The organism is Halorubrum sp. Boch-26 (assembly GCF_029889805.1).
Classification (GTDB): domain Archaea; phylum Halobacteriota; class Halobacteria; order Halobacteriales; family Haloferacaceae; genus Halorubrum.
In genome coordinates, this window is sequence record NZ_JARANT010000003.1 from 1 (window position 1) to 55,178 (window position 55,178).

53 protein-coding genes, 1 tRNA gene and 1 pseudogene are annotated in these 55,178 nt (G+C 68.1%); 30 read left to right on the top strand and 25 right to left on the bottom strand.

Annotated elements, in window-relative coordinates; all coding sequences use genetic code 11:
- Positions 1-439: 439 nt before the first annotated feature.
- On the bottom strand, positions 440-1,369 hold the full coding sequence (locus OQF71_RS00740; RefSeq protein ID WP_280585144.1) for a hypothetical protein: 930 nt from the start codon (positions 1,367-1,369) through the stop codon (positions 440-442).
- A 160-nt stretch (positions 1,370-1,529) separates the two neighbouring features.
- On the opposite strand from OQF71_RS00740, the gene OQF71_RS00745 reads away from it, so the two are divergent.
- Positions 1,530-2,513 carry a nucleoside recognition protein gene (locus OQF71_RS00745; protein WP_280585146.1) on the top strand — a complete coding sequence of 328 codons (984 nt, stop codon included), beginning with the start codon at positions 1,530-1,532 and terminating at the stop codon, positions 2,511-2,513.
- 423 nt (positions 2,514-2,936) lie between these two features.
- Here OQF71_RS00745 and katG read toward each other — a convergent pair whose 3' ends face one another.
- The gene (katG, locus tag OQF71_RS00750) at positions 2,937-5,081 is read right to left on the bottom strand and encodes a catalase/peroxidase HPI (RefSeq protein ID WP_280585147.1); all 2,145 of its coding nucleotides are present in this window, start codon (positions 5,079-5,081) and stop codon (positions 2,937-2,939) included.
- A gap of 314 nt (positions 5,082-5,395) precedes the next feature.
- Here katG and OQF71_RS00755 point away from each other — a divergent pair, with 314 nt between their 5' ends.
- On the top strand, positions 5,396-5,629 hold the full coding sequence (locus OQF71_RS00755) for a DUF2249 domain-containing protein (protein WP_280585148.1): 234 nt from the start codon (positions 5,396-5,398) through the stop codon (positions 5,627-5,629).
- Between the two features lie 81 nt (positions 5,630-5,710).
- Here the strand turns inward: OQF71_RS00755 and OQF71_RS00760 are convergent, their stop codons facing one another.
- Complete coding sequence (locus tag OQF71_RS00760) at positions 5,711-5,962, bottom strand: glutamyl-tRNA reductase (protein WP_280585149.1); 252 nt, start codon at positions 5,960-5,962, stop codon at positions 5,711-5,713.
- Between the two features lie 103 nt (positions 5,963-6,065).
- Between OQF71_RS00760 and OQF71_RS00765 the strand changes: the two genes are divergently transcribed.
- Complete coding sequence (locus OQF71_RS00765) at positions 6,066-7,379, top strand: phosphoribosylamine--glycine ligase (RefSeq protein WP_280585151.1); 1,314 nt, start codon at positions 6,066-6,068, stop codon at positions 7,377-7,379.
- A gap of 48 nt (positions 7,380-7,427) precedes the next feature.
- Here the strand turns inward: OQF71_RS00765 and OQF71_RS00770 are convergent, their stop codons facing one another.
- The 5 genes from OQF71_RS00770 to OQF71_RS00790 form a co-directional block, all read right to left on the bottom strand.
- Positions 7,428-8,639, bottom strand: coding sequence for an FAD-dependent oxidoreductase (locus tag OQF71_RS00770; RefSeq protein ID WP_280585153.1), 1,212 nt, complete (start codon positions 8,637-8,639; stop codon positions 7,428-7,430).
- Positions 8,640-8,642: 3 nt separating this feature from the next.
- Complete coding sequence (locus OQF71_RS00775; protein WP_280585208.1) at positions 8,643-9,878, bottom strand: aspartate aminotransferase family protein; 1,236 nt, start codon at positions 9,876-9,878, stop codon at positions 8,643-8,645.
- Positions 9,879-9,973: 95 nt separating this feature from the next.
- Positions 9,974-11,359: an aspartate aminotransferase family protein gene (locus tag OQF71_RS00780; protein WP_280585154.1), complete on the bottom strand. Its 1,386-nt coding sequence runs from the start codon at positions 11,357-11,359 to the stop codon at positions 9,974-9,976.
- A gap of 78 nt (positions 11,360-11,437) precedes the next feature.
- On the bottom strand, positions 11,438-12,328 hold the full coding sequence (locus tag OQF71_RS00785; protein ID WP_280585156.1) for an arginine deiminase family protein: 891 nt from the start codon (positions 12,326-12,328) through the stop codon (positions 11,438-11,440).
- Positions 12,325-12,777, bottom strand: a complete 453-nt coding sequence (locus OQF71_RS00790) for an Lrp/AsnC family transcriptional regulator (protein ID WP_280585157.1) — start codon at positions 12,775-12,777, stop codon at positions 12,325-12,327. The genes OQF71_RS00785 and OQF71_RS00790 overlap by 4 nt, the downstream gene beginning before the upstream one ends.
- Before the next feature lie 178 nt (positions 12,778-12,955).
- Here OQF71_RS00790 and OQF71_RS00795 point away from each other — a divergent pair, with 178 nt between their 5' ends.
- The 11 genes from OQF71_RS00795 to OQF71_RS00845 all read left to right on the top strand — a co-directional run bounded on the left by OQF71_RS00795 (position 12,956) and on the right by OQF71_RS00845 (position 26,726).
- Positions 12,956-13,966 carry an ABC transporter permease gene (locus OQF71_RS00795; RefSeq protein ID WP_280585159.1) on the top strand — a complete coding sequence of 337 codons (1,011 nt, stop codon included), beginning with the start codon at positions 12,956-12,958 and terminating at the stop codon, positions 13,964-13,966.
- Positions 13,963-14,793 (top strand): ABC transporter permease, encoded by an 831-nt coding sequence (locus OQF71_RS00800; RefSeq protein WP_280585160.1) that lies wholly within the window; start codon positions 13,963-13,965, stop codon positions 14,791-14,793. The genes OQF71_RS00795 and OQF71_RS00800 overlap by 4 nt, the downstream gene beginning before the upstream one ends.
- 91 nt (positions 14,794-14,884) lie before the next feature.
- Positions 14,885-16,087, top strand: a complete 1,203-nt coding sequence (locus OQF71_RS00805) for an extracellular solute-binding protein (protein ID WP_280585161.1) — start codon at positions 14,885-14,887, stop codon at positions 16,085-16,087.
- A 3-nt stretch (positions 16,088-16,090) separates the two neighbouring features.
- Positions 16,091-17,224 (top strand): ABC transporter ATP-binding protein, encoded by a 1,134-nt coding sequence (locus tag OQF71_RS00810; RefSeq protein WP_280585162.1) that lies wholly within the window; start codon positions 16,091-16,093, stop codon positions 17,222-17,224.
- A 126-nt stretch (positions 17,225-17,350) separates the two neighbouring features.
- Positions 17,351-18,859 carry an aldehyde dehydrogenase family protein gene (locus OQF71_RS00815; protein ID WP_280585163.1) on the top strand — a complete coding sequence of 503 codons (1,509 nt, stop codon included), beginning with the start codon at positions 17,351-17,353 and terminating at the stop codon, positions 18,857-18,859.
- Between the two features lie 155 nt (positions 18,860-19,014).
- Positions 19,015-20,442 carry an aldehyde dehydrogenase family protein gene (locus tag OQF71_RS00820; protein WP_280585164.1) on the top strand — a complete coding sequence of 476 codons (1,428 nt, stop codon included), beginning with the start codon at positions 19,015-19,017 and terminating at the stop codon, positions 20,440-20,442.
- The gene (locus tag OQF71_RS00825) at positions 20,439-21,575 is read left to right on the top strand and encodes a saccharopine dehydrogenase NADP-binding domain-containing protein (protein WP_280585166.1); all 1,137 of its coding nucleotides are present in this window, start codon (positions 20,439-20,441) and stop codon (positions 21,573-21,575) included. The genes OQF71_RS00820 and OQF71_RS00825 overlap by 4 nt, the downstream gene beginning before the upstream one ends.
- The gene (locus tag OQF71_RS00830) at positions 21,572-23,080 is read left to right on the top strand and encodes a CoA-acylating methylmalonate-semialdehyde dehydrogenase (RefSeq protein ID WP_280585168.1); all 1,509 of its coding nucleotides are present in this window, start codon (positions 21,572-21,574) and stop codon (positions 23,078-23,080) included. Before OQF71_RS00825 ends, OQF71_RS00830 begins: the two co-directional genes overlap by 4 nt.
- 4 nt (positions 23,081-23,084) lie before the next feature.
- Entirely contained in the window at positions 23,085-24,650 is a 1,566-nt protein-coding gene (locus OQF71_RS00835; RefSeq protein WP_280585170.1) for an amidohydrolase, read from the top strand.
- A gap of 197 nt (positions 24,651-24,847) precedes the next feature.
- Positions 24,848-25,420, top strand: coding sequence for a transcriptional regulator (locus OQF71_RS00840; protein ID WP_280585171.1), 573 nt, complete (start codon positions 24,848-24,850; stop codon positions 25,418-25,420).
- Between the two features lie 79 nt (positions 25,421-25,499).
- Complete coding sequence (locus tag OQF71_RS00845) at positions 25,500-26,726, top strand: HD domain-containing protein (RefSeq protein WP_280585172.1); 1,227 nt, start codon at positions 25,500-25,502, stop codon at positions 26,724-26,726.
- 50 nt (positions 26,727-26,776) lie between these two features.
- Here OQF71_RS00845 and OQF71_RS00850 read toward each other — a convergent pair whose 3' ends face one another.
- Positions 26,777-27,181, bottom strand: a complete 405-nt coding sequence (locus tag OQF71_RS00850) for a universal stress protein (protein ID WP_280585173.1) — start codon at positions 27,179-27,181, stop codon at positions 26,777-26,779.
- 103 nt (positions 27,182-27,284) lie between these two features.
- Here OQF71_RS00850 and OQF71_RS00855 point away from each other — a divergent pair, with 103 nt between their 5' ends.
- From OQF71_RS00855 to OQF71_RS00870, 4 genes are all read left to right on the top strand, one after another.
- Positions 27,285-28,547: an HD domain-containing protein gene (locus OQF71_RS00855; protein ID WP_280585174.1), complete on the top strand. Its 1,263-nt coding sequence runs from the start codon at positions 27,285-27,287 to the stop codon at positions 28,545-28,547.
- Between the two features lie 83 nt (positions 28,548-28,630).
- Entirely contained in the window at positions 28,631-29,695 is a 1,065-nt protein-coding gene (locus OQF71_RS00860; protein ID WP_280585176.1) for an amidohydrolase family protein, read from the top strand.
- Between the two features lie 27 nt (positions 29,696-29,722).
- Positions 29,723-30,178: a hypothetical protein gene (locus OQF71_RS00865; RefSeq protein ID WP_280585177.1), complete on the top strand. Its 456-nt coding sequence runs from the start codon at positions 29,723-29,725 to the stop codon at positions 30,176-30,178.
- Between the two features lie 70 nt (positions 30,179-30,248).
- On the top strand, positions 30,249-30,935 hold the full coding sequence (locus OQF71_RS00870; protein WP_280585178.1) for a thymidine kinase: 687 nt from the start codon (positions 30,249-30,251) through the stop codon (positions 30,933-30,935).
- 35 nt (positions 30,936-30,970) lie between these two features.
- Here the strand turns inward: OQF71_RS00870 and OQF71_RS00875 are convergent, their stop codons facing one another.
- The 3 genes from OQF71_RS00875 to OQF71_RS00885 all read right to left on the bottom strand — a co-directional run bounded on the left by OQF71_RS00875 (position 30,971) and on the right by OQF71_RS00885 (position 32,452).
- The gene (locus OQF71_RS00875) at positions 30,971-31,243 is read right to left on the bottom strand and encodes a hypothetical protein (RefSeq protein ID WP_280585179.1); all 273 of its coding nucleotides are present in this window, start codon (positions 31,241-31,243) and stop codon (positions 30,971-30,973) included.
- Between the two features lie 77 nt (positions 31,244-31,320).
- Complete coding sequence (locus OQF71_RS00880) at positions 31,321-31,836, bottom strand: hypothetical protein (RefSeq protein ID WP_280585180.1); 516 nt, start codon at positions 31,834-31,836, stop codon at positions 31,321-31,323.
- Positions 31,829-32,452, bottom strand: a complete 624-nt coding sequence (locus tag OQF71_RS00885) for a class I SAM-dependent methyltransferase (RefSeq protein WP_280585181.1) — start codon at positions 32,450-32,452, stop codon at positions 31,829-31,831. The genes OQF71_RS00880 and OQF71_RS00885 overlap by 8 nt, the downstream gene beginning before the upstream one ends.
- A 59-nt stretch (positions 32,453-32,511) precedes the next feature.
- Between OQF71_RS00885 and OQF71_RS00890 the strand changes: the two genes are divergently transcribed.
- Both OQF71_RS00890 and OQF71_RS00895 read left to right on the top strand, forming a co-directional pair.
- Positions 32,512-33,030 carry a nicotinamide-nucleotide amidohydrolase family protein gene (locus OQF71_RS00890; RefSeq protein WP_280585209.1) on the top strand — a complete coding sequence of 173 codons (519 nt, stop codon included), beginning with the start codon at positions 32,512-32,514 and terminating at the stop codon, positions 33,028-33,030.
- A 71-nt stretch (positions 33,031-33,101) separates the two neighbouring features.
- Positions 33,102-33,521: a universal stress protein gene (locus OQF71_RS00895; RefSeq protein ID WP_280585182.1), complete on the top strand. Its 420-nt coding sequence runs from the start codon at positions 33,102-33,104 to the stop codon at positions 33,519-33,521.
- Between the two features lie 40 nt (positions 33,522-33,561).
- On the opposite strand, the gene OQF71_RS00900 is transcribed toward OQF71_RS00895, so the two are convergent.
- From OQF71_RS00900 to OQF71_RS00920, 5 genes are all read right to left on the bottom strand, one after another.
- Positions 33,562-33,768: a hypothetical protein gene (locus OQF71_RS00900; protein ID WP_280585184.1), complete on the bottom strand. Its 207-nt coding sequence runs from the start codon at positions 33,766-33,768 to the stop codon at positions 33,562-33,564.
- 81 nt (positions 33,769-33,849) lie between these two features.
- Positions 33,850-36,108 carry a PAS domain-containing protein gene (locus OQF71_RS00905; RefSeq protein WP_280585186.1) on the bottom strand — a complete coding sequence of 753 codons (2,259 nt, stop codon included), beginning with the start codon at positions 36,106-36,108 and terminating at the stop codon, positions 33,850-33,852.
- A 146-nt stretch (positions 36,109-36,254) separates the two neighbouring features.
- Positions 36,255-36,328 (bottom strand) — tRNA-Thr (locus OQF71_RS00910).
- A gap of 68 nt (positions 36,329-36,396) precedes the next feature.
- Complete coding sequence (locus tag OQF71_RS00915; RefSeq protein ID WP_280585187.1) at positions 36,397-36,948, bottom strand: GNAT family N-acetyltransferase; 552 nt, start codon at positions 36,946-36,948, stop codon at positions 36,397-36,399.
- A 111-nt stretch (positions 36,949-37,059) separates the two neighbouring features.
- A complete protein-coding gene (locus OQF71_RS00920; protein WP_280585189.1) occupies positions 37,060-37,683 on the bottom strand; it encodes a CBS domain-containing protein in 624 nt (207 codons plus the stop codon).
- A 196-nt stretch (positions 37,684-37,879) separates the two neighbouring features.
- On the opposite strand from OQF71_RS00920, the gene udk reads away from it, so the two are divergent.
- On the top strand, positions 37,880-38,578 hold the full coding sequence (udk, locus tag OQF71_RS00925) for a uridine kinase (protein WP_280585190.1): 699 nt from the start codon (positions 37,880-37,882) through the stop codon (positions 38,576-38,578).
- An 85-nt stretch (positions 38,579-38,663) separates the two neighbouring features.
- Positions 38,664-39,059: a hypothetical protein gene (locus OQF71_RS00930; RefSeq protein WP_280585191.1), complete on the top strand. Its 396-nt coding sequence runs from the start codon at positions 38,664-38,666 to the stop codon at positions 39,057-39,059.
- Between the two features lie 8 nt (positions 39,060-39,067).
- Here the strand turns inward: OQF71_RS00930 and OQF71_RS00935 are convergent, their stop codons facing one another.
- Positions 39,068-40,504: a DEAD/DEAH box helicase family protein gene (locus tag OQF71_RS00935; RefSeq protein WP_280585192.1), complete on the bottom strand. Its 1,437-nt coding sequence runs from the start codon at positions 40,502-40,504 to the stop codon at positions 39,068-39,070.
- A gap of 49 nt (positions 40,505-40,553) precedes the next feature.
- Between OQF71_RS00935 and OQF71_RS00940 the strand changes: the two genes are divergently transcribed.
- Entirely contained in the window at positions 40,554-41,534 is a 981-nt protein-coding gene (locus tag OQF71_RS00940; RefSeq protein ID WP_280585193.1) for an alpha/beta hydrolase, read from the top strand.
- Between the two features lie 76 nt (positions 41,535-41,610).
- On the opposite strand, the gene OQF71_RS00945 is transcribed toward OQF71_RS00940, so the two are convergent.
- Positions 41,611-42,009 carry a hypothetical protein gene (locus tag OQF71_RS00945; RefSeq protein WP_280585194.1) on the bottom strand — a complete coding sequence of 133 codons (399 nt, stop codon included), beginning with the start codon at positions 42,007-42,009 and terminating at the stop codon, positions 41,611-41,613.
- A gap of 208 nt (positions 42,010-42,217) precedes the next feature.
- Here OQF71_RS00945 and OQF71_RS00950 point away from each other — a divergent pair, with 208 nt between their 5' ends.
- Together OQF71_RS00950 and OQF71_RS00955 are read left to right on the top strand one after the other, a co-directional pair.
- Complete coding sequence (locus OQF71_RS00950; RefSeq protein WP_280585195.1) at positions 42,218-43,615, top strand: APC family permease; 1,398 nt, start codon at positions 42,218-42,220, stop codon at positions 43,613-43,615.
- Between the two features lie 90 nt (positions 43,616-43,705).
- Positions 43,706-43,936: a hypothetical protein gene (locus OQF71_RS00955; protein WP_280585196.1), complete on the top strand. Its 231-nt coding sequence runs from the start codon at positions 43,706-43,708 to the stop codon at positions 43,934-43,936.
- Between the two features lie 78 nt (positions 43,937-44,014).
- On the opposite strand, the gene OQF71_RS00960 is transcribed toward OQF71_RS00955, so the two are convergent.
- Positions 44,015-44,464 (bottom strand): universal stress protein, encoded by a 450-nt coding sequence (locus tag OQF71_RS00960; RefSeq protein WP_280585197.1) that lies wholly within the window; start codon positions 44,462-44,464, stop codon positions 44,015-44,017.
- Between the two features lie 124 nt (positions 44,465-44,588).
- Between OQF71_RS00960 and OQF71_RS00965 the strand changes: the two genes are divergently transcribed.
- Both OQF71_RS00965 and OQF71_RS00970 read left to right on the top strand, forming a co-directional pair.
- Positions 44,589-46,166 carry an amidohydrolase gene (locus OQF71_RS00965; protein ID WP_280585198.1) on the top strand — a complete coding sequence of 526 codons (1,578 nt, stop codon included), beginning with the start codon at positions 44,589-44,591 and terminating at the stop codon, positions 46,164-46,166.
- A gap of 109 nt (positions 46,167-46,275) precedes the next feature.
- On the top strand, positions 46,276-46,527 hold the full coding sequence (locus OQF71_RS00970; protein ID WP_280585199.1) for a hypothetical protein: 252 nt from the start codon (positions 46,276-46,278) through the stop codon (positions 46,525-46,527).
- A 31-nt stretch (positions 46,528-46,558) separates the two neighbouring features.
- Here OQF71_RS00970 and speB read toward each other — a convergent pair whose 3' ends face one another.
- From speB to OQF71_RS00990, 4 genes are all read right to left on the bottom strand, one after another.
- The gene (speB, locus tag OQF71_RS00975; protein ID WP_280585200.1) at positions 46,559-47,410 is read right to left on the bottom strand and encodes an agmatinase; all 852 of its coding nucleotides are present in this window, start codon (positions 47,408-47,410) and stop codon (positions 46,559-46,561) included.
- An 8-nt stretch (positions 47,411-47,418) separates the two neighbouring features.
- Positions 47,419-47,796: a translation initiation factor IF-5A gene (locus OQF71_RS00980; protein WP_280585202.1), complete on the bottom strand. Its 378-nt coding sequence runs from the start codon at positions 47,794-47,796 to the stop codon at positions 47,419-47,421.
- A 93-nt stretch (positions 47,797-47,889) separates the two neighbouring features.
- On the bottom strand, positions 47,890-48,162 hold the full coding sequence (locus OQF71_RS00985; RefSeq protein WP_280585203.1) for a hypothetical protein: 273 nt from the start codon (positions 48,160-48,162) through the stop codon (positions 47,890-47,892).
- 1 nt (position 48,163) lies between these two features.
- A complete protein-coding gene (locus tag OQF71_RS00990) occupies positions 48,164-49,333 on the bottom strand; it encodes an aminotransferase class I/II-fold pyridoxal phosphate-dependent enzyme (RefSeq protein WP_280585204.1) in 1,170 nt (389 codons plus the stop codon).
- A gap of 124 nt (positions 49,334-49,457) precedes the next feature.
- Between OQF71_RS00990 and OQF71_RS00995 the strand changes: the two genes are divergently transcribed.
- The 3 genes from OQF71_RS00995 (at position 49,458) to OQF71_RS01005 (ending at position 53,157) form a co-directional block, all read left to right on the top strand.
- Positions 49,458-50,477, top strand: coding sequence for an AI-2E family transporter (locus OQF71_RS00995; protein ID WP_280585205.1), 1,020 nt, complete (start codon positions 49,458-49,460; stop codon positions 50,475-50,477).
- 79 nt (positions 50,478-50,556) lie between these two features.
- Positions 50,557-52,245 carry a succinic semialdehyde dehydrogenase gene (locus tag OQF71_RS01000; RefSeq protein WP_280585206.1) on the top strand — a complete coding sequence of 563 codons (1,689 nt, stop codon included), beginning with the start codon at positions 50,557-50,559 and terminating at the stop codon, positions 52,243-52,245.
- Between the two features lie 225 nt (positions 52,246-52,470).
- Complete coding sequence (locus OQF71_RS01005; protein WP_280585207.1) at positions 52,471-53,157, top strand: metallophosphoesterase family protein; 687 nt, start codon at positions 52,471-52,473, stop codon at positions 53,155-53,157.
- 16 nt (positions 53,158-53,173) lie between these two features.
- On the opposite strand, the pseudogene ppk1 reads toward OQF71_RS01005, so the two are convergent.
- Positions 53,174-55,153: pseudogene (ppk1, locus tag OQF71_RS01010) on the bottom strand (polyphosphate kinase 1); the annotation flags it as partial.
- Between the last annotated feature and the right edge of the window lie 25 nt (positions 55,154-55,178).

A 55,178-nucleotide genomic window follows, 5' to 3' on the forward strand; every position in this document is an offset into this window, starting at 1 on the left:
TCAATCGTCTCGTCGATCTCCTCTTCGGTGAGATGTTTGACGAGCTCCTTCGACGGTCCAGGCATACTTCATACTCTCGCTCAAATATTACAAAGTTTTCGACGGTCACTATCGGCGACCGCGAGGAGCCCGCGAGGGAGTCAGTCGTCCGGAGCGAAGCGGAGGACGACTGACGAGGCTGGGGAGGTGTGAGGTGCGGTTGCGGTGCTGTGCGGGTGGGACTCAAAGGGGCAGCCGCGAGGCGGTCACAGGCGACGCAAGCACTAGAAGGAGCGAGCAACGCGAGCGACTGAAGCGCGCAGCGAGCGTGTGACCGCCTCGCGGCTGGGGCTTTGCAGGCATTCACCGCCGTTCTGCCACCAGCAGCTGCATATAATTGAGCGGCTGGGGATGTAGAAGTGGACACCGCGGCAGTAATCGATTATAATCGATCGCCAATTCATTCCACGACCGCGAGCGCGACGCCTTCCACGTCTCGCACCCCGACCACCTGGTGTCGCCAGCCGTCGCCGGCGTCGACGCAGAGCGTGCCGGCCGCGGTGACGGCCACGGAGATCCCGGGGCCGTAGCCGAGCGCGACGGTCTCCTCGTCGACCGGGAGGTCGGCCGGTCGCCACGTCTCGTCGTCCCACGCGTCGGTTCCACTCGCAGACGCGTCGGCCGCGTGAACGAGGAGCTCGCCCTCGACGACCGTCATCGCGTGGCCGTCGCCGTCGGCCGCGACCGCCTCGGCCACCCCTTCCAGCGCCGTCATCCAGCCGTTGCCGAGCCAGTAGAGCCCGGAGGCGGTCGCCGCGAGGGGCATCCCCGCGCCGGCGATGTCGCGCGCGTCGTCGAGGCCGACCGCGGTGAGCGCGCGGGCCGCACTCGCGTCGGTCGCGGCGGCGCCGTCGCCTTCGGCGACCCGATACACCCCGTCCGCGGCCGCGACGAGGGGGCCGTCTATCGCGCGCGGCTCCGACACGGACCCTACTCGCGTCGTCTCCGGGTCGGATCCCACGTCATCGACCGCGATCCGATCGATCCCGCCCTCCTCTCCGGCGACGAGGAACGCGTCGTCGTGGACGCCCACGGCGACGACGGAGTCGGACGTGACACGGTCAAAGTCGAGTTCATCGCCGCCGACGCGGCCGACGCGTAGGCCCTCGACGGTCGCGAATCCGACGAGGTCAGCCCCCCGGTCGCGGGGGAGCACCGCGACGTCGCGGGCCGACTCGCGGGCGACCATGTCGAACGCGCCGACCTTGTCGGCCGACAGCGCCACCCGGACGACGCCGCTCCCGGTGGCGACGTACGCGTCGGTGCGACCCGCCGTCCCGGCGTACACGCGCTTCTCCTCGATCGAGATGTCGTCCTCCGCGGGTGCCATCGGCCGGGGATTCGAGCGGGGGTCCCATAAGCCCCGCGCGCCGGGGGCGGGGGAGCCGAGCGGGCGGCGCTACGCAGGTCGCGGGCGCGGGCGCCCCGTGACCCGGCCACTGCACGCCGGTTTCGACGCGCATTAGGTCGGCGACCGCGTACCGCCGGCCGTGCAACCGGTCGCCGCCGAGGTCGTCGCCCTGCTCGCCGAGGTCGCCCCGCGGCTCGCGCGGATCGCGGCGTTCATCGCGATCGGCGTCTTCGCCGCCAACGTCGCGGTCGCGTTCGGGCTGATCCGGTACGTCGCCGGGCTGGCCGGGTGGCTCACCCGGCCCGCGAACCTCCCCGACGAGGTCGGCACCGCGATCCTCACGACCGCCGCGTCGACGACCGCGGGCTACGCCACGCTCGCCGAGTACCGCGAGTCGGGCCTGCTCGACGACCGGGCGACGCTCGTCGCCGTGACCATCAACACGTTCTTCGGCTTCGTCCAGCACGTGTTCACCTACTACGTCCCGGTGATGATCCCGATTCTGGGTGCCCGGACGGGGACCGTCTACGTCTCCGCGCGGGCCGGGATCGCCCTCGCGATCACCGTCACGGGGGTCCTCGCGGGCGGCGCCCTCCTCACCGAGCGCAACGTGGACCGCTCCGCCCTCGCCGATGTCGACGCGAGCGGTCCCGAGGCCGACGATCGGACGAGCCGCGAGCGCGTCCGAGAGGCGGGAGCCAAGTCGTGGTCCACCCTCCGCCGTATCGTCCCCCGGCTCGCGGTCGTATACACGCTCGTGATCGCGCTCGTCACCAACTACGACGTCGAGGCGCTGACGAGCGTCGCGGAGCCGATCACCGGGATCCTCGGGCTCCCCGGCGCCGCGGTCCCAGTGATCGCCGTCTACACCCTCGACACGACGGCCGGGGCCGTGACGCTCGCTGGCGCCGAGGCCGGCGTGTTCACCACCCGGACCGCGGTCGCGAGTCTGCTCATCGGCGGTATCCTCTCGTTCGCCGTCTCCACCTTCCGGCGCTCGATCCCCTTCCAGTACGGGATCTGGGGCGCCGAGTTCGGCACGAAGGTGATCGCCGTCAACACCGCCCTGAAGCTGGTCTTCATTTCGGCGACCGTCGCGCTGCTCCTCGTGCCGGTGTGGTGAGAGGCGGCGGGTGGAATGATACGGATATCACTACGACGGGCGGCCGCGGCCCTCGGACACACTTCATGAGACGACATGCGGTCGGCGCGCGCCTCTGAGCGCCCATCGGGCGCGAAGAGCGCGTGCGAGGGAGCCCGCGGCGGCGTTTATAACGCCGCCGCGGCGAGGCTGGGGAGGCGTGAGGCTGCGGTGTCGGTGCGGTCTCGCGAGTGAGACGAGCGGGAGCACGGAAGCCGCAGCCCGCGCGGCGAACGGAGTGAGCGAGCAGGACCGTCTTCCGATGATCGTGGCGGGACTCAAAGGGGCCGTCCTCCCGGCTGGGGTTTTGAAGTGGGTTACCGCCCATCTGCAGGTGACGATCTTCTAAAAGCGATCGACACCGCATTTAAAAACTACATCCGCGACGAACGCAACGACCTCGTTTTATTCTAGGTCGAAGCGGTCGAGCCGCATGACCTTCGCCCAGGCGTCAACGAAGTCCTGCACGAACGTCTCGTCTTCGCCCTCGCTCCCGTACACTTCCGCGATGGCGCGGAGCCGGGAGTGCGAGCCGAAGATGAGGTCCAGCCGGGTGGCCTCCCACTCGACCTCTCCGGTCCCGCGGTCGATGCCTTCGTACACGTCCGCGCCCTCCGCGACGGGCCGCCACTCGGTCCCCATATCGAGCAGGTTCACGAAGAAGTCGTTCGTTAACGTTCCGGGGGTGTCGGTCAGGACGCCGCGGTCCGTGTTCTCGTAGGTGGCACCGAGCGTGCGCATTCCCCCCACGAGCGCCGTCGTCTCGGTGGCGGTCAGGTCGAGGAGGTCCGCCTTGTCGACGAGCAGCTCCTCGGGCTGGTGGTCGACGCCGTCGCCGAGGTAGTTCCGGAATCCGTCGACGCGCGGTTTGAGCGCCTCGAACGCGCCGACGTCGGTCTGTTCCTGCGAGGCGTCGGTCCGCCCGGGATCGAACGGGACCGTCACGTCGTAGCCGGCGTCGGCGGCCGCCTGCTCGACGGCGGCGTTGCCGCCGAGGACGATCAGGTCGGCGAGCGAGACGCGCACGTCGTCGGTGCGCGAGGCGTTGAACTCCGTCTGAATCTCTTCGAGGGTATCCAGTACCGCGTCGAGCTGTTCCGGCTCGTTCACGTCCCAGTCGCGCTGGGGGTCGAGCCGGACGCGCGCGCCGTTCGCGCCGCCGCGCTTGTCGCTGTCGCGGTAGGTGGACGCGGAGGCCCACGCGGTCTTGACGAGCTGTTGGCGCGTCAAGTCGGTGTCGAGGATCTCCGTTTTGAGCTCGTCGGTCTCGGCGTCGCCGATCAGGCCGTGGTCGACCTCGGGGATCGGGTCCTGCCAGATCATCTCCTCGTCCGGGACCTCCGGACCGAGGAGCCGCGACGGCGGGCCCATGTCACGGTGGGTCAGCTTGTACCAGGCCTTCGCGAAGTTCATACCGAACTCCATCGGGTTCTCCTGGAACTCCTCGATGATCTCGCGGTAGTCGGGGTCGCGCTTCAGCGCGACGTCCGTGGTGAGCATCATCGGCGTGACGCTCTCGTCCGGGTCGTGGGCGTCCGGGGCGCTGCCCTGGAGCGACTCGTCCGTGGGCGTCCACTGCCACGCGCCGCCGGGACCCTTCTTGGCCGCCCACTCGTACTCCAGCAGGTTGTCGAGGTAGCCCATGTCCCACTCGGTCGGAGAGCCGGTCCACGGGCCCTCGATCCCGCTCGTGATCGTGTCGCCGCCCTTCCCGGTGCCGTAGTCGTTCTCCCAGCCGAGGCCCTGCGCCTCGATGGGCGCCGCCTCCGGCTCGGCGCCGAGGTGCTCGTCGGGGTCGTCGGCGCCGTGGACCTTTCCGAACGTGTGGCCGCCGGCGATGAGCGCCGCCGTCTCCTTGTCGTTCATCGCCATGCGGTCGAACGTCTGTCGGATGTTCTTCGCCGACAGCTCGGGGTCGGGGTTGCCGTCCGGGCCCTCGGGATTCACGTAGATGAGTCCCATCACGGACGCCCCGAGTCCCGGCTCGATCTCGCCGGGCTCGTCGAAGCGCTCCTGCGTGTCCATCTCTGACTCCGGGCCCCAGTAGGCCGAGTCGTCGGGCTCGAAGGCGTCCTCGCGGCCGCCGCCGAAACCGAACGTCTTGAATCCCATCGACTCGATGGCGACGTTCCCGGCGAGTATCATCAGGTCGGCCCACGAGAGCGCGCGACCGTACTTCTGTTTGATCGGGAGGAGGAGCCGGCGCGCCTTGTCGAGGTTTGCGTTGTCGGGCCAACTGTTGAGCGGGGCGAGCCGCTGTCGACCGCCGTCGGCGCCGCCGCGACCGTCCGCCGTCCGGTACGTCCCGGCGCTGTGCCACGCCATCCGGATGAACAGCGGTCCGTAGTGCCCGTAGTCGGCCGGCCACCAGTCCTGCGAGCTCGTCATCAGCTCTTCGAGGTCCGCCTTCACCGCGTCGAGATCGAGCGACTGGAACGCCTCTGCGTAGTCGAAGTCGTCATCGTAAGGTCCGACATCACGGGCGTTCTGGTCGAGTGTATCCAGACTCAACTGGTTCGGCCACCACTCCTGATTGGTCTTCTGAGACATTAGGTTCGTCCGTCTTTCCCTCCACCTCGAATAAAAAGGTGTCTACTTCGGAGAGATACACAGAAAGGAGATAACCTACTTTTCAATATTGTGAAGATAGATTTCATTGCGACAAAAATGCGGTGACTTCGTTACGTGTATCAGGTGCGTTTCGGGGGTCAGACCGCCGAGATTCCCGGTGAAATCGGCTATGAAAAGTGGCACCGAATCCGGCACGGTGGTGTTGTAGGCACTCCCGAACACAGTCCGTTGTAGGCACTCCCGAACACATTCGTCTCAACACGGATGTGGAGGCGTCGCGAACGCTCGGACGCATGCCACGACTGGACGTTCGCGACATTCCGCCGATGAACAGACACGACCGGATTCACGAGGAGTTCGACGGGATGGACCCCGGCGAGACGCTCACCATCGTCAACGACCACGAACCGAAACCGCTGTACTACGAGATGGCCGCCGAGGTGCCCGCGTTCGACGAGGCGGGGTACGAGGTCCAGCGGGACGCGCCCGACGAGTTCGTCGCCGAGTTCCCGAAAGTAGAGGCCTGACGGCGGTCACTCGTCCGGTGAGACAACCGCCTCTCCGGTCACGTCGAACAACCGTGCGAGGGATCGAACGGTCACGTCGCCCTAACCCGATCGCTCCAGCGCCGCCTCGGGGCGCGCCGCTACCCGACGACGGAGGGCGGCCCCGAGGAGACGGACCGTCTCCCGCTGCTCGTCGGTGAGGTCGCCGCGCGCCTCGAGCTTGGAGACCGCCTCCTCGACCTCGCGGCGTTCGATGCGCTCGGCTCGGCGCCGGAGCCGCCGTCGGACGCGGTCCGGATCACACTGTGCGTCGGTCGGCGGGTCCGACCGCGCGTCGGAGCGTTCGAATGCCACGCTCGTGGCTCAACCCCCACGCGGGTGAGCGTTTCCTCGAACGTGTTCGGCTTCTATCCTGCGACGGGCACACACTCAAGTTCTCGCCCGGAGACACCGACGTATGGACGCCGCCCGCTTCCTGTTCGTCTCAGCCGACGCCGCGCTGATCACCGACCTCGCGTGGCAGGTCCACCGCGAGGGCCACGACGTGAAGTACTACATCGAAGCCGAAAGCGACCGAGAGATTGGCAACGGTTTCGTCTCGAAGACGGATGACTGGCGCGCAGAAGTCGACTGGGCGGATGTCATCATTTTCGACGATATCTGGGTCGGTTCCGATATCGGCACGGGCGAACTCGCCGAGGAGCTCCGTGAGAAAGGGAAAGCGGTCGTCGGCGGGACGCCGAACACCGATCGTCTCGAAGAAGATCGCGGCTACGCGATGGAGATTCTCGAAGAGCACGGTGTCAACACCGTTGAACACCACATCTTCCACGATTTCGACGCGGGCATTCAGCACGTGCAGGAGAATCCAGCCCCGTACGTCATCAAGCCACTCGGGGAAGTTCAGAACGTTAAACGACTGCTGTACGTCGGGAATGAGGACGATGGCAGCGACGTTGTAGAGGTGCTTCACGCCTACAAGAAGGCGTGGGGACACCGGATGAAGGGCTTCCAACTTCAGCGGAAAGTCGAAGGTGTTGAGATCGCCATCTGCGGGTTCTTCAACGGGAACGAGTTCATTGATCAGGTGAATTTCAATTTTGAGCATAAGAAATTATTCCCAGGGAACATCGGTCCTTCGACTGGCGAGATGGGGACCTCGATGTTCTGGGCGGGCCAGAACAAACTCTTCAAGCAGACCTTCGGGAACATCGAAGATTGGCTCGCGGCCGAGGGCTATGTCGGAAGCATCGACATCAACTGTATCGTGAACGAGAACGACATCTACCCGCTGGAGTTCACGCCGCGGTTCGGGTACCCGACGATCGCGTTACAGGAGGAGTCGATCGAGTCATCTACCGGGGAATTCTTCTACGATCTCGCGCACGGCAACAAGCCAGCGGTAGACGTTCACAATGGGTACCAAATCGCCGTTCGAGTCGTGCTCCCGCCGTTCCCGTTCGACGACGAGAAGACGTACGACGAGAACTCTCGGAACGCGGCCGTGGTGTTCGAAACGGAGAGCCGCGACGGCATCCACATCGAGGACGCGAAGAAGGTCGACGGTCAGTGGCGGGCCGCCGGCGAGAGCGGGATGCCGATCGTCGTCACCGGTAAGGGCGAGACGATGCAGGGCGCGCGCGAGCAGGCGTACGACCGCATCGACGACGTCGTCATGCCGAACATGTACTACCGCGACGACATCGGCGAACGGTGGGTCAACGGCGACGGCGACCGACTGCTCGCGTGGGGGTACCTCGGGCCGGAGTGAATCCGGTACCGGCGTCGGGATTTGGCGCTGATCTCACCCGGTCGGTCGTCAGTTCCCACCGGCACTGATACTCAGGAACTCGAAGTTCGGGCTCCGGCTGTCGAATCGGGAGAGCGAGAACGGTTCGGTCGGGAAGGGCGACTCCTCGTCGGCCACGAGACACCGGAGGAGCCGCCCGGCGACTGGCGCGGTCATCACGCCGCGTCCGTGGAACCCCGTGGCGATGACGAGCCCGTCGGGAGTGTCCGCCGGTGCGTCGATTATCGGTCGGGTGTCGGGGGTCGCCCCGTCGATTCCCGCCCAGCCGTCGACCACACGGAAGGCGTCATCCGTTCGGAGGACTCGCGGAACGAGCGCCGCGACGTGGTCGCGAAACGCCTCATCGGCGCTCTCGCTCGCTGCCGCGGGGTCGTCCTCGGCGGACGACCAGCCGCCGACGAGGAGGTCCCCGTTCCCCTCGCGTCGGAAGTAGACGTGTTCCCCGGGGATCCACCCCATCGGGAACGAGTCCGGTATCGGCGACTCCGGACGGAGAACCAAACACTGCGTCCGGTACGGTCGAACCGGAGTTTCGAGGGTGGAGCCCAGTAACTCGTTAGCACGCCATCCGGTCGCCACGACGACGTCGTCGGCGCGTATCGTCCCGTGGTCCGTCTCGACACCCTCGATCTGCTCGCCGTCAGCCAGGATCTCCGTCACGGTCACGCCGGTCTCGACGCGCGCGCCGCGCGCCTCGGCGTCGGACTGCAGCGTCGTCGTGAGCGTGTACGGGTCGAGGTGGCCGGTGTCCGTGAACCGAACGGCGCCGACGAACGGTGACGCGTCGATCCAGGACCACCGACGCTCGACCGCTGACGCTTCCATAAACGCGACCTCAACGCCGCTCTCCCGAAGACGGGTGACACGGGCCCGCGCCGCGTCCTCGCGGTCGGGCGTGACGAGCTCCACGCTCGGCGTCTCTGTGTACTCGAAGGCGCCCGTCCCGTCGTAGGCCCGGAAGAAGTCGGTCGCGAAGTCGGCGATCTCCGGGTGGTCCGTGTAGGACGGCTCCATCGTCACCTCGCCTGCCGCGCGGGCCGTCGCTCCGCTCGCGATCTGGTCGCGTTCGAGCAGGAGCACGCGGTGGTCGGACGCGAGTTCCCGAGCAGCGGCGCAGCCGATCACGCCGCCGCCGACGACCACGACGGACGGTCGGTCTTCTCGCCCGCTCTCGGGGAGTCCGAACGGTTCGTCCGTCTCCCCGAGCGTCTCGTTCGTCATGGGTTATTCGGCCGTCCGGAGCCCCGATTCGAGGGCGTCAACTGCGCGTTCGAGCTCCGCTCTGTCGATGGTGAGCGGCGGCTGGAACCGGAGCACGTTCTTGTGGTAGCCGCCGACGCCGATCAGGACGTTGTGCTCGTCACGCATGTGCTCGCGGACGGCGGTCGCGGCCTTCTTCGCGGGCGTCCGGTCCGCGTCCGCGAGGAGTTCGACGCCGTACATGAGACCGAGACCGCGCGTCTCGCCGACCGAGTCGTACCGCTCTTCCAGCTCCGCGAGACGCGGACCGAGCCACGACCCCTGTCGGTTCGCGTTCTCGACGACTCCGTCTTCTAACTGGTCGATGTTGGCGAGCGCGGCCGCACAACAGACGGGGTTGCCGCCGAACGTGGAGAGGTGGTCGCCCGCCTCGAAGCTGTCGGCGATCGCCGCGGGCGCCGTGAACGCGCCGAGCGGGAGTCCGTCGGCGATCCCTTTCGCCTGCGGCATGATGTCGGGGACCACGTCGAACTGCTCGCTGGCGAACATCGTGCCCGTTCGGCCGTACCCGGTCTGCACCTCGTCGACGATCAAAAGCCCGCCGTGGTCGTGGGCGATCTCCTTCGCGCGCTGCAGCCACCCCTCCGGCGGGACGACGATCCCCCCTTCGCCCATGACGGGTTCGACGACGACGGCGGCCAAGTCCCCCGAGGTGTGCGTGCCGATGACGCGCTCGAGCTCGTCCGCACAGTCGCTCGAACACGTCTCGTCACAGCGGTCACACCGGTACGCGTACGGCGCGGGCGCGTGTGCCACGTCGTTGATGGTCGGTGCCATCCCCTGCTTGTAGGCGCTGTTTCCGGTGAGCGCGAGGCTTCCGAGCGTCCGCCCGTGGAACGCCATCTCCAGAGCGACGACCTCCTTGTTGCCGGTGTGTTTCCGCGCGAGCTTCACCGCGCCCTCCACCGCCTCGGTGCCCGAGTTACAGAAGAAGGTCTTCTGGAGATTCCCCGGTGTGATCTCGGCGATGCGTTCGGCGAGCTCGCCGACCGGTGCGTTCCTGTGGACGTACGAACAGGTGTGAACGAGCCGATCGAGCTGGTCCTTCGCCGCGTCGACGACCGCGGGATCGTTGTGTCCGGCGTTCGTCACCGAGATTCCGGCGAACACGTCGAGGTACTCCTCGCCCTCCGGCGTCGTCATCGTCGTGTCCGACGCCCGCTCGATCGCGAACGAGTCGTACCCCTTCGCGATCGGCATCACGTAGTCGTCGTACTGCGATTTGACCGTTTCACTCGACGGGCTGCCCGCTGTCGACTCTGCCGTCGTCGCGGGATCGGGCTGGTTCGACATGGTTAGTCGTACTGGTGGTCGACCGCACGGAACGCGTCTTCAGCGACCTCTAAGGCGTGATCGACTTGCTCGCCCGTGTGGCTGTAGGTGGTGAAGAACCGCTCGCCCTGCAAGGGGTTCCCGAAGAGGACGCCGTCGGCCGCGGCCTCGAGCCACCAGTCGGCGAACCGGTCGGTGTTCGCGTGCCACGTGTCGCGGTACGAGTGGATGTCGTGATCGGTCATGTACACCTGCCCCATCGAGCCGACGTGTTCGACGTTGACCGGGAGCCCGACGTCGTCGGCGGCCTCCTGCAGCCCGGTGAACAGCTTCTCGCCGAGGCGATCGATGTGTTCGTACACGTCGCGCTCGTCGAGGATCTCCAGCGTCTTCAGGCCGGCCGCGGCCGCGACCGGGTGGCCGTTGTACGTCCCGCCGTGGAACGCCGAGGAGTTCCACTTGGAGGCCTCCTTCTTTTTCGGCGGAATGATCTCTTCCATGATGTCATCTCGACCGCCGAATCCGGCGACCTGGTAGCCTGCCCCGGCGGCCTTCGCGAACGTCGTCATGTCCGGCGTGACGCCGAACCGGCCCTGCGCGGACTGCGGGCCCAGCCGGAAGCCGGTCATCACCTCGTCCCAGATGAGGACGATGTCGAGCTCCTCCGTCAGCTCGCGGAGGAATTCGTGATAGCCGTCACGCGGCTTGAGACAGCCGCACGAGAACATCACCGGTTCGATGATCACGGCCGCCATGTCGTCGGCGTGCTTCCGGAGGATCTTCTCGGTCGCCTCCTTGTCGTTGAAGGGGAACGCGACGACCGTCTCGCTCACCGCGTCGGGGATGCCCGTCCCGTACGACACCGTGTTCGGCTCGTCCTCCGGGCCGAGCGCCTCCTCGCTGGCGTAGACGCTCTGCAGCGCGTAGTCGTGCGCGCCCGCGTATCCTCCCTCTGGCTTAGCGATCTTCTCTTTCCCGGTGTAGGACCGCGCGACTCGGAGCGCGTGCATCGTCGCCTCCGTGCCGCTGTTCGCCATCCGAACAGATTCGATGGACGGGACCATTTCGCAGACCTTCTCCATGAACTCGATGGCGACTGGCTGGGGCGTCGCGGTCAGGTCGCTCTTCTCGACCTGCCGTTTGACGGCGTCCTGGACCTCGGGGTGGCCGTGTCCGAGGATGATCGGACCGAGCGCTAGGAGGAAGTCCAGATACTCGTTGTCGTCCATGTCGTAGACGTACGAGCCGTCCGTCTCCTCTATGTAGAACGGGTACGGGTCGAACGAACGAACGTTCGATTCGACCCCGAGCGGCGTTACGTTCGACGCGCGCCGGTGAAACTCCCGGCTCTTCGACGTCTTCTCTTCCAACGGGCGTGCATGGTCGCGCTCCTTGTCACCGAGGCTCATCGGCGTAGCTGACGAACGGGTGGAAGATAAATCTTTGGCAAACACAATCTGAGGCCGAAATAGATACGGTAATTCGTGTTATTCTCCGGCAACAGTTCGAGACAGCGGGAGCACGAGTCCCTTCGGACCGCCGCCCGCCTTCCTGATCTCTCTGAGGGTCAGCTCAATAACGTGGAAGTCGCGGTCGGTGAGAGCGGCGCGCACCTCGTGGTTTCCGGAGGGGAGGAGCAGGGTCCCGGGATCGACGACGATAGCACTGGTCGCTCGATTACGCTGTTCCCGCATCGGTACCGAGACCGTTTCGATGCCCCGGTCGTGGAGCACGTCGAGGAACTCCGGAGGAACGGCCTCGGAGTAGACGAGCGCGAGATCGGGTGCGACCATGCCGAACACCAAAGCGAGATGCGTCTGGCCGGTACTCTCCGTGCTACCGAAGATCGGCACCTCGACCACGTCGACCCCGAACGTCTCCAAGACGGTCCGAACCTGTCGGATCCCGGCCGCGTTGGTGGTCTGCGATCGACCGATAGCGACGGTTTCTTGGTCGATCCACACCATGTTTCCGGCCTCGAAGCCGCCGTCGCCGTGAACGGTGTGATAGATCGGCGCTCCCAGCTCCGTCATGCGCTCGGAGAGCCGACGTTCCTCCCCGTGTCGGGTCTCCTCCACCATCTTCCCGATCACGATTCCGCCGCCGATCGCGAACCCGACGTCGCGAACGAAGAGCGATTCCGCGAGGCTCCCCATCACTCCCTCGAGCGTGAGCACTTCGACGCCGTGTGCCTCCAGTTCCGTCACGAGCGAACGGTGCTCTTTGGCGGCTTTCTCCTGACGCGGCAGCCCATCCCAGTTCCACGCGTCCGGATCGACGACCGATTTGAACTCCTCGCCAGGCTCGTGGACCAGCACCTGCTCGAGCGAGCCGTACTCCGATCTGACGGACGGTTCGAGATCCCAGATGCCGTTCATTCGTCTATCCGCAGCGTGTGTTCTTCCTTCACGCTCCGGAGCGCCACGTCGGTCGCGGTGCTCTCGACCCCCTCGTACTGACCGATCTCCCGCAACAGATCGGTCATCTCCTGGCGGTCGGCGACGCGGACCTTCAACAACAGGTCCGCGTCGCCCGTGAGTTCGTGGATCTCTTGGATCGCCGTCACCTCGACGAGGCGTTCGGCGACTTCCGACGACCGACCGGCCGTCGCCTCGATCCGGATGAAGCCGACCTCGTTGCGTCCGAGGAGCTCCGGGTCGAGCACCGCGCGGTAATCGCGGATGTACCCCTCTTCTTCTAACGCCTTCGTTCGCTCGTGGATGGTCGCCGTTCCCATGTCGAGCCGCCTCGCGATCTCAGAGAGGGCCGCCCTACCGTCGACCTGAAGAATAGCGAGGATCTTCCGATCGACCTCGTCGATGTCCATGTACGGCGGTTCGACGGCTGGATCCCTATGTGTTTTGTTTGGCTGCACGAGTTTATTCGTTGGTACGAGATCGTCCATAATAATATTTCCTCAAGCGCGGATCTTCTCGTAGGTTTGTCTGTAAGTATCGAGTACGCCCAAACATATTTCATGTGGGGTGTGGTACGCCAACGGGAGAATGGGACGCGATAGCAACAATCGGGCGTCGGGCATCGACGCGCAACTGGTTCAGCGGGTCCGCCGCAACCAGTGGACCGGTGCGGTCGTCAACCTCGCACCGAGCGCGTTCTGGCTCGGCGTGTTCTTCTTAGCACCGCTCGCCGTGATGTTCTTCTACAGTTTCGGGGAACGAGGCGCGTTCGGCGAAGTTCTGCTGGCGACCGAAAACCTCGGACTCCAGCAGTACCGCCGGTTCTTCGTTCCCGAAGGCCTCTCGGTGCTCGGGGCAGTCTGGACGACGACCGCGTGGCTGATCGACACGGTGATTCCCGGAACGCAGTCGCTCGCGTCGACGCAGCCGACGCCGTACGTCAGGCTGCTGTTCAAGAGTATCGGCTACGGGATCCTTGCGACGGTCGTCTCCTTCGTCGTCGGCTACCCGATGGCCTACTACATCGGTCACATCGCGCCCGAGGAGTACCAGAACCTCCTCGTCGTGCTCGTCATCCTCCCCTTCTGGGCCTCCTTCCTCGTCCGCATCTACGCCATCCAGCTGCTGTTGTCGGCCAACAGCGTGCTGATGAGCGCGTTCGCGCTGCTTCCGTTCGTCGAGCAAGGAGTGACACTGATGAACTCGCGGTTCGCCGTCCTCCTGGGGCTCGTCTACATCTGGATCCCGTTCATGATCCTCCCGGTGTACTCCAGCATCGAGGAGATCGACTTCACGCTCCAAGAGGCGGCGATGGACCTCGGAGCGGACCGTTTCGAGGCGTTCTATCACGTCATCTTCCCGCAGTCGAAACCGGGCGTGATGGCGGGGAGCATCCTCGTGTTCATCCCGAGCGCGGGCGCGTACGTGATCCCCGAACTCCTCGGCGGCACCGACAGTCAGATGATCGGCAACTTCATCGCCGACCAGTTCGGATCCGCCGGCCACTGGCCGCTCGGAGCCGCGGGAGCGTTCGTTCTCATGGGAGTCATGCTACTCAGCATCGCCGCCTACCAGCGCGGGGGAGGTGATCTCGCATGATGAGCGCGTTCCGTCGAGCGCGCGCGTCGCTGTTCGAGCGCGGTTCCGGGGTCCTCTTGGCCCAGACGGCGTTCGTGTACCTGTTCCTCTACCTGCCGATCGCCGTGCTGATCACCCTCTCGTTCAACGACTCGCGGTACGCGGTCGTCTGGCAGGGGTTCACGACGAAATGGTACACGGCACTGCTGCAGGGCGAGACGGTCGCTCGGGTCGACCCGACCGCCGCGTGGAACGCGTTCATGAACTCGGTCGGGATCGCCGCGGCGACGGTCGTCATTAGCACCGTATTCGGGACGATGCTCGCGTTCGCCCTCGACCGCTACGAGTTCCCCGGCAAGCGGCTGTTCACCGGCGTCGTGTTCATGCCGATCATCATTCCGAGCATCGTGATGGGGATCTCGTTGCTGTTGTTCTTCAACATCATCGGGGTCCAGTTGGGGATCGGCACGGCGATCATCGGTCACGTCGCGTTCGGGATCAGCTTCGTCGCGGTCGTCGTCGCCGCGCGACTGCAGACCTTCGACCAGACGATGGAGGAGGCAGCGATGGACCTCGGCGCCAACGAACTGGAGACGTTCCGGTTCGTGACGCTTCCGATGATCAAGCCGGGGATCTTCGCGGGCGCGCTGCTCGCGTTCGCGATGAGCTTCGACGACTTCGTGGTTACCTTCTTCATTATCGGGCAGGAGAACACGCTCCCGATCTTCTTCTTCGGAATGGTCCGGCAGGGGATCTCGCCCGGCGTCAACGTCGTCGCGGCGCTGATCATCGTCGTCACCATGGCGCTCGTCGCCGTCGCCCAATGGTTTCAGGGACCGACGTGGTGAATTATGTGAAATATATGCGACTGAACGCATGATCTCCCGAAATATTTATGGTGTGGTGTCGCAGTTGGAGAAAAAGAGACACTGACAACCCATGCCACAACAGCAATCCACCAGCGATCGGCGAACGTTCCTCCGGACCACCGGTGCCGTCTCGGCGGCCGGACTCGTAGGACTCGCGGGATGTAGCGGCGGAAGCGACGGCGGCGACGGCGGGAGCGGAGACGACGGCAGCGACGGCAGCGACGGCAGCGACGGCGGCGGCAGTGACGGCGGCGGCGGCGGCAGTGACGGCGGCGACGGGGAGATCGAAGACGAGCTCCGTGTCTTCCAGTGGGGCGACTACTGGCCCGACGGCTTCGTCAGCGGCTTCGAAGAGGAGTACGACGTCTCCGTCTCCGTCTCGCTGTACTCCTCGAACGAGGAGATGTTCAACGCGCTGAACGCGGGCGGAACGGGTCAGTACGACCTGATCTTCCCGAGCGACTACATGGTCAACGTCCTGAACGAGCAGGACATGATCCAATCCCTCAACCTCGACGCCCTGTCGAACTTCGGGAACCTCTCCGAGATGTTCGAAGAGGCGCCGTACGACCCGGGCGAAGAGCGTTATTCGGTCCCGTACCAGTGGGGCACCTCTGGGATAGCGTACAACGAGGAAATGGTCGGCGACATCGAGGTGACCTCCTGGGAGACGATGTGGAACGAGGAGTTCGGGGGGCAGATGTCGATGCTTGACGACGTGCGCGAGACGATGGGCGCAGCGCTGAAGTACCTCGGCTACTCGCTCAACACGACCGAGGAGTCCGAGATCGAGGAGGCGAAGGAGCTGCTCATCGAGCAGAAGGACCTCCTCGCGACGTACGACTCGTCGAACTTCCCGACGAACCTGATCAACGAGCAGCTCAGCCCACTCCACGCGTGGTCCGGCGGCGCGTTCCAGGCGTACTGGGAGACGTTCGAGGACGGGAGCTCCCCGATCAACTACGTCATTCCGGAGGAAGGCGGCGTCGTGTGGGTCGACACCGCGGCGATCACGGCGGAGGCGCAGAACGTCAACGCGGCGCACGCGTTCATCGACCACTTCCTCGACGCCGAAGTCGGCGCCGAGATCACGAACTACACGTACTACGGGAGCCCCAACGAGGCCGCCGAGGAGTACATCCTCGACGACGTCCTCAACAACGAGTCGATCTACCCCGACGACGAGACGATGAGCAACCTCGAATACATCGAGAACATCGGTCAGGCGACGACGCTCTACAGCAACGCCTGGCAAGAGATCAAGAGCGCCTGAGGAATGACGGATTACGACGTTCGGCTAGAGGGTGTGACGAAGCGGTTCGACGACGTCGTCGCGGTCGACGACGTCGATCTGGAGGTCGAATCCGGCGAGTTCCTCACCCTGCTCGGACCGAGCGGGTGCGGGAAGACCACGCTCCTCCGCTGTATCGACGGCTTCGAAACGCCGACGGAGGGCGCGGTGTACATCAAAGACGAGGACGTGACGCACGTCCCGCCGTTCGAGCGCAACACCAGCATGGTGTTCCAGTCGTACGCGCTGTTCCCGCACATGACCGTCGGCGAGAACGTGGCCTTCGGGCTCCAGATGCAGGGAGTCGACGAGAGCGGCGAGGCGGGCCGCGGCGGCGTCGGCCGATCGCTCAAGCGGCTCGTGCGTCGCGGATCCAACGAGGAGATCGAATCGCGCGTCGAGGAGATGCTCGAACTCGTCGAACTGCCGGAGACCAAAGACCGGCGGGTCAGCGAGCTCTCCGGCGGTCAACAGCAGCGTATCGCGCTGGCGCGGGCGCTCATCACGGAGCCGGCCGTGCTCCTGCTCGACGAGCCGCTCGGGGCGCTCGATCTGAAGCTCCGACAGAACATGCAGGTCGAGCTGAAAAACCTTCAGGAGGAGCTGGACACCACGTTCGTCTACGTCACCCACGATCAGGAGGAGGCGCTCACGATGAGCGACCAGATCGCGGTGATGAACGACGGCCAGGTCGAGCAGCTCGGCACCGCCACCGAGATCTACGAGGAGCCCGCGACGGAGTTCGTCGCGGACTTCATCGGCGAGACGAACCTCGTCCGCGGCGACTACTCGGAAACCGCCGAGGGGGCGACCATCCGGCGGAACGGCCGCTCGTATCGCGTTCCGAAGAATCCGGCGGCCGGATCGACTGCCGGGTTCGCCGTCCGACCGGAGAAGATCCGCATCGGCGACGACGCCGTCGGGCTCGACAACAGCTTCCAGGCGGAGATCATCGACGAGATCTACAAGGGGAACCTCGGCAAGTTCGTCGTTCGGTTGGACGACGGCGAGCAGTTCACCGTGGACATGCAGATCCGCGATCAGGGGTCGTACCTCCAGCCGGGAGAGACGGTTCAGATCGGCTGGGCGCCCGAGAACAGCGTCGTACTCACCGAGTAATCGGGGTGAGCGCGACTCCCGCGTTGGCGGGGACGTGCGGGCCTCGGACGGTAGACGGAACGACACGGCAGACGATAACTCCGGAGACCGGTCCGGAGTGACGCGACCGACGACATACACACGATTATGGACTTCACAGGCACGATTCGGGACCGACACGAACAGGCGCACGGTGAAATCGCTGAGCTCGACTTCGGGGCGTACATCGACGGCGGGACGCGACCGGCGAGTGACGGAGAGACGTTCGAACCGACCGACCCGTCGGTCGACGAGCCGATAACGGCCGTCGCGCGGTGCGGCGGCGAGGAGGTCGACGACGCCGTCGCGGCGGCCGACGCCGCGTTCAACGACGGCTGGGGAGCGATGGACGCGGGCGAGAGAGCCGAACTGCTTCGCACGTGGGTCGACGAACTACGGGACAACGTCGACGAGCTGGCGTTGCTGCAGACGCTGGAGATCGGCAAGCCGCTCGCGTACGCGAAGGCAGACATCGAGAACGGGCTCGACTTCTTCGAGTACTACGCGAACGTCTCGGTCGCGCAGGAGGGCGAGTACGTTCCGACCGGGACGGATTCGCACGCGTACGTCCGGCAGGAGCCGTACGGCGTCACGGGACAGATCCTCCCGTGGAATTACCCGATCCTGCTGATGGGGTGGAAGGTCGGGGCGGCGCTGGCGGCCGGGAACACGACGGTCGTCAAGCCACCGAGTCCGGCCCCGCTGTCGGTGATCCGGGCCGCGCAGCTGGCCGACGGCGTCCTCCCCGACGGTGTGATAAACGTTGTTCCGGGCTCCGGAGCCGACGTGGGCGAACCGATCATCGACCATCCCGACGTGGAGAAGGTGTCGTTCACGGGGTCCGTCCCGGTCGGCCAGTCGATCATGCGGACCGCCGCGGACAGCGTGACGCCCGTAACGCTCGAACTGGGCGGCAAGAACCCGTTCGTCGTCTTCCCGGACGCCGACATCGAGGAGGCGGCCGCGAACGCCGCGACCGGCGGGATGTACAACGCGGGCCAGTCCTGCGATTCGGCGACACGGCTCCTCGTCCACGAGGACGTGAAAGACGAGTTCGTCGACGCGTACCTCGACGAACTCGCCGGCTGGGAACCCGGTGATCCGCTCGAAGACGGAGCGGCGATGGGTCCGCTGGCTTACGAGGGCCACCGTCAGAGCGTCGACGACTACGTCGAAGTGGGTCGCGACGAGGGAGCGACAGTCCTCAGCGGCGGCGAGGCCCCGGAAGGCGACGAGTACGCCGACGGCGCCTTCTACCAGCCGACAGTCTTCGACGACGTCGACCCGGACATGCAGATCGCTCAAGAGGAGGTGTTCGGCCCGGTGCAGTTCCTCATGACGTTCTCGGACTACGCGGAGGCGATCGAGATCGCGAACGGCGTCGACTACGGACTCACGGCGGGAATCGCGACCGAGAACCCGTCCGTGGCCCACCGCGCGGCCGCCGACGTCGAAGCGGGGAGCGTCTGGGTCAACCAGTACTTCGGAACGGTTCCCGGCACGCCCTTCGGCGGGTTCAAGCAGTCCGGGTTCGGCCGCGAGTGCGCACAACAGGCGCTCGAAGAGCATACCCGATCGAAGTCGGTCAATCTCGCGCTCGACGAACCGCCGTACTGATCGCGTAGGGCGAGGCCAATTTCAGTCGATAAGCGGTGAACACCCGTTGGTATTCCCCTTTGGATCGCAGATGGCCGAATATAATTCGGTGAAATGGGGCGTATCGGGAAAGATTTTTCATGGGTGTTGCTGTATGGCCACCGAGGACACGACACATGCGCCAACTGTACATCGACGGAGAGTGGGTCGACTCGGAATCGTCTGCCGGGATCGACGTCGTCTCTCCCGTCTCGGGAGAGGTCATCGACACGGTCCCGCAAGCGAACGACCGTGACGTGGCGGCCGCGGTCGAGGCCGCGCGCCGAGCCCAGACGGAACTCGAAGGGATGACCGCGTTCGAGCGCGCGGAGGTGCTCGACGAGGTGACGGACTACTTCGAGGAACACGAGGACGAGATCGCGGAGGGGATCACCGAGGAAGAGGGGAAACCCCTTCACGAGTCCTACGAGGAGACCGAGTACGTCATCGACTCCAGCGAGGACTACGCTCACGACGCCATCCGCCTGTTCGGCGACGTCGTCCCCTCCGAGTGGCGCGACCGGTTCGCGTACACGCAACGTGAGCCCTACGGGCCGTGCGCGGTGATCTCCCCGTGGAACTTCCCGCTGGAAATTCCGGGCGGCAGCATCTACTCCGCAATCGCGACGGCCAATCCGGTCGTGTTCAAGCCGGCGGAAGAGACGCCGCTGACGGCGTACCACATCGCGGAGGCGTTCGCTCAGTCGAGCCTCCCGGACGGCGCGTTCAACCTCGTCACCGGCGACGGCGACACCGGTGCGGCGCTCGTCGGTAACCGCGACATTCGCCTGATCGCGTTCACCGGCAGCAGCGCGGTCGGCCAAGAGATCGCGAAGTCGGCGGCCGAGCGCAACGCCCAGTGTCTGTTGGAGCTCGGCGGGAAGGACCCGATCGTCGTCCTCGACGACGCGGACGTGGAGCACGCGGCCGACAGTATCGTCACGGGCAGCAACTGGAACGCGGGACAGGTCTGCTGTGCGACGGAGCGCGTCATCGCGACCGAAGGCGTCCACGACGATCTCGTCGACGCCATCGTGGAGCGAACTGAAGACCTCGTGCTCGGTGACCCCTTCGAGGACGGGGTCGACGTCGGCCCGATGATCTCCGAGCGAATCCAGTCGAAGGCCCGCGCTCACTTCGACGACGCCGTGGAGCGCGGCGCGACGGCCCGGACCGGCGGGGAGACGGACGGGCTGTTCTTCACGCCGGCCGTGCTCGACGGCGTGACCGAGGAGATGGACGTCGCCACCGAGGAGACGTTCGGCCCGGTGACCCCGGTCCTCACCGCGTCGTCGTACGAGGAGGCGATCGAGATCGCGAACCGCTCGCCGTACGGGCTGCAGGCGGCGGTCTTCACCGATTCGCTGGAACGCGCTCACGACGCCGCGAACCGCATCAAGGCGGGTGGCGTGTTCATCAACGAGACGAACAACTACTGGGAACGACTGCTCCCGTTCGGCGGCTACGGCGAGAGCGGTTCCGGCGGGCGGTACGGCAGCAAGTGGCACTTAGAAGCTATGACACAAGTGAAATCTGTGATGATGAACTACGGAGGCACCGAATGAGAGTCGTCGCGCTGGGCGGTTGCGGCGCGATGGGTAGAGCGACGTCGTGGGAACTCGCGGAGAACGAGGCGGTCGACGACCTCCTCATCGCGGACGCGGACATCGACTCCGCAGACGAGTTCGCCACCGAGCTCCCGGGTGACGTCGAGACGGCGCGCGTCGACGTGACCGATCACGAGAGCGTGGTCGAGACGCTCGCCGACGCCGACGTGGTCGCCAACGCGCTCCCGTACGCGTTCAACGTCGCGGTGATGGAGGCGTGTCTCGACGCCGACTGTCACTACCTCGACCTCGGCGGGCTGTACCACAAGACGCAGGACCAGCTAGAGTACGACGAGGAGTTCGCCGACGCCGGGCTGACCGCCGTCCTCGGAATGGGTGCCAGCCCGGGGTTGACGAACATCGCGACCGCGATGGGAGCGAGCCACCTCGACGAGGTCGAATCGATTCACATCCGCACCGGCGCGCGCGGCGGCGGCGAGGGGTTCGCCTACTCCGCGAAGACGATCCTCGACGAGCTGACGATGGACCCCGTCGTCTACGAGGACGGCGAGTACCGGACGCTCGACCCGCTCTCCGGCCGCGAGACGTACACGATGCCGTCGCCGGTCGGCGAGGTCGAGGGGTTCCACAGCATCCACTCGGAGCTGGCGACGATGCCGACCACGTTCCCCGGCGTCGACGACGTCGACTTCCGGGTCGCGTTCTCCCCCGACCTCGTCAACATCTGCGACGTGCTGATCGGGCTGAACCTCACCAGCGAGGAGCCCGTCGAGTACAAGGGCGTCGAGACCTCGCCCCGCGAGTTCCTCGACTGGCACCTCGACCGGCAGCCGAAGCCCGGCCCGGCCGAAGAGTGGAAGTCCTTCCGCGTCGACGTCGCCGGGACGGAAGACGGCGAACACGCCCAGTACCGGTACTCGACCGTGGTGGAGTCACGCCTCGACGACTGGGGCCTGAAGGCGACCGCGGTCTGGACCGGCGTCCCGATGGGGATCGCGGCGGTGCTCGTCGGACAGGGTGACGCGACGGCCGCCGGCGCGAAGCCGCCGGAGGAGCTGTTCGATCCCGAGCAGTTCATCGACGAGCTCGCGGACCGCGAGATCGTCATCGAAGGGGAGCAGATCGAATGAGCGTCGAGGGAACCGGCGAACGGGGCGTCACCGACCTGCACGGCCTCCTCGACCGGCCGATCGCGAACTACGTCGGCGGCGACTGGACGCGCCCGAGCGGCGGCGTCGCCGAGACGGTCGTCGACCCGGCGACCGGCGAGACGCTCGGCGAGACGCCGAACAGCACCGAGTCAGACGTCGACGCCGCGGTCGGCGTGGCGGACGAGGCGTTCGAGGAGTGGCGGCAGGCGCCGGTCGAAGAGCGGATTCAGCCGCTGTTCCAGTTCAAGTCGCTGCTGGAGGAGCACCAGTCGGAGATCGCGGAACTGCTCGTGCGCGAGCATGGGAAGACGCGGGCAGAGGCCGAGGGCGAGCTCCGCCGCGGGATCGAGAACGTCGAGGTCGCCTGCGGCGCGCCGACGCTGCTGCAGGGCGGGCACCTCCAGCACGCCGCGCCGGGGATCGACGAGACGGCGGTCCGGCACCCGCTCGGCGTGTTCACCGCGATCACGCCGTTCAACTTCCCCGGCATGATCCCGCTGTGGTTCCTCCCGTACGCGGTCGCCTGCGGGAACGCGTTCGTCCTCAAGCCGAGCGAGCGGACGCCGTACACGGCGATCGCGCTGTTCGAGCTGCTCGAACGGGCCGGCTTCCCGGAGGGCGTCGTCTCGCTGGTCCACGGGGGTCCCGACACGGTGAACGCGCTGTTGACGCACGACGACGTGGTCGGGGCCTCGTTCGTCGGGAGCACGGGCGTCGCGGAACACGTCTACGAGACGGCGGCCGCGAACGGTAAGCGCGTGCAGGCGCAGGGCGGCGCGAAGAACCACGTCATCGTGAGCGACGCGGCGGACCTGTCGTACGCCGCCGAGAAGACCGTGAGCTCGGCGTTCGCCAACACCGGGCAGCGCTGCCTGGCGAACCCGGTCGCGGTCGTCCACGACGACGTGTACGACGAGTTCGCTGAGCTGGTCGTCGACCGAGCCGCGGCACAGACCGTCGGGAACGGCCTCGACGACGGCGTCGACGTGGGGCCGGTCGTCTCCAGTGAGGCGAAGGCCCGGATCGAGTCCGCCATCGAGACCGGCGTCGAGGAGGGCGCGGAGCTGCTCCTCGACGGGCGCGAGCGGGCCGCCTCCGACGAGGGGAGCTTCCTCGCGCCGTCGGTGTTCGGCGAGGTGACGCCGGAGATGACGATCGCCACGGAGGAGCTGTTCGGGCCGGTGCTGGCGCTGATCCGCGCCGGCGACCTGGACGAGGCGATCGACGTCGCCAACCGGAGCCGCTACGGCAACGCCGCGTCCGTCTTCACGAACCGCGGCGACGAGGCGGCGACGTGCCGCCACGAGCTGGAGGCGGGGAACGTCGGTATCAACGTCGGGACGGCGGCGCCGATGGCGTTCTTCCACTTCGGGGGACAGAAGGACTCGTTCTTCGGCGACCTCCACGCGCAGGCCGAGGACGTCGTCCGGTTCTACACCGACGAGACCGTGTACATCGAGCGCTGGCCGGACCGAGAGGACTGAGCCGGTGACCGAGCTCCTGCTGCGCGGCGGCGCCGTGCACGCGTTCGACGACGACCGGACCGTGGCCGAGGCGGTCCTGTTCCGCGACGGTCGCGTCGCCGCCGTCGGCGGCACCGAGACCGTCGAGGCGGCCGCGATCGACCCGCGGGTCGTCGACCTGGACGGCCGGACCGTCTTTCCGGGGTTCAACGACGCGCACACCCACCTGCTGTCGGTCGGGATCGATCGACTGGAGACCGACCTCGCAGACGCCGCCGACCGCGCGGACGCGCTCTCGATGCTCCGAGAGAACGCGGCGACCACGGATCCCGGCGAGTGGGTGCTCGGCTACAACTTCGACGAGACGACGTGGCCTGACGGGGACGGACACCTCACCCGAGCCGATCTCGACGCGGTGAGCGATGACCACCCCGTCGCGGCGATGCGCGTCGACGGCCACGCCGCGGCCGTCAACGGCCTCGCGCTCGACCGAGTCGACCTCGACGGGGTGGAGCGCGACGTGAAGCGCGGCGACGACGGCGACCCCACGGGCGTGCTCGTGGAGGACGCCGCCGGCCGCGTGAAGCAGGCGACGTACCCGCGCGGGGAAAAGGCCCGCCGCGCGCTCGCGGCGGCGACCGAGCGGGCGCACGAGCTCGGCGTCACGTCGGTCCAGAACATGTCTGGACTCACCGCGCCGCAGGAGTTCGGGAGCCCGATTCACGCGGCGTTCTTCGGCGCGTGGCGAGACGGCGATTTGGGGCTTCGCGTGACGTTCTACGTCCATTCCGGGAAGGCGGAGTCGCTGTCGGACCTCGAGATCGCCTCCGGGTTCGGCGACGACTGGCTCCGGATCGGCGGGCTCAAGACGTTCTCCGACGGCTCGCTCGGCGCACGGACGGGGAAGATCTCCGGGACGTACGTCGACGACTCCGACAACGACGGGACGATGGTGACGACCGAGTCCGAGCTCCGGGAACTGTTCCGGACTGCGGCGCGGGCCGACCAGCAGATCGCCACGCACGCGCTCGGCGACGTGGCGATCGACACCGTGCTCGACTGCTACGAGGCGGTGCTCGACGACTACCGCGTGCCGGACCCGCGACTCCGGGTCGAACATCTCGAACTGGCCACCGACGCGGCGATAGCCCGGATGGCCGAGCTCGGAATCGTCGCGAGCATGCAACCGAATTTCCTCCAGTGGGCCGGCGAGGGCGGGATCTACGAGTCCGTCCTCGGGAGCGAGGCCCGCGGCGCCAACAACCGCTTCCGGAGCGTCACCGACGCTGGCGTCCCGCTCGCGTTCGGCAGCGACACGATGCCGATCGGCCCACTTCGCGGCATCCACCACGCGGTGAACGCGCCGCACGACGCCCAGCGCCTCTCCGTCGACGAGGCGATCGCAGCGTACACCCGAGACGCGGCGTACGCGGAGTTCACCGAAGACGAGAAGGGGACGCTCGAACCCGGCAAGCTCGCCGACGCGGTCGTTCTCGACGCTGACCCGTTCGCCGAGCCGGCGTCGATAGCGGATATCGACATCGATATCACGATCGTCGACGGTGAAATCGCGCACGGAGACCCGTCGTAGTCGAGCCCGTCCGAGCTGGGTCCGACAGTCGTTCTCGCGGCCCGTTTGCGTCGGTGGAGCGAGCGGGGGCTTTCGCCCGCGTCCGAAGTCGCGGGGTTCTGCGGTTTATCGCTGTGACGGCACGCGGGAGTACCACGGTTCACGGTCAGGTCCGCCCCTCCACGGCTTTTTAACCGTCCGGGTCCACCACTCGCGGTATGGCGAAGTACTCGACGGGCGGTGGCGGCGGCGGCGACGACGGCGACGCCTGCGAGCTCTGCGGGCGAGAGACCACGGAGCTCCAGCGGGCCACGGTCGCCGGAGCGAAGCTCCTCGTCTGCTCGGACTGTCGTCCCCACGACGACGCCGGCAACGCTCCCGGGAGATCGGACAAGTCGGGGGGCTCCGGCGGGAGCCGCGGCGGGAGTTCCGGCGAGAGCCCGGGCGGCGCCAGCGCCGAGTCGAGCGGCCCGGAGAGCCGGAAGAAGGAGCTCGCCCGGAAGCAGGCGAAGATGTACGACTCCGCGACCGGCGACTCCAAGCACTGGGAGGAGGGCGGGACGAACTACGAGTCCGACCGGCTCCCGTACCTCGTCTCCGGCTACGGCGACGACGTGAGTGCGGCCCGGCAGGCGGCCGGCCTCACCGTCGAAGAGCTCGCCGACGACCTCGATGTCGACGAGGACGACCTGTTCGCGGTCGAGGACGGCCGCGCAGCGACCGCCGGCGTCGGCGGGTCGGTCGTCCGCGCCGTGGAGGAGCGTCTCGGCGTCGAGATCGTCGACGAGTGACGCGCGTGAGACGACCGCGGTCCCGGCCCCGTATCGCCTCCGAACCGAAACGATCGGTTCTCCGAAGGACGACCCCACCATGAAGGCGATCAAGGACAGCGTCCACGGTCACGTCCGGCTCGGCGACGTCGCCGCCGAGCTGATCGACACGCCCGCATTCCAGCGGCTGCGCCACATCAAACAGCTGTCCACCGTCAGGCTGGTGTACCCCTCCGCGAACCACACCCGCTTCGAGCACAGCCTCGGCGTCTACCACCTCGCACGGAGCGCCGTCGAAGGGTTCGGCCTCGACGCCGACACGGCCGCCCACGTCCGCGCGGCGGCGCTCCTCCACGACGCCGGCCACGGCCCGTACGGGCACCAGACCGAAGGGGTCATCCGACGTGCGACCGGGCGCGACCACGACGACATCGAGTGGCTGCTGACCGACGCCGACCGCGAGGTGTGTCAGGTCCTCGAACGCAACGGGCTCGACCCCGGGCGCGTCGCGTCGCTGATCGCGGGCGAGGGCGGGCTGGGCGCGCTCGTCTCGGGCGAACTCGACGTCGACCGGATGGACTACCTCGTGCGCGACGCCCACCACACGGGCGTCCCGTACGGCACGGTCGACACCGGGCGGCTCGTCAACGAGCTCCGGCTCGCGGGCGACGGCGGAGCGGCCGGAAGCGGCGCCGACGGGGGCGATCCCGAGCGCGCTGAGCTCGTGCTCGCCGAGGGGAACGTCCCCACCGCGGAGAGCCTGCTCGTCGCCCGGTCGCTGATGAACGCGGTCGTCTACCGCCACCACGTCTCGCGGGTCGCCGGCGCGATGCTTGAGCGCGCCTGCGAGCGCTACCTCGACCGGACCGAGGCCGACGTCGAGACGTTCCGACGGATGGCCGACCACGACCTCCTCGTCGGGCTCCGCGAGGCCGTCCCCGAGCTCGGCCGGCGCATCGAGCGCCGCGACCTCTACAAGCGGGCGGTGTGGGTCGGGGCGGAGGACGTACCGGCCGGAACGGTCGACGCCGGTCACGCAGAGGAGCGCACCGCCGAACGCGAGATCGCCGACGCCGTCGGGCTGGACCGCGAGGCGGTCGTCGTCGACGTCCCCTCCCGGCCCGGGCTGAAGGAGTCCGGCTCGACCGTCGTCGTCGACGGCGTCCCGCAGCGCTTAGAGGACGCCTCCGAGCTCGTCGCCGGGCTGCGCAGCGCCGAGCGCCGCCGCTGGACGCTCGGCGTCTACTGTCCGGCGACGCACGTCGACGCCGTCGGCGAAGCCGCGCGCGACGTGCTCGGGATCAAGACCGTCGGGACGACGGCCTGACCGGTGCGACTCGAAACGGCGTCGGAAACGGCTCGGGGCGACGGTCCCCGCTACTCTTTGCCCGGCACTGGCACCGCGAGCACCGGCCGGTCGCTCCCGAGAATGACGTCTTGGCTCACGCTACCGAAGAAGGCCTTCCCAGTCGGGCGCCGCTTGCGACCGGAAACGCAGATCACGTTCGCGTCGATTTCGGCTGCGGCCGTGATCAGTTCGGTGGCCGGGTCGCCGCTGGCCTCGTGGTGGACGCAGTTGACGCCGGCCGATTCGAGCACCTCCCGGGCGCGGCGCACGGCCGACAGCTGGTGGACCGAGGCACCCTCCGGGTTCTCCTGAAACACGTGACACAGGTGCGCAGTCGTCTCCTCTGCCGCGTGTGGCAGGTCGGCGATCGCTTCCGCCTGCGCGACCGCACGTTTGTCTTCCACGTTGTCGACCCCCATCAGTACGTCGTACATACGCACACGTTCGTGGACGACCGATATAAACGGTGGCCAAGCTTCCCGCTCGCCGCCACCGTTCCTCCCACTCCTTTTATCCGACGCCGACGAACCGACCCGCATGATCACGGTCAAAGACACCGTCCACGACCACATCGAGATCGACGGTGTCGCCGCGGCGCTGATCGACACCCCCGTGGTGCAGCGGCTCCGTCACGTGAAACAGCTCGGCACGGTCCAGCTCGTCTACCCCTCCGCGAACCACACCCGCTTCGAGCACAGCCTCGGCGTCTACCACCTCGCCAGCCGCGCGCTCGACCACCTCGGCATCGGCGGAAAGCGGGCCGAACGGATCGAGGCGGCGGCGATGCTCCACGACGTCGGGCACGGCCCGTTCAGCCACAACTTGGAGTCGCTTACCCATCGTCGAACCGGGAAGTATCACGACGACGTGAGCGAACTGCTCGCGAGCGGTGCGGTCGGCGAGGTGCTCCGCGACCGCGACCTCGACCCGGACCGAATCGCCGGGCTCGTCGCCGGGGAGGGCGCCTACGCCGGGCTCGTTTCGGGCGAACTCGACGTCGACCGCATGGATTACCTCGTGCGCGACGCCTACCACACGGGCGTCCCGTACGGCACCATCGACACCGAGCGGTTCGTCCGCGAGCTGACGTTCGTCGAGCGAGACGACGTCGGAGACGGTGACGGTCCGGGCCGCGACGGCCCCGAACTCGTCCTCGACGAGGGGAACGTCCAGACCGCGGAGAGCCTCCTGCTCGCTCGGGCGCTGATGAACCCCGTCGTCTACACTCACCACGTCGCGCGCATCTCGAAGGCGATGGTGCGACGGGCCGCGAGCGAGCTGCTGGACGCGACCGGAACGACGGCCGCCGAGCTCAGGCGCATGGACGACCACGACTTCCTCGCCGCGATCCGCGACTGCCCGGCGACCGCCGAGCTCTCCCGCCGCTACGACGAGCGCGACCTCTACAAGCTGGCGGTGTGGGCCGAGCACGACGACGTCCCCGAGCGTGTCCACGAGGCGGACCACGCGGCCGAGATCGCCCTGGAGCGCGAGATCGCCGAGGAGGCCGGCGTCGCCCGCGAGCACGTTGTCCTCGACGTGCCGCCGGAGCCGTCGATGCGCGAGTCGACCGCCCGGGTGACGGTCAGCGGCGAGGTCCGCCGGCTCGAACGGCAGTCTCCGCTCGTCTCCGCGCTCCGGACCGCGCAGCGCAACCAGTGGCGCCTCGGCGTGTACGCCCCCGAACCGGCCACCGACCGCGTCGGCCGGGCGGCCGCGGACGTGCTCGGGCTCGACCCGGAGGGACTCGTCGCGGAGATGCGCGGCGCGATGCCGACGACGCTCGACGAGTTCGAGTAAGGGAGCGGCGCGGCTCCCACCGTTCCCGTGGCGCACCGATCCGTTCCCGTGACGTTTTAACCTCGGGCTGGCGACCGTGAGGTATGCATCTGGAGGGGACGATACTCGCCGGCGACGCGTTCGAACCCGTGGAAGGGCGGGTGGTAGTCGCCGACGGGGAAATCGTCCGGATCGAGGAGGCGTCGGTCGAGAGCGACGACGTGATCCTCCCCGCGTTCGTCAACGCCCACACCCACATCGGCGACTCCATCGCGAAGGAGGCGGGCGAAGGGCTCTCGCTCGACGAACTGGTCGCCCCGCCGGACGGACTCAAACACCGACTGCTCCGGTCGGCGAGCCGCGAGGAGAAGGTGGCGGCCATGGCGCGGACGCTCCGGTACATGGAGTCGACCGGCACCGGTACGTTCCTGGAGTTCCGCGAGGGCGGCGTCGACGGCGTGGCCGCGCTGCGTGACGCGATCGCCGGCGAGGGCGTCGACTTCAGCGAACGCGCGATCGACTCGGTCGTGTTCGGCCGGGACGACCCCGACGTGCTCTCGGTCGCCGACGGCTACGGCGCCTCCGGCGCCCGCGACGCCGACTTCGACGCCGTGCGCGCGGAGACCCGCGACGCCGGGAAGCTGTTCGGGATACACGCCGGCGAACGCGACGCCGACGACATCAACCCCGCGATGGACCTGGACCCGGACTTCCTCGTTCACATGGTCCACGCCGAACCGATCCACCTCGACCGACTCGCGGACCGCAGCGCGCCGGTCGTCGTCTGCCCGCGCTCGAACCTCGTGACGAACGTCGGCGTCCCGCCGATCCGCGAGCTCGCCGAGCGCACGACCGTCGCGCTCGGCACCGACAACGTCATGCTCGACTCGCCGTCGATGTTCCGCGAGATGGAGTTCGCCGCGAAGCTGGCGGACCTCCCCGCCCGCGACGTGCTCCGGATGGCGACCGTCAACGGCGCCGAGATCGCCGGGCTGAACCGCGGGGTCGTCGAGCCCGGCGCCGACGCCGACCTGCTCGTGCTCGACGGCGACTCCGACAACCTCGCCGGCGCGCACGACCTCGCCCGGGCGATCGTCCGGCGGGCGGGCGCCGCCGACGTCTCGCGGGTCGTGATCGGCGGCGACGAGACCGACTCGTCGGGAGACTGAAGCCGGTCGCGGGCGTAGCGATCGCCGATGGCCACGTTCTCGCTGCTCGCCGGTCTCGCGCTGGGGCCGGTCGTCGGACTGCTCGCGACGCTCGCGATGGACCGCGTGATGCCCCGGCTCCCTGAGGGGACGACCGCCCCGCGGGTCGCCGCGGGCGTCCTCACGGACACCCAAGTCGACGACGCCCCCGAGCGGCTGGCGACGTGGGTCCACTACGTCGCCGGCGGCGGCGCGGGGCTCCTCTTCGTCGGCCTCGTCTCCGCGGTTCAACTCGGTCTCGGCGTCGGCGGCACCGTCGCGCTCGCGGTCGCATCGCCGGTCATGCTCGCGCTGATGGTGGGCTTCTTCGCGCTCGTCCCGCTCCCGCGAGCGCAGGGGCTCCCCCGACAGCGGCTCTCGACGGTCCGGCGCGACTGGGCGCTCTCGGCCGCGGCGTACGTCGTCGTCGCCGCGGCCCTCGTCGCGGTCGCGGCCGGTCTCTGATCCGGTGTCCGCTCCACTCCGGCGAACCGGGAGAGAAACGGTTTAGTCGCTGGCACCTGCCCGATCGCTCATGCACGCCATCACTCGATCCGGCTGGATCGAGGTCATCTCCGGCTCGATGTTTTCGGGAAAGACCGAGGAGCTGCTTCGCCGCCTCCGCCGGTCCGAGATCGCCGGCCAGTCCGTCGCGGTGTACAAGCCCGGGGTCGACGACCGCTACGGCGAGACGACGATCGGCAGCCACACGGGTCGCCAGTGGGACGCGACCGTCGTCGACAACGAGGGCGACGGCCCCCTCGACATCCTCGACGACGAGCCGTTCCCCGAGGTCGTCGCGATCGACGAGGCGAACTTCTTCTCCGACGCGCTCGTCGCGGTCTGTAACACGCTCGCTGACGCCGGGACCCGCGTGATCGTCTCCGGTACCGACCAGACGTTCCGCGGCGAGCCGTTCGAGCCCCTCCCGCAGCTCATGGCGACCGCCGAGTACGTCGACAAGCTCCAGGCGATCTGCTCGCAGTGCGGCGAGCCCGCCTCGCGGAACCAGCGGCTCATCGAGGGCGAGCCCGCGCACGAGGAGGACCCGACGATCCTCGTCGGCGCCGAGGAGTCGTACGAGGCGCGGTGTCGCGACTGTCACGTCCTGCGAACGGGCGAGCGCCCGGACGGCGGCCGGTCGTATCTGGCGGACGGGGCGACGGTGTCCGAGGAGTCGACCGACACCGCCGAGGGGCCGATGGACGCGAGCGACGACTGAGGATAAAAAGGGAACGCGCGCCGCCGTCCGCCGAACTACTCGTCGATTCGATCGTCGGTTCCCGTCGCGTCCTCGTCGAGGGTGGTTTCGGGGGCGGTGTCGGCCGTCGCGACGCGGAACAGCCCGACGAGCGAGACGAGCGTGAGGGCGGCTCCCTCGGCCCGCGCGGCGACGTACGCCCACTCGCGAGGTTCCGCGTCGCCCGCGTCGCGGTACACGACGCGGGTCCACGCCCGCACGACCGGGCGCGGTGCGAGCGTCTGAATGAGCCCCACGAGACCGACGACCAACAGCAGCGCTGCTCTCATACCGACAGGTTCGCCGGGCGTATTTAAAAGCGATGCGCCGCGGACGCTCGGCGTCGGTGTGGGCGTTCCGACGCCCGTCACGCCCGCTCGGCGGCCGCGAGGAACCGCCGACAGGTCGCGGCCGCCCACTCCCGGACCGGCGGCGCGTCCGACCAGCACACCGCCGCGATCCCCCGCTCGTCGAACAGCCCGACGACGGCGCGGTCGCCGGCGAGAAGCACTCCGACCGGCGAGTCGCCCTCGTGGCGATACGCCTCGACGCCGTGGGCAGTGAGGACCGACCGAACTGCGGCTCCTGCGGGACCGCCGAGTCGGTCGACCGCGCTCCCGGTGAACACCAGCCGCGTCTCCCCGTCGAGGTCGTCCGCGACCCGTCGGGCGAGCGACGAGTCGATCCGCGGGACCACGCCGACGACCGAGTCGTCGCCGTCGACGAGCGCGGCGAGCCGCGCCGCGGGCCCCGGCTCGTCGTCCCGCCCGACGACGGTGACCGCGGCCTCAGATTCATCGACGTCGACGGCCGCGTCCACGAGCGCGCGGAGCGCGGGTCCGGGCCCGTCGCCACTCGTCGGTCGGGACCCGTCGTCACTCACCGCCGGGGTCCTCCGGCGACCGCGGGGGGTACGACTGCCGCCCGCCGGTCGACCGCCGGGCGAGCAGTCGGGCCGTCGCGCGGCGCCGGTCGTCCGGACGCTCCTCGGTCGTCTCGTCGTAGTACAGCACCGTCAGCCCGAGCGCCGCGCGCAGGAGTTCGTTGGCCGCGAACCGGTACCGGTCGTCGCTCGGGCCGGACGGCGTCGGCGACGCGGACCGGAGGTGGCCCTCGACGAACAGGTAGCCGCCGGGAGCGAGCGCCTCGGCGAGGTCGGCGAAGCGGTCGAGGGTGTGGAAGAAGCTCATCGTGATCAGCTCGTACGCCTCGGCGGGGAACCCGTACGTGGCGATGTCGCCGTGGACCGGTTCGATCCGGTCTCCGATCTCGCGCTCAGCGGCGCGCTCGCCGATGATCCGCAGTCCCTCCCGGGAGGCGTCGAGCGCGTCGACCGCGTAGCCGGCCTCGGCGAGGAACACCGCGTTGCGGCCGGTGCCCGCGGCGACGTCGAGCGCGCGCCCGTCGGGGATCGAGGGCTCGTACGAGCGCAGTACGGGCGACGGCTCCGGCTCCCGCGGGTAGTCGCCGGCCGCGAACCGCTCGTCCCAGTCCGTCATGGGTGCGCTTGCGTCCGCCCGAGCGTAAACCCCACGGGCGTGGGGGTCGCAGTGTGACCATGGACGAGACGGAGTCGACCGCGGCGGTCGTCGGCGACCTGCTGACAGACAGGGACGAGTCGCTCGCGGTCGCGGAGTCGCTGACCGGCGGCCTGGTCGGGTCGCGCGTGACGGACGTGCCCGGGGCGAGCGCCTACTTCGATCGGGGGTTCGTCACCTACGCGTACGACGCGAAGCGCGAGGTGCTCGGCGTCTCCCGCGAGTCGCTCGACGCCGAAGGAGCGGTGAGTGCGGCGGTCGCCGAGGAGATGGCGGCCGGCGCGCGGGACCGCGCGGACACGACGTGGGCGGTCGCCACCACCGGAGTCGCGGGGCCCGGCGGCGGCACCGCGGAGAAGCCCGTCGGCCTCGTGTACGTCGGCGTCGCGCACGCAGCGCCGTGGGGGACCGAGGCCTCGTTCGTCCGGAGCGAGCGCGTCGTCCTCGACGGGGACCGCGGCGCCGTGAAACGCGGCGCGGTCGACGCCGCCCTCGACGCGCTCGTTCGGGCGGTTCGCGGGATCGACGCCGACGAATAAGGAAGGAGTCGCCGACGGCCGAGCCGTGCGAATGCGCGAGCGTTTATCCCCGCAGCCCGTGTACGGTCGCTATGGTCGAACGCGTACTGGTCGCGATGGACGGATCAGAGCTCTCCGAACGGGCGCTACGCTACGCGCTCGACGCGCATCGGGACGCCGACGTCACGGTGTTACACGTCGTCGGCGAGCCCTCCGGAATGATGGGAGCGGCGACGGGAATCGCGCTCGCGGACGACAGCGAAGAGCGGGTTCAAGAGCTCTCGGAGGAGGTGTTCGAACAGGCGGGGGAGGTCGCCTCCGAACACGGTGTCACGGTCAACGTGGAGGCCGAGGTCGGGTCGCCGGCGAGCCGAATCGTCGAGCGCGCCGAGGAGTTCGACGTGGTCGTGATCGGGACCCACAGCGGGTCGCTCGCCGACCGGCTCCTCGTCGGCAACGTGGCGAAGTCGGTGTTTCAGAACGCGCCGGTTCCCGTGACGGTCGTGCGTTAACTCGGGCGGTGTCGGTTCGGCCGGTTCCCGCTCCGCCCCGTCACCCGTCGATGTACGCGTGACCGACGACCGCGACGATCAGCGCCGCGACGACGATCCACGCGAACGGCTCAACGGCGAGCAGCCGGAGCGGCCGGACCACCGACTCGTCGAGACCGAACAACGCTCCCGCGGCGAAGACGACCGCGAGGACGAGGGCGGCAACGACCCCGGCGACGCCGAGCAGCGCGGTGTCGGTCCGATCCATACGGCGGATCCGTCTGGGGCGTACATAAACGGATCCCGAACGAATCGGAACTCATTCTCAACGAGCCTGCACGGACCGCGCTTAGGAGCCTGTCGTTTCGACCGATCGTGTCGCTCGGAACTCGAACCGTGCGCCGCCTTCGTCGCTGTCCGTCAGCGTCACGTCCCAGTCGTGGGCTTTGGCGATACGTGAGACGATCGTGAGTCCGATGCCGCTTCCGCTGTACCCCGTCGTGTAGCCGTGATCAAACACGGCGTCGCGCTCGTCAGGGGGAATGCCGTCGCCGGTGTCTTCGACGTAGAAACCGCCTTCGAGGGGACCGACGCGAACGGTGATGTCGGCGCCGCCGTGTCCGACTGCGTTCCGGAACAGGTTCTCGAAGAGCGCCGTGAGTTGGCTCGCGTCTCCGGTCACTGTGCACGGATCCGTCGAGAGGGTCGCTGATCGCGTGTCGAGCACTTCCCACGCGTTGCGGGCCACTTCGGACACCGACACCGGTTCGTGTTGTTCCTCAGGGGTGCCGTGACGTGCGAGCGCGGTGAGGTCCGTGACGAGCTCCTGTATCCGCGTGTGAGAGCGTTCTATTTTTTCGAGGCGTGATTCGTCACCGGTTTTCTGATATAACTCGAGGTTCCCGGACGCAACTGACAACGGATTGCGTATATCGTGCGAGACCATGCTGGCGAACTGCTCAAGCCGCTCGTTTTTTGCCTCCAATTCTGTTTCTCGCTCACGTAACGCCTGTTCCGTGTCGACTTTTGAGAGCGCAGTGGTGAGGTGCGTCGCGAGTAGTTCGCCGATGGTCACGTCTTGCGTGTCGAAGTCCGAATGAGTCGGTGAGCCGGCTATCAGAACGCCGTACTCGCCCAGCGGAAGATGCAATTCGCTGCGGATCGGTGAGTCCGGGTTGTAGACGTCTGCGTCGGCCAGGACGTCGTCGATCGCCGTCGCAGTGCCGTCTTCGAAGACCCGCCACGCGATGCTCTCTCCGTCACGAAACGTCGGCGGGTCACCGATGATATCGAAGACGTCATCGGTGTACGCGACGGGGGCCAGTTCGTCGTTCTCCTCGTCGTACAGATGGATCGCGTTCACCTGTAGGTCCAAGATCTCACGGGCGGCGACGACACCGCGTTCGGCGACTTCCTCGGCCGTCTCAGCGGATAATAACCGTGATATCTCTCGGTTGAGTGCTTCGAGTTGTCGTTCCCGTTCCTTGCGTTCGGTGATCTCCGTGGACACGCCGAACACTCCCTCAATGTCCCCGGCAGCATCCAGCGCAGGCACTTTCAAGGAGAGATACGTTCGCTCGTCGCCGCGCACGACGATTTGCTCTTCGACCTCGATCGGTTCGCCCGTTTCGAGGACGCGACGGTCGTTGGCTCGGACGGTCTCCGCCACTTCCGGCGGGTGGATATCCGCATCGTGCTGCCCGACGAGGTCCTCCGTGTCGAGGTCGAACAAACGCTCGTATTCAGCGTTCGCAAACACGTATCGGCCACCGGTGTCTTTCAGATACATCACCGCAGTCGTATTTTCGAGGATGAGGTTGAGACGGCGGTCCGCCTCTCCGAGGTCCGCGAGGACGTGTCGCTGATCGAGGTACGCCGTGACGAGCCGAAGGACGGTTGTGAGCAGCTCTCGTTCTGCGGACAGAAACACGTCGCCGTCCGTCTCGGTCACAGCGCCGGCCGTGTAGCCGATCGTGAGTGTGAGTTCCTCGCCGGCGGTAGTCACGTCTTGGACGGTGAGTTGATGCACTGGCGGGTCGTACTCCGAAGAGGTGAACTCAGTACCGCCGACGGAGAGCGACGCAACGGCGTGCTCGGGGAACCGCAGCGAGCGCGGAAGCGACGTCACGACCTGCCGGAGTTGCCTCGTCAGCTGGTTGTCGCCGTCGATGCGCAGATCGCTGATCGGTTGCGTCGCAGTGAATTCGCTCTCTCGTTCTCGGGGATCGTGTTTCGTTCGGTACTCAGCAACGGCGTGACGGATGCGCGTGGCAAGCCGGTCGTACTGTTCTGGACCTCGTTTCCGTAGATAATCGGTCACGCCGGCAGAGATAGCTTCGCTGGCGATCGCTTCTGAGCCGTTCCCGGTAAACAGAACAAACGGCAACTCCGAATGGGTTTCACGAACCGTTCGTAAGAACGCAACTCCGTTCTGATCCGGCATTTCGTAATCACTCACGACACACGCAATCGGTTCTGTTTCGATGAGTTCGCGCGCGTCGCCGACGCTTGTCGCAGTGTGAATCGTAGCCGCGGGGAATCTGCGTTGGAGGAATTCGACCGTGGGGTCTAAGAGATCCGGTTCGTTATCAACGCAGAGAAGATCCATGCAGGCGTGTCTGTAACCGCTAGTAAAGTTCTTTCTCAAAGTAGATGTTTCAGCGCCTTTGCGGGGGCATATTCGAGGCGCTATCGCCGGTACGCTCTGCCGGACTGTGTTTCACCGTCACGGAACGCCTCGAACGAATCGTATCAAGCCAGGGCAGGGATTTGAACCCCGGAAGTCTCGATTACAAGTCGAGTGCATGAACCGCCCATGCTCCCCTGGCGCAGGCTGGCGTACTCGGGCCTCGTATGAGTGCGTGTCGCTTTCGGCGAGCCTGACGCTCGCTCGAAGTCACTCGGTTCCGGTCGCGGTCTCGTCTCCGTTCTCGTCGGTGCCGTCGCTCACCGCCTCCGACAGCGGCTTCGTCAGTTCGACGCGGTGGAGGTCGTACCCCTGATCGGCGTAGAACGCGCGAGCCCGGTCGTTGTCGGCGAGCGCTTCGAGCGCGACGGTCTCGGCGCCGGTCGCCGCGAGGGCGCGCTCGGCCGCGTCCAGCAGGTCGGCGCCGATCCCCTCGCCGCGGCGCTCCGGGACGACGTACAGATTACTCACCGTCCCGCGGACCCGGTCGCGCTCGTACCCTTCGCGGTCGATCGAGAAGCCGACGAATCCGATCGGGCCGCCCTCGTCGTCGGCCGCGGCGTCTCCGTCGCGGGCGACGAGCAGCTCGCCCGTGACGACCGAGCGCGCGACCCACTCGCGTACCGCGGCGCGATTCGACTCGGCGAGCAGCGTCGAGCCGTGGCGCCGCTGGCTCTCCGCCAGCGCGACCCAGAGGTCGGTGATATCATCGACGTCGTCCACCGTCGCCGGCGCGACCGTCGATCGCTCGCCGTCGGACATTCGGTCGTGGATTCGTTGCGGCGCGCCATGAGGCTACCGGCGGGAGCGAGAGGGATGAGAAGGCGACGAACGCAGTGAACGCCGAACGTGAGAGGTCTGCGCCTCGCGAGCTCACACCTCGCTGCACTCCGGACAGACGGCCTGTCCGTTGGCGGTCACCAAGTCGGGGACGAGCGCGCCGCAGCTCTCGCAGACGCCCTGCGTCGCCGACCCCGAAACGTCCGTCGTGGCGGCCTCGCTCGCGGGGTCAACGCCCCCGTCCGACCCGAGCATCCCCTCGTCGCCGCGCCGTCGGAGGGACTCGTCGCCGACTGGCGCCTCGCGGGCGCCGTCGCCGGTCCGGGGCGCTCCCGCGGCGAGCGCGTCGCCGGCGGTGACGACGCCGACCGCCTCGCCGCCCTCGACCGCCACGACTCGATCGGCTCCCTCTGCCACGAGCCGCTCCTCGACGGCGGCGAGCGCGTCGTCCGGCGCCACCGTCGGGAGGGGCGGTCCCATCACCGAGCCGACCGTGGGGCCGTCGGCGTCGCCGGGGCTCCACCCGTCGGCGTCCAGCAGCACGTCGAGCGCGTTCCGGCAGCCGAGCCGTCCGACCGGCTCGCCGCCGCGGACGACGACGAGACAGTCGGTCTCTTCTTCAACCATCAGCGCCGCCGCGTCGGCCAGCCCGTCCGACTCGCTCGCGCCGAGGAACTCGCGATGCATCACGTCACGAACCGTGGTGTCTGTTCGCATGGAACGTGAATTCGCCGCGAACGGCTAAAAGCTGCCCCCGGTATCGTTATACGGGTTCCGAACGTAGAATCGCGATCGGTCCGGAACAGAGCGGTCTCGCGGCTTTTCTGGGAGACGCGGACGGCGCGTCAAGGCTCTCGACGCGGGGGACGGGACGAAGAGGAGGGTTCAAACCCTCCGGCGCTCGAGCGGGCACATGACCATTCCCTCGTTCGTGATCGGGATCGCGGGAGGGACCGGCGCGGGGAAGACGACCGTCTCTCGGCTCGTCACCCGCGACCTCGGCGACAGCGTCACCCGCATCCCGCTGGACAACTACTACGAGGACCTCTCGCACCTCGACTTCGAGGAGCGACAGTCCGTCAACTACGACCACCCCTCGGCGTTCGAGTGGGAGCTCCTCCGCGAGCACCTCGAAGCGCTGCTGGAGGGACAGTCCGTCCAGATGCCGCAGTACGACTTCGAGGTCCACAACCGGAAGGCGGAGCGCGTCGCGGTCGAGCCCACCGACGTCATCGTGCTCGAAGGGATCCTCTCGCTGTACGACGAGGAGATAAACGCTATGATGGACCTCCGGCTGTTCGTCGAGACCGACGCCGACGTCCGGATCCTGCGCCGGATCCGCCGGGACGTCATCGAGCGCGGCCGCGACCTGGAGGGCGTCATCGACCAGTACCTCTCGACGGTGAAGCCGATGCACGAGCAGTTCATCGAGCCCTCGAAGAAGCACGCCGACGTGATCATCCCGGAGGGCGCCAACAGCGTCGCCGTGAACCTCCTCGAAGAGAAGCTCCGCGCCGAGGTCGAGGGCGACGCCGTCCGGAGCTGGGAGCGCGGGAGCTTAGAGGAGGAGCTCGGCGAGAAGCGCTCGCTCGACATCGACGGCGACGACTGAGACGGGACGGCGACGACTGACGCGGCGCTCCCGCGAACGGAGAATCGCAGGTGCGACTAACTACCTCGGTCGCGTACCTCCAGCCATGCTCAGAGCGATCATCGGCGTCCTCGGCGGACTCACGGCCTTAGTTCCGGACCGGATCGTCGACGCCTTCGAACGCGTCGCCGTCGCGAATCCGGACGAGGTCGAAGCCCGATCGGGGCTCCTCCCGACGCTTCGAGCCGAAGGCGTGTTCATCGTCGCGATCGCCCTGGCTGGCGGTCGCGTCTACGCGTGGACGGTGTACGTCGCCGGCGCTTTCGGTTCCGTTCTGCTCGCGTTCCCGCGACTGTACCGCGCGGTCGCAGCGCGGTTCGTCTACGACGACCCGAAGGCGGTCGAATGGAAGGCCGGGGTCGATCGCGTCCTCCGGTTCGTCGGCGCGCTGTACGTGCTGTGGGGACTCCGGGAGCTCCGCCGGGGAAGAGAAGCGGCGTAGCTCCGCCCCTACCGCCGCCGGCTGGCCACCCGCTCTTCGGCCGTCTCCGCGCTGACCACCTCGTAGAGTATCGCCCGTCCGCCGTCTTCCTTGGGCCGCAACACCCGGCCGAGCCGCTGGGTGAACTCCCGCTCGCTGCCCGACCCGGAGAGCACGACCGCCACGTTCGCGTCCGGCACGTCGACACCCTCGTCGAGCACGTTCGCGGCGACGACGCGGCCGTAGGTCCCCTCGCGGAACCGCTCCAGTATCTCGCGGCGCTCCTTCGCGCCCGTCTCGGCGGTGATCGCGGGCAGGAGGAATCGCTCGGAGAGCCGGTAGACGAGGTCGGTGTGGGCGGTGAACACGATCACGCGGTCCTCGCGGTGGCGGTCGAGGATCGACTCTAAGCGATCCACCTTCCGGCGGGCGTTCATCATGATCTCGCGGGCCTCCTGTTTCGCCAAGAGGGCCTCGCGGGCGGCCGGGTCGTTCCCGGAGCGCTTGACCAGCTCCCGGTAGTCGCTCCCGCTCGTGAACGTGATCCCCGCCTCGCGGACGTACTCGACGAAGGTGCCCTGCTTCTCCTCGTAGCGCTCGCGCTCCGCCGGCGTCAGTTCGACCTCGGTCCGCCGGATGTCGTAGGGCGCGAGGTGGTCGCCGGCGAGGTCGTCGACGTCGAGCGCGTAGGCGCGGTCGCCGATCAGCTCCGCGACCGTCTCGTGGGCGCCGTCGGGACGCTCGAACGTCGCCGTCAGCCCGAGCCGCGCGGGCGCCGCGAGCAGCCGCGCCACGTCTTGATACCCCTCCCCGCCGAGGTGGTGGACCTCGTCGAAGATCACGAACTCGAAGGCGTCGCCGACGCCGTCGGCCTTGAGGTACGCCGAGTCGTACGTCGACACCGTGATCGCCTCCCGGCGCTGCTCGCCGCCGCCGAACCGACCGATCGGCACGTCGAACTCCCGTTCTAACTCCCGCTGCCACTGGTCGAGCAGGTCGACCGTGGGGACGACGACGAGCGTCGGGACGCCCAGTTCGACCGTCGCGCGGATCGCGATCACGGTCTTGCCGGCCCCGGTCGGGAGTTCGAGCACGCCCCGGTCGCCCGCGTCGCGCCACGCGTTGAGCGCCTCGCGCTGGTACTCGCGCAGGTCGTAGTCGGTCCCGAGCGCGTCCGGAAGCCCCGCCTCGCCCGCGGCGCGGTCGCTCGCGGCTAACACGTGGTCCTCGACGCTCTCGCCCGCGACTTCCAGCGCGCGCCGGACCGCGGCGTAGCGGTAGGCCGGTGCGCGGCCGGTCCCCGAGCGCGGATCGAACTCGACCCCCGGCAGCGGCGGGAGCGACGCGAGGGGGTCGCCGTCGGCCGGTCCGGCTCCGTCGCCCGCCGACTCCTCCGCAGCGCCCCCGGCCGACTCTCCGGCGTCGACCCGAATCGTCCCGTCCTCGTAGGTCAGCCGGACGTTCATCGCCGGACGTTGCCGACCGACTTACAAAGGGGCACCGCCTCCGTCCGCCATGCGCGCGGACGAGTTCGACCCCGAACTGGCGGCCGTCGTCGACGAGATCGAGGCGCTCGGGCTCCCCGAGTGGCACGCCCTCTCCGTCGGCGCCGCGAGGCGCGTCGAGGACGAGGTGTTCTCCGGCGACCCCGAGCCCGCCGTCGCCGACGTCCGGGACCTCGCGTTCGACGGGCCCCACGGCGAGGTGCCGGTGCGGGTGTACCGCCCTGAGGCGGCGATCGACGCGGCGGGCTCCCGCGGCGACGACGGCGACGACGCGGCCGGCGCCCGCACCCTCGTCCACTTCCACGGCGGGGGCTGGACGCTCGGCACCCTCGACTCGATCGACGGCCCGTGCCGGGAGCTGGCGACTCGCGCGGGGGCGGTCGTCGTCTCCGTCGACTACCGGCTCGCGCCCGAACACCCGTTCCCCGTCGCGGTCGACGAGGCGGCCGCGGCCGTCGAATGGGTCGCGGCCAACGCGTCGGCGTTCGGCGGCGATCCGGACCGGCTCGGCGTCTCCGGCACCAGCGCCGGGGCGACGCTCGCGCTCGCGGCCTGTCTGCACCGTCGGGAACTGGGCGACGGCGCCGTCGACGTCGCCGGCCAGTTCCTCCTCTACCCGATCGCGGGCGACGACTTCGAGACGGACTCGTACCGCGAGAACGCCGACGGCCCCCTGCTCACCCGCGCGGACATGCGGTGGTTCTACGACCGGTACCTCCGGAGCCCCGTGGACGCGCACAACCCGTTCGCGGTGCCGCTCCGCGCGCGCGACCTCGGCGGGCTTCCGCCCGCGACCGTCGTCACCGCCGGGTTCGATCCCCTCCGGGACGACGGGGCGGCGCTCGCGGAGCGGTTCGACGGGGAGGGGACGCCGGTCGAGCACCGCCACTACCCGGCGATGGCCCACGGGTTCTGCAGCCTCTCGGACCGCGTCGCCGTCGCGGAGGAAGCGCTGTCGGCGGTCGCGAGCGACGTCGAAGCGAGACTGTGACGAACGAGGTCGCTGGGAGACCGACGACGCCCGGGGGCCCCGGGAGAGGCCGTCGGCCGGTAGGTGGTCGCCGGGGTCAGACGAGGTGGATCAGCAGTTCCCAAGCCGCCGGTAGTGTCATCTGGAGGAGTCCGCCGCCGACCCCAAACGCGACGAGACCCAACGCGATCGACGCGGCCGACCCGTCTTCGTCCCCGGCGTAGAACCGATACAAGAGCAGCGAGCCGGCGGCTTGCACGGTGAAAACGCCGACCAACGCCCCGAGAGAGAGGAGTACCGGGTCGGACTGGATCGAGAACAGGGGGTACGGTGTCCTCGCTCGCATCGCGTTCGTTAGGAGCCCCCCGACGACGAAGTATAGGAGGAGACCGCCGCCGAGCACCGCGGCCCCTTCGACGCCGACCTCCACGGACAGTCGGAGTGCCTCTTCCACGAGCGTCGTCCGTTCGTCCGCTCTCAGATGATTGATGGACATGTGAACACCGTCGTCCGACCGCGGGCCCCGTAGCGTCTCGTCTCGCCCAGGGCGCGGGCGCGGCGTCCGGGGAGCGAGCGAAACGATCCGCAGATGTCGAGTCGTCGCCGAAACCACAAAAATATTACTGTATTACTTTTCACCGAAATAGCTGCCTCTCTGTTGGGGATACCGAAGAAATAACCCTTTGCAAAATGGAAATGGCGTAATGAGCGAAGGAGACCTGAAACGGGACCTCGGCCTGTACTCGGCGGTGACGCTGAGCATGGGCGCGATGATCGGTGGCGGGATCTTCGTGCTCCCCGCGGTCGGATTTAAGAAGGCGGGGCCGGCGGTCATCGTCGCCTACCTGTTGGCCGGGCTGATCGTCCTTCCGAACGCGCTCTCGAAGGCGGAGATGGCGACGGCGATGCCGGAAGACGGCGGTACGTATCTCTACATCGACCGCGCCATGGGCCCGCTGTTCGGCACGGTCGCGGGTATCGGTGTCTGGTTTTCGCTCGTGTTCAAGAGCGCCTTCGCGCTTGTCGGCCTCGGTGCGTACCTGCTGCTACTCGTGAACGTCCCGGCGACCCTCGTGAAGGCGGTCGCGCTCGGCCTCGGTGGAGTCGTTATTCTACTCAACATGTTCGGGACAGAAAAGAGCGGTCAGGTGCAGGGCGTCCTCGTGAGCCTCGTCGTCCTCGTGCTCGGCGCATACGTCGTCGGCGGAGTCGGGCCCTCGAACCCGGTTCAGTATTCGCCGTTCGTCAGCCACGGACTCGGTGGGATCGCCACTGCCACCGCCTTCGTCTTCGTCTCGTACGCCGGGATCGGGGAAGTCGCCTCCGTCGCGGAGGAGATCAGCGACCCCGGACGGAACATCCCGCGCGCGATGCTCATCTCTATCGGGGTGATGTTGGCCGTTTACACCGCCGTCGTGGGCGTAATCGTCGGCGTCGTCCCGGCCGAGACCCTCGTTCACGGCGGTCCGACCGGCGGCACCTCCCTGACCCCGATGGCCGACGGCGCCGAGCGAGTGTTCGGAGGTGTGGGCGTGACGGTCGTCGCCGTCACCGCCGTGCTTGCACTCACCAGCATGGCGAACGCGGGCGTCTTGGGGACGTCGCGGTTCCTCCTCGCGATGAGCCGTGATTCGCTACTGCCCGAGCGGATCGGCCGGATCAGTCCACGGTTTCTGACGCCGGTGAACGCCGTGCTCGTGACCGGTGGGGTGTTGCTCACGCTCATCGCCTTCGTCCCGGTCGTGGACCTCGCGAAGCTGGCCAGCGCCTTTCTCATCCTCGTGTTCTCCCTGGAGAACGTCTCCGTGATCGTCTTCCGGGAGGTCGGCGGCGATTTCTACGACCCGGAGTTCCGCTCTCCCGGCTACCCCGTGGTACAGGTCCTCGGCGTGATCGGCGGCGTTCTGTTGATCGCCCAGATGGGGCTGGTTTCGGTCGTCGGAGCCGTCGGGATCAGCGCGGGAAGCGCCGTCTGGTATCTCGCGTACGCACGCTCGCGAACCGACCGTACCGGTGCGCTGGGGACGTACTTCGACCGCGAACCGGACGCGTCGGAACCGTTGGACGAGACCGCGGCCGTCTCGAAACGGGACGAGGAGTGAGGGGTCGCGACGGGCGGGGCGCTCGCCGTTGCCCAGCCCGAACCCGTCGAAATGGGAATCGTTATTACGCCGTCCGAGCGAGCGAGTGACATGGCGGGACGCTACGGTGAGTTGGACTACTCGAAAGCCACCAAGCGGAGTGTGCTGCTTGGAGTCTCTCTGTTCCTGACCGGCGCGGTCGGGAAGGCGATCATCCACGCGGGCGGGCTGCAGGTACCCGGATGGGAGGAGACCCTGCTGCTCGATCTGGAGTTCCTCGGGACGGCGGTCGCGCTTCTCTCACCGTTCGTGTTCGGGATCCTCCTCCCCCTTACCGAGTAGCGTGACGGCCGAGTCTGAGGGGCCGCGGCGTCGCCGGCTCGAGACTCGTCGCCTTCCGCCGGTGTCGTCGGGGTCGCCTCACTCCTCGACCGTCGTCTTCACGATGCTGACCGGGGCGTTCGACCGGCGCGAGACGCGCTCGGTGACGGAGCCGAGCATCCGCCGGTAGTCGCCGGAGCGCGTCTTCGAGCCCATCACCGTTAGGTCGATGTCCTCTCTGTCCGCGTACCGGAGGATCTCCTCGTGGGGGACGCCGTACACCAGATCGGTGACGACGTCGACGCCGGCGTCGGCGGCGTGGGCCGCCACCGCGTCGAGCGCCTCGCGGCCGCGTTCCTCCAGCGTCTCCTCGGCGCCCTCCGCGCCGTCGACGAACTCGTCGCCGGAGTAGGCGTTGATCACGTCGCTGTCGACGACGTACAGCACGTGCAGGGTCGCGTCGTACCGGTCCGCGGCGTCGACGGCGTGGTCGATCGCGCGGTCGACGCCCTCGCTGCCGTCCGTGGGGAGCAGGATGCGGTCGTACATACGCGAGTATTCGCGCGGTCACCGAATAAATCGATCGGCGGTTCTCGTGGATCGGTCGCCGTTCGTCGCGAGAACGGTCGCCGTTTCCCGAACGATTAACACGCTGCCACCCGCCGAACCCTCCATGACAGCGGCCGCGGATCGACTGTTCGTGAACGGGGAGGTCCACACGCTCGCGGCGCCCGACGAGACCCACGAGGCGGTCGCGGTCCGCGGCGGGGCGATCGTTCGCCTCGGCAGCACCCGCGAGGTCGAGTTCCTCGAAGGGGTCGACACCGACGTCGTCGACCTCGGCGGACGCGTCCTCCTCCCGGGCTTCGTCGACGCGCACACTCACCTGACGACGGTCGGGCGCTACCTCGTGCACGCGGACCTCTCGACCGCGGCCTCCCCGGACGAGGCGGTCGACCTACTGGCGGAGCGGGCGACCGAGGTGGAGGCGGAGTCGGGCTCCGACGCCCCCGCCGACCCAGTCCTCGGCTACGGCTACGACGAGTCGACGTGGAGCGAGGAGCGGTACCTGACGCGGGCGGACCTCGACCGCGTCTCGACGGACCGGTCCGTCGCCGCCTTCCGCGAGGACATGCACGTCGCCGCGGTCAACGGGGTCGCCCTGGACCGATTTGCGGACGCGATCGCCGCGGCGCCCGACGAGGCGGTGCCGACCGGCGCGGACGGCGAGCCGACGGGAGTCCTGTTGGAGAGCGCGATCGATCCGATCTACGAGGCGATCGAGCCGGGGGCGGCCGAGACGCGAGAGACCGTCGAGGCCGCGCTGGCCGACTGCGCCGCGAAGGGGGTCACCGGCTTTCACGACATGGTACGGAACTCCCACGCGCCGCGGGCCTACCGCGAGCTGGACGCCGAGGGCGGGCTGACGGCGCGCGTCCGGATCAACTACTGGAGCGACCACCTCGACGCGCTCCGCGAGGTCGGCCTCGGCACGGGCCACGGGAGCGAGATGGTCGAGACCGGCGCGATCAAGTCGTACACGGACGGGAGCTTCGGCGGTCGGACCGCGAGGCTCTCCGAGCCGTACGCGGACGCCCCGGACGAGACGGGCCAGTGGGTCGTCGACCCCGAGGAACTGGCGGAGGCGGTCGACGCGGCGACCGCGGCCGGCTACCAGTTCACCGCCCACGCCATCGGCGACGAGGCGGTCGACGCGGTCCTCGACGCGTACGACGAGGCCACCGACACCGATCCCGGCGAGGCGCGCCACCGGATCGAACACGTCGAGCTCGCCGACGACGACGCGATCGACCGGCTCGCGGACTCGGGAGTCGTCGCCAGCGTCCAGCCGAACTTCCTCAAGTGGGCGGGCGAAGACGGACTCTACGAGGCGCGGCTCGGGGCGGATCGAACCGCCGCGACGAACCCCTACCGCGACATGCTCGACGCGGGCGTCCGCCTCGCGTTCGGCTCCGACGGGATGCCGATGGACCCCCTTCTCGGCGTCGACAACGCGGTCAACGCTCCCGCGGAGGCCCAGCGGCTGACGGTGACCGAGGCGCTGCGCGCGTACACCCGCGGCGCGGCGTACGCGGGCTTCGACGAGGACCGGCTCGGCACGGTCGCGGTCGGCAAGCGCGCCGACCTCGTCGCGCTCGACGCGTCGCCGTGGGAAGACCCGGACGCGATCCGCGACATCGACGTGGCGATGACGGTCGTCGACGGCGAGATCGTGTACGACGAGCGCTGAGTCGACCGTGAGCCGGCGCGGCGGCGAGAGAGCCGAAACCGTTCCCGACAGCGCCGCAAGCGCTGCCAGAAAACAGTAGTTATTAATCATGTAGTTCGTAGCCGGAGGCATGGCAGAGATAGCCATCGAGTACGCGGCCGGCAGCCGCCTCCAGCCGGAGGCGGAGACCGCCCGACGTCTGATCGACGCCTACCTCGGTGACCGACCGGACGTCGACGGGGTGACCCTCTCGCCGTCCGCCGATACCGTGTTCTGCGTCAGCATCGAGGGCGACCGCATCTGGTGTACGGATCCGCGCGAGTGGATCGACGCGATGGCGGCCGTCACCGCGGCAAGACGCCGCCTCTCGGAGCTGTCCTGAGCGGTCGGCGTCCCCGCCCAACCTCGGAAAATCAGTCGGCGTCCGCCGTCGCGTGCGTCCGCACGAACTCCCGGAGGAGCTTGCCGGCGACCGCCGCGGCCTGTCCGTCGTCCCGGTCGTTGGCCTCGACGACGTCGAAGCCGTCGGCGTGCGGCGCGACCGCCCGAACGAGGTCGCGGGCCTCCCGCGGGTCGACCCCGAACGGTTCCATCGTCCCCGTCCCCGGCGCGAAGCCGGGATCGAGCCCGTCGACATCGACCGAGCAGTACACCGACTTCCCCGCGAAGGTGTCAGAAGCGTCATCGCGGTCGTCTCCGACGACCTCGTCGAGCCACGCGCGCGTCTCTTCGGGCGGAACCACCTTCACGTCGGCGTCGGCGGCGCGGTCCCACTCCTCCTCGGAGCCGGTGCGCGCGCCGACGATCACGGCCCGATCGACGCCGAGGTCGTCGAGGCACCGTCGGGTGACGCAGGCGTGGCTCCACGGGTTGCCGTCGTACGCGTCCCGGAGGTCGAGGTGGGCGTCACAGACGACGAGGACGTCGGGGTCGACCGCCTCGACGCCCGCGTAGGTGACGGTGTGCTCGCCGCCAAGCGTCAGGGGGACGGCGCCGTCGAGAGTGACGCTCCGGAGTTCGGCGGCGAGGTGGTCGATGTACGCCGCCACGTCGTCCCACGGGCGGGTGTCGCCGGCGTCGTGGACGCCGAGCGCAGAGAAGTCGCTGTCCGTCCTGCGGTCGTAGTCGTCGTAGGTCTCGGCGAATCGCCGGATCCGGTCCGGTCCGAACCGGGTACCCGGCTGAAAAGTGGTCGTGGCGTCGAGGGGAGCGCCGACGACCACGTAGGAAGCAGCCTCGCGGTCGGTCGTCGCTCCGGGAAACATGGCCTCGATTACCCGACGACCTTGCGCTGGCCCTCGTATTCGAGGTACTCGATGTTGTCGTCGGAGGTGAAGTCTTCGCCCTCGGGGATGCGCATCGTGAACGTCTCGTAGGTGTCCAGATCCATGACCTGCGCGTCGTTCCCGGAGACGGAGACGACCTGTCCCTGCTTCCGCTGAATGATCGGGACCCAGACCTTCGCGTCGACCGGCTGGGAGAGCGAGCGCTTCTTGTCGTCGAAGACGCCCTTCCCCTCAACGCGCGCCTTGGCGCTCCCGTGTTTGCCGGGCTTTGCTGTGCTGTAATGATTGATCTTGCAGGGCGAACTGTCCATCATCACGTAGCTGCCCTCCTGCAGTTCGCGAACCTGCTTCTGCTCTCGCGGCATGCCCGCTACTTCCAGAGGCGCGGGTATAAACGGTTTGGAACGCCGTCGCGGGGGCCGTGATCGGCCGCGGGCCCGACTCAGTCGGCCGATCGCTTACGGATCCATCTCGTCGACGTACTCGTCCTCGTCCGCGTCCCCGTCCGGCGGGACAAACTGTCCGGTGATCAGGTAGCTGGCGACGAACAGCCCGATGAAGCCGACTCCGACCGCCGCCGTCGTCCGCACCACGAACGGGAAGTCGACCCACCAGAGGGCGCGGTCGGCGACCGCCATGACGACGACGGCGACGAACAGCGCCTTCTGCTCGTCGGTCGGGTCGCGGACGAAGCCGATCACGTCCTCCTTGATGTCGCTGAAAAAGCCCATCTCAGGCACCCCCCTCCGCGTCAACCTCGCTCGCACTCGCTCCCTCGGCCTCCCCGTCGCCCTCGATAGCGCGACTCACCCGCCGGAGTCCCTCCTCAAGCTCCCCGGTCGGGAGCCCGAATCCGATCCGGAAGCGGTCCGGGAAGCCGAACAGCCCGCCGGGCGCGAGCACGACGCTCTCCGTCTCGACGACGGTCCGGCAGAACGACTCGGCGTCGTCGAAGCCGTCGGGCACCGACACGAACCCGTTGACGCCGACGGGGTCGTGCCAGTCGAGGCCGTGGCGGTCGATCCAGTCGGCGACGATCGCGCGGTTCGTCGCCGCCAACTCGCGGTTCTCCTCCAGAATTCGCGGCTCGCGCCGGCCGAGCGCCTGCTTCGCGACGTGTTGACCGAACAGGCTCGGCGAGATGGTGGTGTAATCCTTCCACCGCCAAGCGCGCTCGACGACCGCCTCGGGGCCGGCGATCCAGCCGAACCGGAGCCCGGCGAGCCCGTACGCCTTCGTGAGGCTCGTCGTCGAAACTCCGTGGGACCCGAAGCTCGCGACCGGGGGCTGCGGCGCGTCGGCGAGCAACCGGTACACCTCGTCACAGAGGAGGTACGCGTCGTGCTCGACGGCGACGTCGTAGACAGCCCGCATCGCCGCCTCGTCGTGGTACCGACCGGTGGGGTTGTTCGGGTTGTTCACGACGATCACGGCGGTGTCGTCGCGGGCGGCGTCGGCGATCGCGTCCGGGTCGAGCTCCCACTCGGGCGGCTCCAACTCGACGCGGGTAACGTCGCCGAACGCCTCGGGGACCGCGTGGAGCGCCTGATACGTCGGCGTGACCACGACGGCGTGGGCGCCGGAGCCGACGCCGCGGCCGTCGCTCTCTCCACCGCCCTCCACTGCCCCACCGTCGCCGAGTAACGAGAGGAACGCGAGGAAATTCGCCTCCTGCGTGCCGCAGGTGAACAGCACCTCGTCGGCGCTCCGTCCGTAGCGGTCGCCGACCGACGCGCGGAACTCGGGGTCGCCGTTCGTCGGGATGACGTAGTCGAGCCGGCCGGGGTCCAAGTCGAACCGACTCGCGTCCAGCGACCGGATCCCGCTTTCGGCCAACATGATGTCGGCCTCGTGTTCGTACTCCGCGAACCAGCGTTCGAGGCCGAACGGGTCGATGCGCATACCGGGTCTGGGGGTGGCGCGAGGTTAGGTGCTGCGGTCCCTGACGGCGTGTCCGCCCCGAGCGGTTCCGCCCGGACCCCTGCACCGTCGGAACGACTTTGACCCGCCATCGCGACGTGGCGGCATGATACTTACACGCTCTCGAGTCCTCGTCGCGCTGCTCGTCGCGGTAGCCGCGGTCGCGGCGGTCGTGCTGGCGGAAGTGCTCCGGACGGTCGTCTTCGCGATCACGTTCGCGTACGTCCTGTATCCCCTCCGTCGACGGCTCGTGAGTCGCGGACTGTCTCGTCGGCTCGCCTGCGCCGCGTCCACCGTCGTCGCCTTCCTCGCCGCCGCGCTCCTCGTGGTCCCGCTGCTGTACGTCCTGTACCGGCAGCGGTCGCGGCTGATCGAGATCCTCGGACAGATCCCCGACGTCGTCGTCGTCAGCGCGCTCGGCTTCCGATACCCGATCGAGGTGGCGCCGCTGGTGTCGTCGCTCCGGATCGCGCTGCGGGACCTCGCGCTCGCGATCACCGCCGGGGCGCCGCGACTCGCGCTCGAACTGTTCGTGTTCACGATCCTCGTGTACGGGCTCCTCTACCGACCGGACGCGGTCGGCGGCGTCGTCTTCGGGATCGTCCCCGAGGAGTACCGCGACATCCCGACGCGGCTGCACCGCCGGACGCGCACGACGCTGTACTCCATCTACATCCTGCAGGCGGCCACGGCCGCCGGGACCTTCGTCCTCGCGTTCGCGCTGTTCGCGGTCCTCGGATACGAGTCGCCGGTCTTGTTGGCCGTCATCGCCGGCCTCCTCCAGTTCGTCCCCGTCGTCGGGCCCAGCGCCCTCGTCGTCACGCTGGGGGCGGGCGACCTCCTTCTCTGCGAGACCACGCGAGCGGTCTTCGTGGTGGTGTTCGGCCTCGTCGTCGTCTCGTTCCTCCCGGACGCCGTGATCCGGACGCAGCTAGCCGACTGGACGGGGAAGATATCGCCCGGCCTCTACCTCGTCGGCTTCGTCGGCGGTATCCTCACCGTCGGGGCTGTCGGTCTCATCGTCGGCCCGCTCGTGGTGTCGCTCCTGCTGGAGGTCCTCGAAATGCTCGCCGAAGGCGAGGCGGAATTGGGTCCGACCGAGGCGACGATGGACTCGTCGAACTGAGCGTCGGCGACCACTCGACCGTCCGGCCGCCGATCCACCGGCACCGCTTTGCCGCTTCCGGCCCTCCATCCGACATCCGATGTCTCCGACGGACCAACCGTCTCCGACGGACCGATCGTCCCCGACGGATCCGCCCGCAGCGCTCGCGGACGCCCCGCACCTCTCGACGCGACGGCTTGACGACCTCGCCGATCGCGTGCGCCGCGCGAGGGCGGACGAGTCGGCCGCCGAGAGCGACGCCTCCGGCGAGAGCGACGCCCTCGACGTGGTCGCGCCGGCGACGAGCGAGCGGATCGGTTCGGTGCCGGCCTGCGACGGCAACGGCGTCGCCGCCGCGGTCGAGCGCGCGCGGTCGGCGCAGGCCGAGTGGGAGGAGGCCCCCGCGACCGAACGCGTCGCCGTCATCGACCGGTTCGGCGACCTCGTCTTAGAGCACCGCGAGGAGCTCCTCGACCTCCTTCAGCTGGAGACCGGGAAGTCCCGCCGGTCAGCGGTCGAGGAGCTGTTCGACGTGCCGACCGGCTGCACGTACCTCGCGGACGAGGCGCCCGACGCGCTCGCCGAGGACCCCCGGAGCGGGGTGTTCCCCGGGCTCGCGACCGCGACGGTCACCTACGACCCGGTCGGCGTCGTCGGCGTCATCTCGCCGTGGAACTACCCGCTGACGCTCTCGATGGCCGACGCGCTCCCGGCGCTGGCCGCGGGGAACGCGGTCGTCTGCAAGCCCGACGAGAAAACGCCGTACGGGGCGCTCGCGCTCGCGGAGCTGCTGGAGGTCGCCGGCCTCCCGGACGAACTCTTCCAGGTCGTCACCGGCGAGGGGGCGACGGTCGGGCCCGCGCTGATCGACGCGGTCGACTACGTGGCGTTCACCGGGAGCACCGAGACCGGCCGGATCGTCGCCGAGCGTGCGGGGCGAAACCTGATCGACTGCTCGCTGGAGCTCGGCGGCAACAACCCGCTCGTCGTGCTCGGCGACGCCGACGTCGACGAGGCGGCCCGCGGCGCGGTCGACGCCTGCTTCTCGAACGCCGGACAGCTCTGCCTGTCCGCGGAGCGGCTCTACGTCGAGGAGTCCGCCTACGAGCCGTTCCTCGACGCGTTCGTCCGGGAGACGGAGGCGCTCACTCTCGGGACCGGCTACGACTACGACGACGACCTGGGCTCGCTGATCGACGCCGACCAACTGGATCGCGTTCGGGGCCACGTCGACGCCGCCCGGGAGGCGGGCGCGACCGTGGAAACGGGCGGCCGACACCGTCCGGACGTTGCCCCGTACTGCTACGAGCCGACCGTCTTGACCGACGTGGAGCCGGACGCGGCGGTCGCCTGCGAGGAGACGTTCGGCCCGGTCGTCGTCGTGACGCCGGTCCCGGACGCGGCCGCCGCGGTCGACGCCGCCAACGACTCGCCGTACGGACTCAACGCGAGCGTGTGGACCGCTGACCGCGAGCGCGGCGCGTCGGCCGCCCGCGAGATCGACTGCGGCACCGTCAACGTCAACGACGGCTTCCTCGCGACGTGGGGCGCGGCCGACGCGCCGATGGGCGGGTTCGGCGACTCGGGGCTCGGCCGCCGCCACGGCCCCGAGGGGATCCGACGGTACACGGAGTCGCGGACGGTCGGCGTCTCTCGCGTCGGCCCGCTCGGCTTCCCCGACCGGATCCCGACCGACTGGTTCGTCCGCGGCGCGTTCGCCGCGGTCGGGCTCGGTCGGACGGTGAGCCGGAGCGTGCGGCGGCTGAAACGGCGGGTCCGAAGACGGTAGCCGCGGCGGCGCCGAGACGGGTGTCTACCGACTAGGGTAGCCCGCCGCCGATCGGGTTGCCTCGCCGCCGATCGGATTGCCTCGCCGCCGATCGGATTGCCTCGCCGCCGAACCGGCGTGAATCTATATATCGATATTGCTCCCTATTAGAAACGACTTAAACCGGGAAGCACCACGATAACACAACGGCGAAGCCGCGAAACGTCGCCTCAGAGTATCACGCTAATGACGCTCACACCTCAGTTCAGCGACGACGTCGAAGCGCTCCACGAACGGTTCGATATCGACGGCTACGGCGATATCTACGTCGTCGGCGATGTCCACGGGAGCCGAGCCGCCCTCGAGACGCTTCTCGCGAGTCTCGACCTTGCGGACGACGACCTCGTCGTCTTCGTCGGTGATCTGGTGCGCAAGGGTCCGGACAGTCCCGGCGTCCTCGACATCGTCCGCGGCGATCCGCGCCTCGTGACCGTCCGCGGGAACAACGAGCAGAAGATCGTGCGCGGCGACAAAGACCCCGACTGGCTCCGCGACGGCGACCGAGCGTACTTCGAGTCGCTCCCCATCGCGATCTCCTTCGACGACGCGCTCGTCGTCCACGGCGGCGTCGATCCCGAGCGCTCCCTCGAAAGCCATACGATCGAAGAGCTGTTGACGATGCGTGCACCCCGCGGCGACGGGTACGACGGCCCGTTCTGGTACGACGACTACGACGGCCCGCACCGCGTGTTTTTCGGCCATACGGTTCACGACGCTCCGGTGGTACGGAAACACGCCGTCGGCCTCGACACCGGATGCGTCTACGGGGGAACGCTCACGGCCTACGACTACCGCAACGACGAGTTCCTCACCACGGGCTCAACGACGACGCATCAGGACCGGTCCGACTCGAAGATCGTCACCCCGGTCTGAGCGGCGACGAGGCGACTCACTCGTACTCCGATCGGAGGCGCTCGCGTGCCCCGTCGCGCGTCTTGAAGTACCGCCGGTCGCCGTCGCTCGTTCGAACCGCCAAGTCGTACGTCTCGCTATCGGGTCGGTACCAGCGGTCGGCGTGCGCGTCGAACACGGAGGCGCCCCGTCCATCCGAGCGCTCGCGTTCCCCGTCAGTAGCCGCTTCCGACCCTTCAGAGCCATCAACGGCTTCCTTCGTCTCGTCCGACGCGTCGCTGTCGTCGGCTCCCTTCGTCTCGTCCGACGCGTCCGACTCCGTGACGCGGTCGCCGTCGGAGACGGGTTCGATCAGGAGCTCCTCGGGGATCAGGTCCGTGTCGATCGCCATCCCCGGTCCGTACCCGCGATCGAGGGCCGCCTTCGTGGCCGTCATCAGTATCTCCTGAACGTCCCGCACGGGCTCGCCGTCGGAAGACACCTGTTCGTAGCGGCCATCACTCTGCATCACCCACCGGCGGCGGTTGTCCGTCAGCGACGCCTCCAAGATGAACCGAAGCTGTTTCCGAAGCCGCGGGGCCTCGACGGGCGTGACGGCCTCGACCCGGTAGTCGAGGTTCCGCGTCATCCAGTCTGCCGACCCGATGTACCACCCCGGGTCACCCGCGTTCTCGAAATAGAAGATCCGAGCGTGTTCGAGGAACCGACCGACGATCGAGTGGACGGTGACGGTCTCGCTCAACCCTTCGATGCCGGGCCGAAGTCGACAGATGTCCCGGACGATCAGATCGATGTCCACACCCGCTATCGAGGCGCGGTAGAGCTCCGCGACCATCGACGGATCTTCGAGCCCGTTCACCTTCACCACGATTCGCCCGCGCCGATCGGCGCGGGCGTGTTCGGCCTCGCGCCTGACCATCTCCGTGAACCGTTCGCGCATCGTCACGGGGGCGATCAGGAGCTTCCGGAACCGGTCGTCGAGCGTCGGTCCGGTGAAGAAGTTGAACACCTTCGTGAGGTCGAGGCCGATGTCGCGGTCGACGGTCAACAGCCCGAGGTCGGCGTACCCCTTGGCCGTTCCCGAGTGATAGTTTCCGGTCCCGACGTGCGAGTACAGCTCGACGCCGTCGTCCTCTTGCCGAACGACGAGCGCGGTCTTGGTGTGGGTCTTCAGACCGACGGTCCCGTACGCGACGTGGATCCCTTCCTCTTCGAGCTGGCGAACCCACTCGAGGTTATTCTTCTCGTCGAACCGGGCCTTGAGTTCGACCATCACCGCGACCTGCTTGCCGTTGTCGGCGGCGTCGATGAGGCTCTGAATGACCTTCGAGTCGCTCGCCGTCCGATAGATCGCGGCCTTCACGGCGAGCACGTCGGGATCGTTCGCCGCCGCGTGGAGGAAGCGCTGTACCGTTCCCTCGAAGGAGTGATACGGGTGATGGACGAGGATGTCACCGTTCCGGATCTCGTCGAAGATGTCCGCCGACCCGTCCTGCGCGTCGCTCGTCGTCGCCCCCAATCGGGGGTGTTTCTGCGGCGTCCCCGCCGGAAGCTTGAGATCGGGACGGTCGAGTTCGGTAAGCTCGAAGAAGTCCTCGTAGTCGATCGGCCCCGTCCGATTGAACACCTCTCTGTCGTCCACCTCGAGCTGTTCTTTGAGGATCGAGAGCGACTTGTCGGGGATGTCCGCGTCGACCTCCAGCCGGACGACCGTCGCGAAGCGTCGCTGCTCGATGACCTCTTCGACCATGTCGATGAGGTCTTCCGCGACCTCCTCGTTCCGGCGGACCTCCGCGTTCCGAGTCACCTTGAACTTCGAGACGTCGCGGATATCGAGGTCCGGCAACAGGAGGTCGAGGTTGGCTTCGATGAGGTCTTCTATGAGGACGTACCCGTCGGTCTGGCCCGGAACCGCGATCAGTCGAGGCTGATTCGGCGGGATTTTGATCCGAGTGAACGTCGGCTCGTCGGTCTCGTTCGCGGAGAGCACGGCGAGGGAAAGCGAGAGGTTCGAGATGCACGCAGTCTCTTAGACGCGTCTG

Bases quoted from the DNA above. Each gene is read 5' to 3' on its own strand.
- OQF71_RS00890 (WP_280585209.1), top strand. From the start codon at position 32,512: ATGGACGAGACGGAGTCGACCGCGGCGGTCGTCGGCGACCTGCTGACA.
- udk (WP_280585190.1), top strand. From the start codon at position 37,880: ATGACCATTCCCTCGTTCGTGATCGGGATCGCGGGAGGGACCGGCGCG.
- OQF71_RS00810 (WP_280585162.1), top strand. From the start codon at position 16,091: ATGACGGATTACGACGTTCGGCTAGAGGGTGTGACGAAGCGGTTCGAC.
- OQF71_RS01005 (WP_280585207.1), top strand. From the start codon at position 52,471: ATGACGCTCACACCTCAGTTCAGCGACGACGTCGAAGCGCTCCACGAA.
- OQF71_RS00740 (WP_280585144.1), bottom strand. From the start codon at position 1,369: ATGGCACCCGCGGAGGACGACATCTCGATCGAGGAGAAGCGCGTGTAC.
- OQF71_RS00950 (WP_280585195.1), top strand. From the start codon at position 42,218: ATGAGCGAAGGAGACCTGAAACGGGACCTCGGCCTGTACTCGGCGGTG.
- OQF71_RS00780 (WP_280585154.1), bottom strand. From the start codon at position 11,359: ATGAGCCTCGGTGACAAGGAGCGCGACCATGCACGCCCGTTGGAAGAG.
- OQF71_RS00865 (WP_280585177.1), top strand. From the start codon at position 29,723: ATGGCCACGTTCTCGCTGCTCGCCGGTCTCGCGCTGGGGCCGGTCGTC.
- OQF71_RS00930 (WP_280585191.1), top strand. From the start codon at position 38,664: ATGCTCAGAGCGATCATCGGCGTCCTCGGCGGACTCACGGCCTTAGTT.
- OQF71_RS00940 (WP_280585193.1), top strand. From the start codon at position 40,554: ATGCGCGCGGACGAGTTCGACCCCGAACTGGCGGCCGTCGTCGACGAG.
- OQF71_RS00820 (WP_280585164.1), top strand. From the start codon at position 19,015: ATGCGCCAACTGTACATCGACGGAGAGTGGGTCGACTCGGAATCGTCT.
- OQF71_RS00885 (WP_280585181.1), bottom strand. From the start codon at position 32,452: ATGACGGACTGGGACGAGCGGTTCGCGGCCGGCGACTACCCGCGGGAG.
- OQF71_RS00830 (WP_280585168.1), top strand. From the start codon at position 21,572: ATGAGCGTCGAGGGAACCGGCGAACGGGGCGTCACCGACCTGCACGGC.
- OQF71_RS00955 (WP_280585196.1), top strand. From the start codon at position 43,706: ATGGCGGGACGCTACGGTGAGTTGGACTACTCGAAAGCCACCAAGCGG.
- OQF71_RS00825 (WP_280585166.1), top strand. From the start codon at position 20,439: ATGAGAGTCGTCGCGCTGGGCGGTTGCGGCGCGATGGGTAGAGCGACG.
- OQF71_RS00960 (WP_280585197.1), bottom strand. From the start codon at position 44,464: ATGTACGACCGCATCCTGCTCCCCACGGACGGCAGCGAGGGCGTCGAC.
- OQF71_RS00970 (WP_280585199.1), top strand. From the start codon at position 46,276: ATGGCAGAGATAGCCATCGAGTACGCGGCCGGCAGCCGCCTCCAGCCG.
- OQF71_RS00920 (WP_280585189.1), bottom strand. From the start codon at position 37,683: ATGCGAACAGACACCACGGTTCGTGACGTGATGCATCGCGAGTTCCTC.
- OQF71_RS00985 (WP_280585203.1), bottom strand. From the start codon at position 48,162: ATGGGCTTTTTCAGCGACATCAAGGAGGACGTGATCGGCTTCGTCCGC.
- OQF71_RS00990 (WP_280585204.1), bottom strand. From the start codon at position 49,333: ATGCGCATCGACCCGTTCGGCCTCGAACGCTGGTTCGCGGAGTACGAA.
- OQF71_RS00775 (WP_280585208.1), bottom strand. From the start codon at position 9,878: ATGCCGATCGCGAAGGGGTACGACTCGTTCGCGATCGAGCGGGCGTCG.
- OQF71_RS00965 (WP_280585198.1), top strand. From the start codon at position 44,589: ATGACAGCGGCCGCGGATCGACTGTTCGTGAACGGGGAGGTCCACACG.
- OQF71_RS00860 (WP_280585176.1), top strand. From the start codon at position 28,631: ATGCATCTGGAGGGGACGATACTCGCCGGCGACGCGTTCGAACCCGTG.
- OQF71_RS00795 (WP_280585159.1), top strand. From the start codon at position 12,956: ATGGGACGCGATAGCAACAATCGGGCGTCGGGCATCGACGCGCAACTG.
- OQF71_RS00935 (WP_280585192.1), bottom strand. From the start codon at position 40,504: ATGAACGTCCGGCTGACCTACGAGGACGGGACGATTCGGGTCGACGCC.
- OQF71_RS00755 (WP_280585148.1), top strand. From the start codon at position 5,396: ATGCCACGACTGGACGTTCGCGACATTCCGCCGATGAACAGACACGAC.
- OQF71_RS00815 (WP_280585163.1), top strand. From the start codon at position 17,351: ATGGACTTCACAGGCACGATTCGGGACCGACACGAACAGGCGCACGGT.
- OQF71_RS00895 (WP_280585182.1), top strand. From the start codon at position 33,102: ATGGTCGAACGCGTACTGGTCGCGATGGACGGATCAGAGCTCTCCGAA.
- OQF71_RS00800 (WP_280585160.1), top strand. From the start codon at position 13,963: ATGATGAGCGCGTTCCGTCGAGCGCGCGCGTCGCTGTTCGAGCGCGGT.
- OQF71_RS00850 (WP_280585173.1), bottom strand. From the start codon at position 27,181: ATGTACGACGTACTGATGGGGGTCGACAACGTGGAAGACAAACGTGCG.
- OQF71_RS00765 (WP_280585151.1), top strand. From the start codon at position 6,066: ATGGACGCCGCCCGCTTCCTGTTCGTCTCAGCCGACGCCGCGCTGATC.
- OQF71_RS00995 (WP_280585205.1), top strand. From the start codon at position 49,458: ATGATACTTACACGCTCTCGAGTCCTCGTCGCGCTGCTCGTCGCGGTA.
- OQF71_RS00785 (WP_280585156.1), bottom strand. From the start codon at position 12,328: ATGAACGGCATCTGGGATCTCGAACCGTCCGTCAGATCGGAGTACGGC.
- OQF71_RS00870 (WP_280585178.1), top strand. From the start codon at position 30,249: ATGCACGCCATCACTCGATCCGGCTGGATCGAGGTCATCTCCGGCTCG.
- OQF71_RS00770 (WP_280585153.1), bottom strand. From the start codon at position 8,639: ATGACGAACGAGACGCTCGGGGAGACGGACGAACCGTTCGGACTCCCC.
- OQF71_RS00840 (WP_280585171.1), top strand. From the start codon at position 24,848: ATGGCGAAGTACTCGACGGGCGGTGGCGGCGGCGGCGACGACGGCGAC.
- OQF71_RS00805 (WP_280585161.1), top strand. From the start codon at position 14,885: ATGCCACAACAGCAATCCACCAGCGATCGGCGAACGTTCCTCCGGACC.
- OQF71_RS00905 (WP_280585186.1), bottom strand. From the start codon at position 36,108: ATGGATCTTCTCTGCGTTGATAACGAACCGGATCTCTTAGACCCCACG.
- OQF71_RS00915 (WP_280585187.1), bottom strand. From the start codon at position 36,948: ATGTCCGACGGCGAGCGATCGACGGTCGCGCCGGCGACGGTGGACGAC.
- OQF71_RS00845 (WP_280585172.1), top strand. From the start codon at position 25,500: ATGAAGGCGATCAAGGACAGCGTCCACGGTCACGTCCGGCTCGGCGAC.
- OQF71_RS00790 (WP_280585157.1), bottom strand. From the start codon at position 12,777: ATGGACATCGACGAGGTCGATCGGAAGATCCTCGCTATTCTTCAGGTC.
- OQF71_RS00945 (WP_280585194.1), bottom strand. From the start codon at position 42,009: ATGTCCATCAATCATCTGAGAGCGGACGAACGGACGACGCTCGTGGAA.
- OQF71_RS00980 (WP_280585202.1), bottom strand. From the start codon at position 47,796: ATGCCGCGAGAGCAGAAGCAGGTTCGCGAACTGCAGGAGGGCAGCTAC.
- OQF71_RS01000 (WP_280585206.1), top strand. From the start codon at position 50,557: ATGTCTCCGACGGACCAACCGTCTCCGACGGACCGATCGTCCCCGACG.
- OQF71_RS00855 (WP_280585174.1), top strand. From the start codon at position 27,285: ATGATCACGGTCAAAGACACCGTCCACGACCACATCGAGATCGACGGT.
- OQF71_RS00900 (WP_280585184.1), bottom strand. From the start codon at position 33,768: ATGGATCGGACCGACACCGCGCTGCTCGGCGTCGCCGGGGTCGTTGCC.
- katG (WP_280585147.1), bottom strand. From the start codon at position 5,081: ATGTCTCAGAAGACCAATCAGGAGTGGTGGCCGAACCAGTTGAGTCTG.
- OQF71_RS00875 (WP_280585179.1), bottom strand. From the start codon at position 31,243: ATGAGAGCAGCGCTGCTGTTGGTCGTCGGTCTCGTGGGGCTCATTCAG.
- speB (WP_280585200.1), bottom strand. From the start codon at position 47,410: ATGTTTCCCGGAGCGACGACCGACCGCGAGGCTGCTTCCTACGTGGTC.